We start from the raw sequence: 57,671 nt of genomic DNA on the forward strand, positions 1-57,671 counted from the left end.
GCCCCGACCACGCCCCGATCGCCCGCGCCCGGTCGTCCGGATGGAACGACGCCTCGATGATCGCCAACGAGCCCGGCGCCAGCAGCGCACCTCCCATGCCCTGCAACACCCGCGCCGCGATCAGCATGTCCACGTTCGGCGCCACGCCGCACAGCAGCGAAGCCGTCGCGAACCAGGCCACCCCGATCACGAACACCCGCCGCCGCCCGAACCGATCGCCCAACGACCCGCCGAGCAGGATCAACGACGCCAAGCTGAGCGTGTACCCGTTCACCACCCACTGCAGCGAAGCCGCCCCCGCATGAAACTGCGCGCCGATATGCGGCAGCGCGATGTTGACCACCGTCGCGTCGAGAAACGCCATCCCCGACCCGAGCACCGTCGCGACCAGCACCCACCGCCCATCGGCCCTCCCATACCGCACCCCCGTGCCGACGGCGGGACCGGTGACCGATGCGCTCATGGGGTGAATCTGCCCCAAGAGTCCGCATACGGAACTTCGATCGCGTCGGGCGAACCGGACTGAACGAGATGAGCTGGATGAGCTGAATGGCGGATGGCTGTCATGTACGGGTCGTCGGAGGTGGGCGGCTCCGTGACGCTGGGAGGGTGGATCGTCCCGAGGAACACGTGGAAGGCGCCGGGCCGTTCACGACGCGCGTGAGGCGCCGGCTGGCGGGCGGAGTCGTCGCGACGTGGGAGTCGCGGGTGGCGCGGAAGCGGGGGGCGCTGAAAATCAGCTCCGCGGACCGGTCGGACGCAGGCACGCCGGGCGGCAGCCTGCGTACGGCGGAGAACTTGCGCACGGCGGAGAGCTTGCGCACAGCGGACAGTGTCTCGCTCAAGCGGCTGGGGAGGCTCAACGTCGTCGCGGCCACGGCGTTCACGGTGGGCGGAGGGCTTTTCGCCCTGGGCGCGGCGCTGACGCAGCTCGGGAGCGTCGGGGCTACGGCCAGCGCGTCGATCTACTTCGCGGGCGGACTGTTCTTCAACACCGGCGGATACGCCTCGCTGTTGCAGGCGATCAACGCGCCTCGGCAAGGGCCGGACGCCGCCTCGCTGCTCACCGGCCGGTGGCGGTGGTGGAGCTACGAGCCTTCGCGGATCGGGTGGTTGAGCACGTTCCTGCTGTTCGCGGGGACGCTCGTCTTCGGCGTGAACCTGCTCGACTCGTTCCTGCAGGGGCTCACGGTCCAGCAGGTGAACCGGCTCATCTGGGCGCCGGACATCGTCGGGTGCGTGCTGTTCCTGCTCTCTGGCCACCTCGCGATCGTCGAGGTGTGCCACGGCCGGCCGCGCCTGAAACCGCATGAGCTCAGCTGGTGGATCGTCGCGGTCAACCAGCTGGGTTCCGTGCTCTTCATGGTCTCCGCGCTGGCCGCGTTCACGCGCCCGGACACCGGGAGCGCGATCAACGTCGACATCAGCAACTGGGGGACCTTCGCGGGAGCGGCGTGCTTCCTGATCGGGGGCGTGCTGCAGTTCTTCGAGCGACCGTGACGGCCGGGCTTGAGAGCCGGGTGGATCCTAGAAGCCGAAGCCGAACGACCTGAGGAACGCGGCGTTCGGTGAGCCGACGCCGGTGGCGAGGTCGTAGCCGCGGGTCGCGGGCAGGCCCTCGTCGGCGTTGTACTGCACCAGGCGGTAGTAGCCCGAGTAGGGGCTGTCCGACGGGTACTCGAAGATCACCGAGTCGACCGGGGTGCTGCCGATCTGGCGCGGGCTGCCGGTGACGTCGGTGGCCAGCGAGGCCCGGAAGTAGATCGCCGGGTTGGCGAAGCCGACCGGGATGCCGTGCTGCGCCTGCTGGGCGTCGGCGAGGATGCCTGCCCAGGACGGCGCCGAGACCGACGTGCCGCCGTAGCCCGCCTCCGAGTAGACGCCGCCGGTCGTCTGGCCGACGAGCGTGCTGCTGAAGTACAGGTCGCCGTTGAGCGAGATGTCGGGGATGGTCCGCTTCGGCGTCGTCTTCGTGCCGTCCATCAGTGTGGTGGACAGCTTCTTCGGGACGACCCAGCTCTGGTACCAGGGCTGTGCCTCCGTCTCGCTGACGCCGCCGCCGCCGCCGAAGGTGCCCGCGGCCGCGGCCCACGAGGTCGCGCCGGCCGCGGTGCGGCCGCTACGGTTGTCGCCCATGGCGGTCTCGAAGGCGTAGCCGCCCTGCTTGTTGAGCCCCAGGGCGGTGCCGCCGACGGCGGTGACCCAGGTGGACGAGGTCGGCCAGTCGACCGACGCGCGGCTGACGGTCGGGTCGCAGTTCAGGCCGCTGGCGACGGAGTAGGCGTCGTTGTTCATGCAGTCGCCGGTGGAGAAGTCGAAGGCGATGCCCTCGGTGGCGCCCAGTTCGAAGATCTGGTCGTAGGCGGCCATCGTCGCCGGGTCCAGGTCGCCGAGGGTCGAGAAGATCGACTCGCCCCACGAGTTGGACACGATGTCGGCGAGGTGGTTGTCGACGATCTCGGCTTCGGCGGCGATCAGGTCGCTGTCGTAGCAGGAGTTCGCCGCGACGGTGACGATCTTGGCGTCCGGCGCGAAGCCGTGCGCCATCTCGACGTCCAGCGCCTCCTCGGAGTTGTCCCCGTAGCCGCACACGTCCTCGTTCGTCCACTGCGACGGCGTGCTCACCTCGGAGTACTGGCCGGGCTTGAAGGGCTTGTCGCCGTGGTTGATCGAGTACTGGTCGGCGTCGGCCTCCATGGTGGAGGAGCCGTACCAGTTGACGATCGCGATGGTCGAGCCCTTACCGGTCAGCCCGGTCTGGGTGACCCCGTACGCCTTGCGCAGCTCGCTCGGGTACAGCGAGCACTGCGCGAGCGTGGACGGGTTGGAGTAGCCGGCCGGGACCGCGGGCAGCGTCGCCGGCGCCGTCTTCTGGCCGTAGTAGGCCGAGCACGACGGGTCCGAGGCCGTCGTGGCCGAGCCCGTCGTCGTGGACATGGTCACGGCGTGGGTCGTCGCCTGCGCCAGCCCCGAGACCCCGGAGACCGCGCTCGCCACGCCGGCCGGGATCACCGCGTTGTGCTGCGGCGCGTGCAGCGTGCCGTGCGCGGTCTTGTAGTTGTGCAGCGTCGTGTCAAACGCCTTGGGGACGTCGGCCGCCGGGCCCTTGACGTCGATCCAGTGGTCCGTCGTCGAGGTGACGGTGAATCCGGCCCCCGTGAGCCAGGACGTGACCGCCGAGATCTGCTGCGACGTCGCCCCGAAGTCCGCCCGGGCGGCGGCCGCGCTGAGGTAGTGCCGGTAGAGCGAACTGGTCGGATCCGAGACGTTCTTGGCGTAGGCGGCCAGGCCCGCCGCGTTCCGGCCCGCGAGGTAGACGCGGACGGACAACTGCGTGGCGCCCGCCGTCTGGCCTTGGTCGGCGGCGGCGGTCGCATAGCTCGGGCTGCTACCGGACAGGGTGTGGGCACTCTGAACGGCACTCGCCGGTGCCGCGGCTGCGACTCCGGCCGAGAGGGCGGCCAACACGACGGAGATCGCCGTCGCTGCTGCAATTCGCCCGCGTCGCCGTTGTACGGCTGAACTCATGGTGCGCAGTTCCCTTCCATGGTGGAGAGATGCACTTAATGTCCGAATATCGGCATGTTCGTACCCTCATTCGGACAGACAGCCCATTTATAAAGGCGGACCGCCGGGTAGACAAGGGGTGCGGGGCTTTCGATATGCGGAATGCCCGCATGCTTCAGGCGTGCGGTCCGCCGACCGCGGACGCGTATCGGGCAAAGCACTGGAAATCAACCGGAAGAGCCCCCCGGGCACGACGAAGGCCGCACCGCCCTCGATGGGGACGATGCGGCCTGGCTGCAGTGCATTCAGGTCAGCCAGAGGATGTAGGTACTGCTCATGGAGGGAGAGAAATCCAGAGGCATTGAACATGCTGACATGACACACTCCACACCGGGCCCTAGGCCCAGCATCACAATCCAATACAATGGAGTGGAATCAGTGGCAAACATGCTGCTACGACAACGCGCTCTACGTGTCACGACGGCCTTGGCGGTAGCCGTCGCGCTCACCGCGGGTGTCCCCGCCGTGGCCTTCGCCGGCAGCGCGGACGGCGACATCCGCCTATCGGCACTCGACCTCTCACCAGCGACAGTCGATGCGAGCACGGGCTCGGCCACGGCGAACCTCACATGGACGATCACCGATTCGAACGCGAGCGCGAGCACCGTTCAAGGCACGGTCGAAATCCGCCAGCGCGCCGCCGACGGGGAGTTCACCGGGCCGGCCTACGACGTGCCGTTCGGGCTTACCCAGACGGCGACGGGCGACGTCTCGGCCAACTACCCGGCCACCGCGCAGTCGTCGAGCTATTCATACACCTTCCAGGTTCCCCAATACGTTGCGGGAACCGCGGCCGTCTGGGCGGTTGAGCGCGTGACCGCCTCGGACGATCAGTCGGACAGCCTTGACGCCGGCTCCGCGACCCTGAACAGGTTCGCCAGTTCGGTCACAGCGACCGAACTCCAAGACGCGAGCGTTCCGAAGATCGCGAACGTGAGTTTCGACAACGCCGACCAGCCGACCTACCTCTACGACGTGGGTGTCTCACCGACTGTCGGCTATCTAATCGAGGTGACGTCGGCGGACGCGGGATTCTGGCACGGAGAGTTGCACCTGCGCAACACGGCTGGCCGGACTCTCGATGCCGCCTTCAGCCTGCAGTACGGCTTCGACGGCTCCACCAGTTGCGGCAACGGGCCGGATGCCGGGGTCAACTGGGGCGCGAGCGATGTGATGTGCGACGTGGTCGTGAGCATCCCAGCCGGCTCACCCGCGGGTACCTGGACGCTGGACAGCGTTCAGCTCACGGACACGGCGGGGGCCAAGGCAAAGTACTCCCACCTCGGTGAGCTGCCCGTCCAGGTGACGGATGACAGTAAGCTGCAAGCCGGCGACTTCTCGCTCAACCCCACGAGCGTGAACAACTGGTCGAGCGTACAGAAGATCGCCCTCTCGCTGACCCCGACCGGAGCTACCGGCGGCATCTCGACCGTCGTCGTCGATACGAATCCGGGGTGCGGCGGATCTACCACGCAATCCCCCGCCGTCTCGGCCGACGGCAGCTTGACGGTCTCCATAAGCATGCCGCCGATCTACCAGAAGCAGTGCTCGGTCACCGGGATCGCCGTCGTAGACGGCGCGGGGGACGTCGCCGTCTACGGCAGCACCTTCGACGGCCCGGCGCTCAACCTTGTCGCGAACCAGATTCCCGACACCAGTGCCCCGGTCGCTCTCTCGGCGTCCTTGAGCTCACCGACCACGACGTCCACCCAGGGCGAATTGCTCAGCGTCGATGTGTCCTCCTTCGCCGGCGTCGGAGAGATGGACGTCGAGGTCTACGACAGTACGACAGGCACCTCCGCCTATTACCAGTACGGCGGTGTGACCTGGACTACCAGCGGCACGCTCAAGTGGGGAATCAACCTGTCGGGAGTCGCACCCGGCACTTACACAGTCGCGTTCACACTCATCGACAACGGCGGACTCTCGACCGCGTACGGCTACGCGCCCTCCGCTTCTTCCAACTCTCAGCCGATGCCCGGTGGCCCGCTGCAGTTCACCGTGGCAGCGAGCTGAGCCTGCCGGTGCCGAGGTGCGCCGTCGACCGGTCGACGGCGCACCGCTTGGAAGCCCACCTGACCTACCGGCGGTCGTGACCGCCGGAACCGCCCGGCCACGCCGAAAGCCGTGCGCAGACGATGAAGGCCGCACCATCCACAGCAGGATGATGCGGCCTGATCGGGCCATACCTGGGCAATCCAGGTCACGGTGGAGGTGCCGGGAATCGAACCCGGGTCCATCGGCGGCTCTGCAGGGCTTCTACGGGCGTATTCCCGAACGCTTTTCTCGGCTCCGGCGATCCCCGGGACGGGTCACCGACAAGCCCAGCCACGTAAGTTCCCTCACTCACCCGTGGCCTGTTCGTGAGGTTTTGCCCCCTAGATGATGCCGCGGCCAGGTCGGGGGCGATCCTGGAGCGACAAAGGAACTGCGGTGAAACCTTACTGCTGGACTAGCGAGAAGCTAGATCAGGCAGCGAGGGCCATCGTGTTCCGGGCAACCGTCTTCTGGTTGGCATTTGTTTTTTTGCCGTGTTTCGTGGTTAACGAGATCATCACGGCTTCCTCGGCCCGCTTCCCCTGCGTCGACGTCCAATGTCGAAACCGTTCACCCCCGGGTGGTGGAACCACACACGGGCACGGCTCGCACGCGGCGAGCGCAGAAGAGCGTACGTGTGCAGTTCTCAAACAACGGCCGACGTCCAGGCGACGCGGCTGAAGCTCCTTCAAGGATAGCGGGTGGCGCGGCGCCGCAGCCACTTGTTTGCGATCAGCGAACAGTGGCGCCGCGCCGCTAGACCGTACCGCGCCGTACCGCGCCGCTTCGCTCAGGCCCGCTGCCGCCGCCGGGCCGAGGACATCGCCCGCTCTGCCTCGCGCTTCATGGTGCGCTCCATGATCGTCTGGCGCTTGTCGTAGTCCTTCTTGCCCCGGGCGAGTCCGAGCTCGACCTTCGCCTTGCCGTCCTTGAAGTACAGCTCCAGCGGGATCAGCGTCAGGCCCGACTCCTTGGTCTTGCCGATCAGCTTCTGGATCTCCGCCTTGTGCAGCAGCAGCTTGCGCAGCCGGCGCGGCGCGTGGTTGTTCCAGGTGCCCTGGTTGTACTCGGGGATGTGCACGTTGTACATCCACAGCTCGCCGTCGCGGATCTGGGCGAATCCGTCGACCAGGGAGGCGCGGCCCTCGCGGAGCGACTTCACCTCGGTCCCGGTCAGCACGATGCCGGCCTCCCAGGTGTCCTCGATGAAGTACTCGTGCCGCGCCTTCTTGTTCCGGGCGATCGTCTTCTGACCCTGCTCCTTGACCATGGTTCGATTATCGCTCAGACGCGCAAGTACTTACGCAGCGTGAACGCGGATGCGACCACCGCCATCAGGATGCCCGCGCCGAGCAGCACCGGCACGATGAACACGAACGGACCCCAGCCGATGAACTGGATCGAGGTCAGGTGCGGGGCCACGATCCCGTCGATGAAGAAGGCCTTGATCCCGATCAGCACGCCCGAGGCCAGCACGCCGCCGAACAGGCCGGCGACGGCGCCCTCGAGCAGGAACGGCATCTGGATGTAGAAGTTCGACGCGCCGACCAGCCGCATGATGCCGGTCTCCCGCCGTCGGCTGAACGCCGAGAGCCGGACCGTGTTGAAGATCAGCAGGAACGCGAGCACCAGCATGACGCCGGCGACGCCGACGGCCGTGTACTCGGCGATGTGGATGAAGGTGAACAGCGGTGAGAGCAGCTGCTGCTCGTCGACCACCGACGAGACGCCCGGCATGCCGCCGACCGCGCCCTCGACGATCTGGTACTTCGACGGGTCGGTCAGCTTCACCCGGTAGTCGGACTCGAGGAAGCTCGGCGTCGCGTTCTGCCCGAGCGCGGTCTTGCCGTACTCCTCCTCGTAGTGCTGGTAGGCCTCCTGCTGCGACTCGTAGATGACGCCGCCGGGCGCCACGTAGGGCGTGATCTCCAGCTTGGCCTTGATCGCGTCGCTCTCCGCGGCGGTCACCGCGCTGGTGCAGTTCGCCGAGTTACCGACGTCGTTCTGGTTGCACATGTAGACGGCGACCTGGACCTTGCCGTACCAGTAGCCCTCCATCGCCTTCGTCTGCTGCCACATGAGCAGACCCGCGCCGAGCATGGTCAGCGCGACGGCGGTGGAGACGATGACGGCGATCACCATCGTCAGGTTGCGTCGCAGGCCGTGGCCGATTTCCTGGAGTACGTACTGGATCCGCATATCGGTCGATTCCCTGCAGAAGTCTTCTCGTGGTGGGGGACGTGGGCCGCGGCGGCGGCCGCGTGCGGGTTAGCGCACGTAGCCGTACACGCCGCGGGCCTGGTCGCGCACGAGGTTGCCCTGGTCGAGCTCGAGCACCCGCTTGCGCATCTGGTTCACGATGGCCTGGTCGTGGGTGACCATGACCACGGTCGTCCCGGTGCGGTTGATCCGGTCGAGCAGCTTCATGATGCCGACGCTGGTCTCCGGGTCGAGGTTACCGGTCGGCTCGTCCGCGATGAGGATCATCGGCCGGTTCACGAACGCGCGCGCCACCGCGACCCGCTGCTGCTCGCCGCCGGACAGCTCGCTCGGGAGCCGGTCCTCCTTGCCGTCGAGGCCGACGAGGTCGAGGACCTCGGGAACCACCTTGTTGATGTGGCTCTTGGGCTTGCCGATCACCTCGAGCGCGAAGGACACGTTCTGGTGCACGGTCTTGTTCGGCAGCAGCCGGAAATCCTGGAAGACGGTGCCGATCAGCCTGCGGTGGTGCGGCAGCTTCCAGTTGGACAGCTTGGACAGGTCCTTGCCGGCCACGATGACCCGGCCGGTGGTGGGCCGCTCCTCGCGCAGGATCAGCCGCATGAAGGTCGACTTGCCGGAGCCGGAGGAACCGATCACGAAGACGAACTCTCCGCGCTCGACCTCCAGGGACATCTCGCTCAGGGCGGGGCGTTCCTGGCCCGGGTACGTCTTGCTGACGTTCTCGAAGCTAATCACGGTTGCATCACGTCCGGCAGTGTAGTGAGAGTGCGCCGCCCCCGCCGGGGGGAGTTGCGCGAACTTCACTGGAGTGTAGGACGCCGGGGACGGGTAGGAGGGAACGGATGGCGGCGCCGGGGCGTTCTACTTCGTAACGAGGAGGAACCGATGCGACGAGACGACCTGGTGTGCGCCCACTGCGCGGGGCGGGTGTCCGAGGGGCGCTGCCCGGTCTGCCGTGCCGCGCGTGACCAGTACGGATACGGGCGGAACGGACTTAACGCCACGTGGTGGATGCTGCTCGCCGTGGTGGCCGCGCTGATAGCCGCCGTGGCGCTGGACGTCCGATTTGCGTGACTCGAATGTGGCTCCGGTCACATTTGCAGCTTAAACCCCGCATGTGCGCGGGATTACCGTCCGATTACCGTACGCATAAGCAGAACCGGCGCCCTGTCGGGAACCTTCCCGAGGGCGCCGGCTTCGTAGTGTCCGCACGGCGGAGCGGACTTAGCGCCGCCGTCGCCAGCGGATCGCGGCCTGGATTATCCACCGCCCGTCGATCTCCGCCACGCTCAGCGTTTCCGCCACGCTCGGGGCTGCCGCCACGCTTAGCGCTGCCGCCGCCAGCGGATCGCGGCCTGGATTAACCACCACCCGTCGATCTCCGCCACGGTCAGCGTGTCCGCCACGGTCAGCGTTTCCGCCACGCTCAGGGCTGCCGCCACGCTTAGCGCTGCCGCCGCCAGCGGATCGCGGCCTCGATGAATCCGTCGATCTCGCCGTCCAGCACGGCCGAGGTGTTGCCGGTCTCGAACTCCGTGCGCAGGTCCTTGACCATCTGGTACGGGTGCAGCACGTAGGAGCGCATCTGGTTGCCCCAGGAGCCGCCGGAGTCGCCCTTGAGCGCGTCCATCTTGGCCTGCTCCTCCTGCCGCTTCACGTCGAGCAGCTTGGCCTGCAGGACCGCCATGGCCGAGGCCTTGTTCTGCAGCTGAGAGCGCTCGTTCTGGCAGGAGACCACGATGCCGGTCGGGATGTGCGTCAGGCGCACCGCCGAGTCGGTGGTGTTCACGCCCTGGCCGCCGGGGCCCGAGGAGCGGTAGACGTCCACCCGCAGCTCGTCCTCGGGGATGTCGATGTGGTCGGTCTGCTCGACGACCGGGAGCACCTCCACGCCCGCGAACGAGGTCTGCCGGCGGCCCTGGTTGTCGAAGGGCGAGATGCGCACCAGGCGGTGGGTGCCCTGCTCGACGGAGAGCGTGCCGTACGCGTACGGCGCCTTGACCTGGAAGGTCGCGGACTTGATGCCCGCCTCCTCCGCGTACGAGGTGTCGTAGACCTCGGTCGGGTAGCCGTGCCGCTCGCAGTAGCGCAGGTACATCCGCAGCAGCATCTCGGCGAAGTCCGCCGCGTCCACGCCGCCCGCCTCCGAGCGGATGGTGACCAGCGCCTCGCGGGAGTCGTACTCGCCGTTGAGCAGCGTGCGCACCTCCATCTCGGAGACCGCCTTGGTCACGCCGGGCAGCTCGTCGGCCGCCTCGTTCACGGTGTCCGCGTCGTCCTCCGCGAGGCCGAGCTCGTAGAGGGTCTCGAGGTCGTCGAGGCGCCGGCGCAGGCCCTCCACCCGGGACAGCTCGCCCTGGAGGTTGGACAGCCGGCTCGTCACCTGCTGCGCCTTGGCCTGGTCGTCCCACAGGTCCGGCGCCGCGGCCTCCTCGTTCAGCCGCTTGATCTCCGCGCGCAGCGCGTCGAGGTCCACGACGGCCTCGATCGACGCCATGGTGGACTTGAGGTTTTTGAGGTCTTCAGCAAGGTCTACCGACACAGCTCTTAAGACTACGCGACGCGGGGCGCCGTGTTCGCCTCGGTTTACCGCTCCTTCAGCGGCTGGTCGTGTAAACCGAGACGGATCCGTCCGAGTTGACCGCCGCCAGGGCGACTCCGCCGCCCGGCACGCTGGTCACGCCGGGCGGGTTGACGGCCGCGACGCCGGCCGAGGCCCAGGTCATCGTGCCGTGCAGCTCCGCGCCGGAGAATTCGAACACCTGCAGGCCGGCCGAGGCGGAGAGCACGAACAGGTCGGGGTGGCCGTCGGCGGCGTACGCCGTGGCGGGCTGGCCCGTGGCGCCGGTGGGCCAGGCGTACTGCCAGCCCTTCCCGTCGTTGTAGACGCGCATCGTGGCGCCGTCTGAAGCCCGTACGACGTACACCGCGACGGCACCGCCGTGCGCGGCGACGGCGACCTGATAGTCGATCAGGCCCGCCTGCGGCAGCTGCTGCCAGGCGGTGAACTCGCCGTCGGCCGCGACGGTGCCTTCGACGAGGTGCTTGTCGGGGGTGGCGACCACGACGACGGTCCGGCCGCCGTCGGCGGCCGCGGCGGGAGCCCCGGCCGCGTGCACGGTGCCCAGCCGGGTCCAGCCGGACCAGCCGTTGCCGGGGGTGGTGAGCACGGCCCGCATGACGTTGCCGCCCTGCGCGGTCGCGTAGAGCTCGAGGCCGCTGCTCGCGCCGTCTAGGGCGGGCTGCACGGTGCTGGCCACGCCGGGCACGATCGTCCAGTTCGCGCTCGTCGTGCTGGTGCCGGCCGGGACGGACGCGACGCGTACGTTGCCGTCGGTGCCGGTGGCCGCCGCGTACAGGAAGCCGTCGAAGTAGGCGAGCTGGACCGCCCCGACGACGGGCGAGGAGGGGGCGGGCAGGCTGGAGTACGCGGCGAAGCCGAAGCCGCCGGACTCGGGCAGCGCGGTCAGCCCCGTCGGGGTCGCGGAGGCGGCCGCGGAGGCCTCCGTGGCGGCCGTGGCGCGCGCCGCGTCGGCCGCCGGGTCGGAGTTCCCGGCGGAGCCCGAGCCGCCGCTGAAGGCGAATCCGAGCACGGACAGCAGGATCAGGCCGAGGCCGATCGCCGCGGGCAGCCAGCGGGGGCGGCGGCGCTTCTGGCGGGGCGCGCCGCCGCGGGGCCGCTCGGCCTCCTCGTCCGGGTCGATCGGCTCCTTGATCGGCTTCATCTGGTTGATGTGCGTCGAGCGGGAGTCGTCGGAGAGCGGGTCGGTCGCGGCCTGCACCAGCGGCACGGCGCCCGCGTGGACCGCCGATCCGGTCGGGTAGGAGCCGTTCCCGCGCGGCGAGGCGACCCGCAGCGCCGGGAGCCCGGCGAGCGCGGGGCGGCATTCGCGCAGCGCGGCGGCGAATTCGGCGGCTGACAGCCGGGCCGCCGGGCTCTTCGCCAGGCAACGGTCCATCAGTTCGGTGAGCCGCTCGGGCATTCCGGGCACCCGGGGCGCGGGCTCGGTGACGTGCCGGCGCAGGACGGCGCCGGGATGGCCGCCGCCGAACGGCGTCCAACCGGTCGTCAGCTCGAACAGCACGGTGGCGAGCGCGTAGACGTCCACGGCCGGGCCTGGCGGGCAGCCCTCGATGACCTCGGGGGCGAGGTAGTCGGGCGTGCCGACGATGCGGGTGGCGCGGCTGCGGCGCGGACCGTCGACCAGCCGGGCGATGCCGAAGTCGGTCAGCCGGCCCCGGCCCACGGCGTCGACCAGCACGTTCTCCGGCTTCACGTCGCGGTGCACGATGCCCTTCTCGTGCGCGGCGGCGAGCGCCTCGGCGATGTCCGCGCACACGCCCGCGGCCTGCTCCGGCGGCATCGGCCCCTCGCGGTCGAGCCGGCCGCGCAGGTCCGGCCCGTTGAGCAGGTCCATCACCAGCGCGAGGTCGTTGCCGTCCACGACGAGGTCGCGCACCCCGACGATCCGCGGATGGCGCAGCCCGGTGAGCACGGTGCGCTCCTGGACGAAGCGCGCGATCAGCGTCTGATCGGCCGTCAGGTCTTCGTGCAGCAGCTTGATGGCGACCGGGCCCTCGGGGCCTTCGCCGGACCACACGGTCCCGCACGTGCCGCGTCCGATCACCCGCGTCACCGTGTACCGGCTACCGATTCTGCGCGTCACAGCTCGCTCCACTGGGGCCGTTGTCGAAACGGCATCACCCTAGCGGCGCACGGAGCGTTCGGCGTGCAGACCCACGGAATCAGCTGATCTGACGACTCACCGAGAAACCGAGTCTGTGGGTGATCGACGACTCGCCGCGGTCCTTGGCGATCCGGTTGCCGATCTCCACCCCGATCAGCGCGGCCAGCGCCAGCACGATGAGCAGGATCGCGATCCGGCCGAGGCAGCCGACGCCGCTCTTGGGCACCGGGTCGTACGCGGCGGCCGGACGCGGCTGGCGCGGCGCCTGGCGCAGCGGGGCCGGACCGACGGGGCGCTGAGGGAGCTGGGGCTGCACCGGCGCGGCGACGCGCTGCTGCGGCGGCCGGTAGGCGGCCTGCTGGGACTGCGGGGCGTAGCCGGCGTTGCGCGGCGGCATCGCGTCGCGCGGGGTGCGCGGCGCGGCGGGTCCAGGGAAGACCGGCTGCGCCGGATAGCCGCCGGGCTGCTGGGCCGGGCGCGCCGAGGGCACCACCGGGGAGGGCGCGGCCGCGTTCGCGGAGTAGGCGCTGATCTTCCGGGTGGGCGCGGCGGCCGCGGCGGCGCCGGCGGCCACGCCCGCGGCGGCCGGGGTCCGGCTCGGCGGCGCGGCCTTCGGCGGCGCGAGTTCGGCCTCTGAGAGCTTCGGCAGCACCACGGTGCCCTCGCGCGGGTGCACCGGCAGCCGGCCGTCCCCGCCGGGCTGCCCGGAGCCGACGGCGGCGCGCAGCCGGACCGCGAGCTGCCCGGCGTCCGGGCGCCGGGCCGGGTCCTTGGCGAGCGCGGAGGCGATGACCGACCAGAGCGGGTCGGAGATGCCGTCCGGGCGCGGCGGCGGCTGCGTCTGGTGGGCCTGGAAGACCTCCATGGCGTCGCTGCCGCGGAACGGCGGGCGGCCGGTCATCAGCTCGAAGAACATGATGCCGCTGGCGTAGACGTCGACCGCCGGCGTGGGCTGCTGGCCCGAGATGACCTCGGGGGCCAGGTAGTAGGGGGTGCCGACGACCTGGCTGGTGCGGGTCACCGAGGGGGCGTCGGCGAGCCGTGCGATGCCGAAGTCGGTCAGCAGCGGCCGGTAGCCGCCGTCGTCCGGCTGCAGCAGCACGTTGGCCGGCTTGACGTCGCGGTGGATGATCTTGGCGGCGTGGGCCACGGCGAGGGCCTCGGCGACGTCGGCGACCAGCAGCGCGGACTCGGTCGCCCCCAGGGTGCCGCGGCTGCGCACGTAGGCGCGCAGGTCCGGCCCCTCGACCAGCTGCATGACCAGGGCGAGCACATCGCCCTCGACGACGAGGTCGCGCACCGAGACGAGCGAGCGGTGCCGCATGGACACCAGGGCGGTGCGCTCGCGCAGGAACCGGGTGACCACGTCGGCGTCGTTGGCCAGCTCCTCCAGGAGGACCTTGATCGCGACGGCCTCCCCGGTGTCGCGGACCCGGCCCCGCCAGACCGCGCCGAAGGCCCCGCGCCCCAGTTGCGTCTCCAGCTCATAGCGGCTGCCGATCGGCTGGCCCACGTGAAACCCTTTCCTCCCCGGCCTCGCGGCGTACGGTGGTGCAAGCGGTGCGGTGGTGGCGGTGGTGCGCCTGTGGTGGTGTCGCGGTGGTGCCAGGCCAGCGTAGTGCGAGCGGGGAACTCCCCGGCGTCTGGGATGGCGGTTTGTACCCCAATCGCTACCTTAATTCCACCCGGTAATCCGGCGGAAGGGCTTCCGGGGCGCGGCGCGCGGCACGGCGGATCCGGGGCGCCCGAAGATCGCGTCCCGGTTGGCGAGCCGGGACTGTCAGAAGTCTCGGCTAACGTATCTTTGGTAGCTCTCCCCGTCCCGCCGCTCCAAGGACCGCGTACTCCCATGCAGCTGCGACTGTCCGTCAGTGTGCCGACCGGGCCAGCCCGTGCCCCGGGCCGGGCCACGGCCGGCGGCGCGAACCCGAACTCCCTGCTGGACGTGCTGGTCACGGCCCCGGCGGGGACGCCGCTGCGCGCGGCGGCCGGGCAGCTGGCGAACCTCGCGGGGCTGGCCGAGCCGGTCTTCCACGTGGGCGCCCGGCGGCTCGCGGACGACCATCCGCTCGGCGTGCCCCCGCTCGTGGACGGCGCGGTTCTGACGGCGGATCAGCCGGACGCGGCGCTGCCCCCGCCCGGGAATCTGGAGCTGCACGTGATCGGCGGCCCGGACGCCGGCGGGGTGCACCTGCTGACGCCGCCCCCGCCGGGCCTGGCCGCGCTGCGGCTGACGATCGGCCGCGGCGCCGAGGCGGACATCCGGATCGAGGACCCTGACCTGTCCCGGCGGCACGCGGTGCTGACGGTGAGCACCGACTGGGTGCGCCTGGCGGACTGCGGCTCGACCAACGGCACGGTGCTCGGCGGCAGCCGCATCGGCGAGGAGCCGGTGCTGCTCGCGCCGCAGACCCCGGTGCGGCTCGGCGAGACGACGCTGCTGCTGCGGCACGGCGAGGAGTCCCTGGAGGTGGACCCGGACCGGCTCGGCAGGGTGCTGGTACGCGTCGTGCCGCGCAGCAACCCGGCCGTGCCGGCCCCCCGCTTCGAGCTGCCGACGCCCCCCGGCGCGCGCGGCCTGCCCGCCGCAAGGCGCCGCATGCAGGCGGCCTTCGAGCAGGCGAAGGCGGCCACCGAGGCGAAGATCTCCGCGGCCCTCGCGGTCGAGTCGGGCCTGCGCCGTACCCGGCACCCGGACCCGGCCGCGCTGCTGACCACGGCGCTGCGCCCCGGGCTCGGCCTGTGGAGCCGCGGCCGGGACCAGCCCGAACTGCTGGAGCTGCGGCTCGGCACGGCGCGGCTGCCCTCCTCCGTGACGGTCACCCAGGGCCCGCGCAGCTTCCGCCCGCGCGTCCCGGCCGCGCCGGTCACCGTGGACCTGTCCGGGGTCGGCGTGCTCGGCCTGGTGGCGGCGGAGGGCCCCGAGGGCGGCGAGGATCTCGAGCTGCCGCCCTACGACCTGCTCGGCAGCGAGCACACCGGCGCCGGGACCTCGGGCTCGTACTCGGTGCGCGCCCTGGCCCGCAGCCTCGTCGCCCAGCTCGCCGCCCTCTGCTCCCCCCTGGACGTCGACCTGGTCGTGCTGTGCACCAACGGCGCCGAACGCTGGCGCTGGACGACCTGGCTGCCGCACTGCGCCCCGCAGGACGGTCAGAACTGCCGCGCGATGGTCGCCTTCGACGCGGGCCAGCTGGCCGCCCGGCTGGCCGAGCTGACGGTCCGTCTGGAGGCCCGCCAGGGCGCGCTGCGCGGCAGCGACGAGCCGTGGCCGGGGCGCCGTACCGTGCTCGTGCTGGACCGCGGGGAGTCGGCCGCGAAGGCGCCGTACCCGCCGGAGCTGCTGCGCCTGCTGGCCGAGGGCCCGCGCGTCGGCATGCACGCCATCGTCGTGGCCGACCGCCGCGAGGAGCTGCCCGAGGGCGTCGCCGCGATCGCCGCCGTCGGCGGGGAGGTGCACACCCGGCTGCGGCTGGAGCAGCCCGGGAAGCTGACCATGGAGGGCATACTCGCCGATCTGACGTCGCCCCAGTGGGCCATCAGATTCGCGCACGCCCTCGCCCCGCTGCGGGACTCGCGCGAGGGCGGCGTCCAGGGCATACACGGCACGAACCAGCGCCAGCTGCCCGAGGAGGCCAGGCTGCTGCCGCTGCTGGAGCTGGACCTGCTCACCCCGACGAAGCTCTCGGCGCGGTGGGCGGCGGTCAGGGAGTCGGCGGCCCGAGAACAGGCGGCACGGGAACAGGCGGTTCGAGAACAGCCGCGGACGGCACGGCGGAGCATCGGCGGGTACGAACAGGCGGCAGCGGCAGGCGGCGCGGGATTGCCGGTCGTGTTGGGCGCGGACAGCCACGGGGCGGTACGGGCGGAACTGACGGGGCACCACATCCTGGTCGGCGGAGCGTCGGGCTCCGGCATCTCCGAGGCGCTGCGCTCCATCCTGTGCTCCGCCGCGCTCCCGACCCCGCCCGAGCGGCTGCGCGTGCTGCTCGTCTCCGGCGGCAACGGCGCGTCCTGGGGCGAGACCACCCGCCTTCCGCACGTGGCCCTGCACGCCGCGGACGCGACGAACGAGGCCGAGCTTCGCCACCTGCTCGCCACGGCGCGCGAGTTCTACGAGGAGCGCGGCGCACGCGAAGTGCGCGGGGTACGGGGAACGAGCGAGGTGCACGGCGCGCGCGGGACGGGCGATGCGCGCGGGAACGGGGACGTGCGCTCCGTGCTCGGGGCGCTCGAGCCGGACCGGCCCTCCGAAAGGCTGCTGCTCGGCGTCGACGGACTCGATCGGATCGCCGTGCGCCACCCCTGGTTCGTGAAGGAGCTGACGGAGCTGGCCCAGGAGGGGCGCCCGCACGGCGTCCATCTGCTGCTCGGCATCACCCTCGACGACGGCCCCGCGCGCCGGCTGCTCGACGGCGAGCTCTGCGAGGAGCTCGACCTGCGCCTGGCGCTGCGGACCTACGGCCCCGAGGAATCCAGAAGGCTGATCTCGCTGCCGGACGCGGCGGCCATCCGCCCCAGCCTGCCCGGCCGCGGCTGGCTGGCCCTGCCCGACGGCAGGGTCCTGCCGGTCCAGGTTCCCCGCGTCAGCGGCCGTATGGCCTCCAGCGCCACCGCCCGCGCCCACGTGGCCGTCGACGACTGGCGCCGCCTCGGCGACCAACTGCCCAACCGCGCCCTGGGCGGCACCGGCGCGCTCCCCCTGCAGCCCGGCACCCCGACGGACCTCGCGCTCCTCGTCGAGAGCGCGACCCGGGCGGCGATGGCGCCGAGTCGAACGGCGGCGGCCAGCAGCCGGTAGGCGGGATGGTCGCCGATGCTTCGGTCGGCCTGACCGGCCTTCCGCTCGCGCGGCATCTGACGAGGCGTCGGCGGCTCGCGGATCGGTGACGCGAGCCGGCTCAGGGCAGGGCTACGCCGTTCGCCGCCGCCAGACCGGTCTCTCGGGCTTCTGCACGTCCACCTCCACCGGCGAAGCGAAGCGGCCGCGCACCTGTTTTCCACAGGCGCGCGGCCGCTTGCCGGCGGTTCTCGCTACCCTCGCTGCTCCCGCCGCTCGTCTCCCGCTCCCTACATCGCGTTCGCGCGCAGCAGGGTCCTGATCGTGCGCAGGGCCACCGAGAGGATCGCCAGGTCGAACGAGTCGGCCGAGGAGATCTCGGTGAGCACGGCCCTTGCGCGCTCGACGGCGGCCTGGTTCTTGTTGACCCAGACGGAGAAGCGGACGTCGGGGTCGGTCTCGCCGGGGGCGGCGGCCAGGACGTCGAAGGTCAGCGCGGCCTGGGCGGCGTAGAGCTCCTCCCGGACGGCGGCGCGGGCCATGGTCTCCCAGCGGTCGGTGCGCGGGAGGGCGGTGATGCGGTCGCGCAGGGCTCCGATGCCGAGGCGGTCGACGAGGTCGAAGTAGCCCTCGGCGACCTCGCCGGGGCCGCGGCCGGTCTCCTTGGCGACCTCGACGATGTCCAGCGCGGAATACGCCGAGCCGGCCACCGCGACGCGGGCGGCGAGCTCCTCCGGGACGCCGTACTCGACGAGTTCGGCGGTGGCGGAGGCCAGTTGCTGGGCGTCGGTGCCCTTGAGCAGCTTGGGCAGCTGGGCGCAGACCTCCGTGACGCCCGCGGAGAAGGCCTCGACCTGCTCGGTGATGTCGATCGGGTGCTTGCGATTGAGCAGGAACCAGCGGGCGCCGCGCTCGGTCAGCCGGCGGCCGGCCAGCCGCATGCGGGTCTGGATCTCGGCCGGGACCCTGTTGTCCAGCTCGTCGATCGCCTTCCAGAAGCTGTCCAGGCCGAAGACCTCGCGGGCCACGGTGTGCGCCCGGGAGATCTCCTCCGCGCTCGCGCCCGTCTCCTCGCGCATCCGGAACAGGAAGCTGATGCCCGCGTTGTTCACCAGGTTGTTCACCACCTGGGTGGCGATGATCTCCCGGCGCAGCGGGTGGGCGGCGATCAGGTCGTGCAGCCGCTCGCGGACGGCGCTGGGGAAGTAGCGGAACAGGTCCGCCTCGAGGTACTGGTCGTCCAGGAGCTCGCTGGCCAGCAGCTCCTCGTTCAGCACGATCTTGGTGTAGGCCAGCAGCACGGCGAGCTCGGGCTGCGTCAGCCCCTGGCCCGCGGAGCGGCGCTCCTGGATGACCCGGTCCCGGGGCAGGAACTCGAGGTCCCGGTTCAGGTGGCCGTCCGAGGTGAGCTGGCGCATGTAGCGCGCGTGGACGTGCAGCAGCGCGGGCGCCTGGGCCACGGCCGAGGCGAGCGCGACGTTCTGGCCGTAGTTGTCGGCCAGGACGAGGTCGGCGATCTCGTCGGTCATCGAGGCGAGCAGCGGGGTGCGCTCCTCGGCCTCGAGCACGCCGGACTTCACCGCCTGGTCGACCAGGATCTTGATGTTGACCTCGTGGTCGGAGGTGTCCACGCCCGCGGAGTTGTCGATGGCGTCGGTGTTGATCCGGCCGCCCTCGCCCGACGGGCCGCCCTGCAGCGCGTACTCGATGCGGCCCAGCTGCGTGCAGCCGAGGTTGCCGCCCTCGCCGACGACCTTGACCCGCAGCTGGGAGCCGTTGACCCGGATCGCGTCGTTGGCCTTGTCGCCGACGTCGGCGTGCGACTCGCCGGCCGACTTCACGTACGTGCCGATGCCGCCGTTCCACAGCAGGTCGACCGGCGCCTGCAGGATCGCCTTCATCAGCTCGGCCGGCGTCGTGCGGGTCACGCCCTCGGGCAGCCCGAGCGCGCGGCGCACCTGCGGGGTGACCGGGATCGACTTGGCGCTGCGCGGGAAGACGCCGCCGCCGTCGGAGATCAGCTTCGTGTCGTAGTCGGCCCAGCTGGAGCGCGGCAGGTCGAACAGCCGCCGGCGCTCGGCGTACGAGGCGGCCGGGTCCGGGTCCGGGTCGATGAAGATGTGCCGGTGGTCGAACGCGGCGATCAGCTTCGCGTGCTCCGAGCGCAGCAGGCCGTTGCCGAAGACGTCCCCGGACATGTCGCCGATGCCGACGACGGTGAACTCCTGCGTCTGGGTGTCGACGCCGAGCTCGCGGAAGTGGCGCTTGACCGACTCCCACGCGCCGCGCGAGGTGATGCCCATCGCCTTGTGGTCGTAGCCGACCGAGCCGCCGGAGGCGAACGCGTCGCCGAGCCAGAAGTTGTACTCGGCGGAGACCGCGTTGGCGATGTCCGAGAACGTCGCGGTGCCCTTGTCGGCGGCGACGACGAGGTAGTGGTCGTCGCCGTCGTAGCGCACGACGTTCTTCGGCGGCACGATGACGCCGTCGACCAGGTTGTCGGTGATGTCCAGCAGGCCCCTGATGAACATCTGGTAGCACGCGATGCCCTCGGCCATGAAGGCCTCGCGGTTGGACGGGTCCACCGGGTTCTTGACCACGAAGCCGCCCTTCGCGCCGACCGGCACGATGACGACGTTCTTGACCATCTGCGCCTTGGCCAGGCCGAGGATCTCGGTGCGGAAGTCCTCGCGCCGGTCCGACCAGCGCAGTCCGCCGCGCGCGACCTTGCCGAAGCGCAGGTGCACGCCCTCGACCCGGGGCGAGTAGACCCAGATCTCGAACCTGGGCCTGGGCATCGGCAGGTCCTGCACGGCCGGAGCGTTGATCTTGAAGGAGATGTACGGCTTGGGGGAGCCGTCCTCGGCGGGCTGGTAGAGGTTCGTGCGCAGCGTCGCCCGGATCACGCCGAGCAGCGAGCGCAGGATGCGGTCCTCGTCCAGCGAGGCGACGGTGTCGAGCGCTCCCTCGATCTCCTCGACCATGCCGTCGATCAGCTCGTGGCCGGCGTCGGCGTGCGCGGGGTCGAAGGAGGCCTCGAACAGCCGGACCAGCAGCCGGACGATCCGGGTGTTGGCGCCGAGCACCTTCTCGACCAGGCCCTGGCTGAAGGTCATGCCGCCCTGCCGCAGGTACTTGACGTACGCGCGCAGGATCGAGGCCTGGCGCCAGCTCAGGCCGGAGCCGAGGACCAGGGTGTTGAAGCCGTCGTTCTCCGCCATCCCGGACCACACGGCGCCGAACGCCGCGGTGAACCGGTCCCGCGCGCCCACGTCGAGCAGCGACTCGGGGTCGCTCACCCGCAGGCCGAAGTCCAGGATCCAGGCGCTGTCGCCGCCGGCCCGGAGCAGCTCGTACGGCTGCTCCTCGAGGACCTCGACGCCGAAGCGCTGCAGGATCGGCAGCACCTCGGCCAGCGTGATCATCCGGCCGACGCGGAAGATCTTGAGCCGGTACTCGTCCGGGCTCGATCCCGCCCTGCGGTAGACGGCGAGCGAGGAGTCGGTGGTGTCGTCGGCGTGGATGGCCTCGATCCTGGCCAGGTCCTGCGCGGCGCGCTCCGGCGCGAAGTCCGCCTTGTAGCCCTCCGGGAAGGCGTTCTTGAACTCGGCGATCAGGCTGGCGGCGCGGTCCTCGCCGAGCTGCTCCTCGAGCAGGTCCTCGAGCGCGTCGTTCCAGCTGCGCAGCGCGCGGGCGAGCTTGCGCTCGATCTGCTCGGCGTCCACCTCCGGCAGCCGCTCGCCGTTCGCCATCCGGATGACGAAGTGCAGCCGGGTGAGCACCGACTCGGTGGAGCGCACCGTGTAGTCGATGGCCTTGCCGTGCAGATCCCTGAGCAGGATCTCCTGCAGCTTGAGCCGGTTCGCCGTGTCGTAGAGGTCGCGCGGGACGTAGACCAGCGCGGAGAAGTAGCGCCCGTAGACGTCCTTGCGCAGGAACAGCCGCACCCGGCGCCGCTCCTGCAGGTGCTGCACCGCGCCGGAGATCTCGGCGAGCTCGCCCACCGGGATCTGGAACAGCTCGTCGCGCGGGTAGGACTCGAGGATCTGCAGCAGGTCCTTGCCGGAGTGCGAGTTGAGCGTGTATCCGTGCACGTCGAGGACCTGACGGACCTTCTGCCTGACGACCGGGATGTGCTGCACGGACTCGGAGTACGCGGCGGCGGAGAACAGGCCGAGGATGCGGCGCTCGCCGACGACCTCGCCGGCGGCGTTGAAGACCTTCACGCCGATGTAGTCGAGGTAGCCGGGGCGGTGCACCGTGGCGCGCGAGTTGGCCTTGGTGAGCACCAGCAGCCGCGGTTCGCGGGCCTTGGTGCGCACCTCCGGCGGCAGCTTGGAGAAGGTGCTCGGCGCGTTCTGCGGCTGGTCGGAGCGCAGGATGCCGAGACCGGTGCCCGGCACGGCGCGCAGCCGGTCGTCGCCGTCCTCGGTGATCAGCTCGTACTCGCGGTAGCCGAGGAAGGTGAAGTGGCCGTCCACCAGCCAGCGCAGCAGCTCCTGGCCGGCCGAGAGCTCCTCGAAGTCGAGGCCCGCGGCCTGCGCGGCCTCGCCCTGCGCGCCGTCGAGCGCCTCGGCCGCGGCGAGGGTGGCGTTCTTCATCTTCGGCCAGTCCTCGACGGCCTCGCGCACGTCCCGCAGCACGCGGCGCAGGTCGGCCTCGAGGGCGGCGATCCGGGCCGGGTCGTCGGCCTGCCGGTCGATCTCGATGTGCATCCAGGACTCGACGCTGGCGCCCTCGGGGGCGGACTCCGGGTCGACGTCGTACACCTGGCGCAGGTCGCCGGCGACGTCGCGGTCCACCGCGAGCACCGGGTGCACGACGAGGTGGATGCCCTGCCCGCTGCGGGTGAGCTCGGCGGTGACCGAGTCGACGAGGAAGGGCATGTCGTCCGTGACGATCTCGACGACGCTGCGGCGGTTGCGGCCGGTGCCCCAGCCGTCCTCGGCCGCCGGGGTCAGGACCCTGATCTTGGCGGTGCCCTGCGGGCGGTGGGCGGCGAGCTCGAGGCTGGAGGCGGCGGCGCCGTACAGGTCGGCGGGTCCGCGGTCGGCGAGGTCGTCGAGGGCGACGTGCCGGTAGTAGCGGTTGATCACCGCCTCGCCGACCGTCGCGCCCGCATCCTGCCCGCCGGATCCGGCCAGGGCGGCCGCCTCCCCGAGCAGCGCGTTCTTAGCCGAGTCCAGTTGCGTCACCATGAGCGCTCGCTCCATACCAGCCGTGCGCCCTTGCACGGCAACGAGTCTTAGGCCGGGGCGGTTCCCGGCCTCGGGTACGCCTGAAAGGCTACCCGGCAAAGTGGAACGCCGGGATGCGGCTGTCCGATCACGTTGTTACGTCTGAGTTGTGGATTCCTACAGTGTGGACCGAACAGGGGAACACAGGAGCGAAGATCCCCCCGGCTAGAGCAGGTCGCCGAGTTCCTGCGCGGCGAACCAGAGCAGGTCGTAGTCCTCGACGGCGTCCACGGTGAACAGCGCGTCGGCGTCACCCTCGTCGGCGGCGGACAGGGCGCGCGCGGCCGCCGTGACGTACTCCTGTGCGCCCGCCTCGTCCACGTGCAGGGAAGCGATGTCGACCAAACGCACGGAGCCTGTGATCTTGATCACACCGGGCTCCGCGGGCCCGGCGCCGTCGGCCGGGAGGGAGACCCGCGCGTCGTTGATGTCGGAGGCGATCACCACCCGGCGGCGCGCGGCATCCGGCTCGCCGGCCAGCCGGCGCAGCGAGGCGCGGGCGGCGGCGGTCAGCGCGGCGTACTCCAGCTCCTCCTCGTCGCCCTCGGCGTACCAGTCGCGCAGCGACTCGGTGACCGCGAATCCGTCCGTCAGGTGCAGCTCGCCGTCCGCGGAGAGCCGTGCGAGCAGGGGCATCGTGGCAGGCAGGTAGACGCGCATGGGACGAGGTTAACGCCTGGGGGCCGGATCGACCTCGGGCTGGAGCTCGTGGTCGGCGGCCAGGCTCGCGGTCACCGTGCGCATGGCCGTGTCCAGCACCTCGACCCGGCGGCTGGGGTCCATCAGGTTGGCGCCGATCACCTCGAGGTCCTCGGGGCCTGGGCACAGCACGTGCACCCGGGTCCCCTCCCGCCTGATCTGGATGACCTCGTGCAGCATCTGCCGGGTGACCAGGTGCCGGAAGCTGCGCTCCAGCCTGCCGAGCACGCCGGAGGGCTTGTCGTAGCCGCGGGCCGCCGAGGGGGCCAGCACGTACACCTCGTCGAGCGCCCGGCCGGCCGGCAGCTCGTCGGCGCCGACCACGTCGAGGTTCGTGGTGGAGACGGTGCCGCCGTCCACGAAGCGGCGCTCGCCGAGGCGCGCGGGCGGGAACCAGCCCGGGATCGAGCAGGACGCGACGACGGCCTCGGCCAAGCCGATCGGGGGAGAGCCGGCCCGGCCGAACACGACGCGCTCGCCCGAGTCGTAGTCCATCGCGACGATCCGGATCCCGGGGTGCGGGGACCACGTGCCGGAGGGGATGACGTCCTCCACCATCTGCCCGATGTCGCCGAGCGAGCCGCGGCCGGGCGGCATGAACGCGGAGAGCACGGCCGTGCCCGGGTAGCGGCGCGGGTGGCGCACCGAGCGGGCGATCAGCCGCGGCGAGCCGAGCAGGCCGGGGATCGGCATCGGCGGGGCGGCGCCGCCCGCGGCCATGTCGTAGTCGAAGATGTGCCCGGCCAAGGGCCCGAGCTCGACCGGCTCGCCCCGCTGGTGCCGCCACAGGTCCTCGGCCGACGCGCCCGCGCCGAGCAGCGCGGCGAGAATGGAGCCGGCGGAGGTGCCGACGATCAGCTGCGCGTCGCGCAGGTCCAGGCCAGAGCGCTGCTCGATCGCCCGCAGCGCGCCGATCATCCAGGCCGCGCCGAGCGTGCCTCCCCCGCCCAGCACCAGGCCGCGGCGGACCGCGGGCGGGTGCACGCCGCGCGCCCTCACGTTCTCCAACACGTTCATCACCATCTCATAACGCCGGCGCGGGCACGCGGCGGGTGGCGCGGTCGCGGGTTTCCCCCGGATGAGCCAGTCCGAGGGGGCCGGGCGGCTGACGCGGCGGTGGGCGCGCCGGGCGGGGGGAGCGCGGTATCGGCGGGATAGTAGGGGCGCGAGCGCCGCGTGGGCCGTGCGTCACCCTGTGCCCGAGCACCTCCATAACGACTCGACAACTCCGGCGCGAAAGGGGAATCCGTCCGCACTGCGGGTAGTTGCACTATTGCGGGGAGGTGGCGATGAATGTGATGTCTGTCCGCCGGGCCGAGGCGAGCCGCCGGGCCGGCGGCGATCGGCATGAGCGGACCGTGTGGCCGTTCGCGGCGCTGGTGGCCGCGGCCGGCCTCGTCATGCTCGGCTACGCGCTGCTCGCCCAGCCGGGGTGGCTGACCGGGCTGACGCTGACCGTGTGCGGCACCAACCCGACCGCACCGCACGCCGTGCTGCTGGCCGGCGTGCTGCTGATGCTGGCCTGGGGCATGGCCCGCGGCAGGCAGACGGCCTGGGCGCTGGCGCTGTGCCTGCTGGCCTGGAGCGCGGCCGCCGAGCTCGAGGCCGCCCTCGCGCCGAGCCCCGCCGCGCCCTGGCGGCTGGCCCCGCTCGGCTTCGCGATCATCGGCCTGTGGCACGGCCGCAGCCGCTTCCGGGTCCCGCTCAACGCCACCCGGCTCAAGCAGGCGGCCGAGATCAGCGCGTTCTCCGTCACCGCGATCCTCGTCGTCGGCGGCGGCGGCCTGTTCATGGAGCGCTCGCACTTCGAGACCCCGGTCTCCGCGCCGGACATCGGGCGCACGGTCGTCTCGATGGCCGCGGCGAACCCGGGCCCGGCCGCGTTCGACGGGCCGGCCTGGCAGATCAACGGCATCGCGCTGCTCAGCGGCGGGCTGGTCATCGTGGTGACCGGCTGGCTGCTCGCCTCCGCCCCGGCCCCGCGCCCGGCCGGCCGGGCGCAGCGCGCGATCGTGCGCGCGATGGTCTCGCACCCGGACTCCGAGACCCTCGCCCCCTTCGCGATGCGCTACGACAAGAGCTACGTCTTCTCCGCGGACGGCCGCGCCGCCGTCTCCTACCGCGTGCTCGCGGGCATGGCCGTGGCGGGCGGCGATCCGGTCGGCGCGCGCGAGTCCTGGCCCGGCGCGGTCGAGGAGTACTGCACGCTGGTGGAGCGCAGCGGCTGGCGTCCCGCCGTACTCGGCGCGGGCCCGGACGCGCGGCTGCTGTGGGAGGAGCGCGGCATGCGCTCCATCGGCATCGGCGACGAGGTGATCGTCGACACCGGGGCCTTCACCCTGCACGGCCGCTCGATGCGCAACGTCCGCCAGGCCGTCCACCGCACCGAGCGCGCGGGCCTGGTCACCGAGGTCATTCCGGAGCGGCAGCTCGATCCCGGCCTGGCCGGCCAGCTGCGCCGGATCCACCGCGAATGGCTCGGCGCCGCCGGCCGCGAGCACGGCTTCGCGATGAACCTCGACGCGATGGCGCGCGGGGTGCACCCCGACGCGCTGGTCGCGGTCGCGATGGCCCCCGAGGGCTACGCCGTCGCCTTCCAGCGCTACTTCCCCGCCGCGCACGCCGGACGGAACGCGGCCCTCTCGCTGGACGTGATGCCGCGCACGCCGCTGTCCCCGAACGGCGTCAACGAGCGGCTGATCGTCGACATGATCGACTACGCCCGCAGCCACGGCTACCCGAGGATCTCGCTCAACTTCGCCGCCTTCCGCCCGCTGCTGGCCCGGGCGCGCTCCAGCCCCGAGTCGCTGACCGGAGCCGAGCGCGCCACGATCCGGGCCATCGGCCTGCTCGACCCGCTGATCCAGGTGGACTCGCTCTACCGCTTCAACGACAAGTTCCAGCCCGGCTGGAACCCGCGCGCCGTCTACATCGGCTCCTGGTTCGACCTGCCCCGTTTCGCCGTCGCGGCCTTTGGCCTGGAGTTCGCCCTCCCCTACGACCGCCGCCGCACCGGCCGCGCCGTCACCGCGGGCGACCCGGGCTTCGAGCCGCTCAAGGGACCGGCGCCGGTCGAGGCGCACCGGGCCGTGCGGCACTGAGCCGCGGCGGACCGGCCGCCGCCCGCGCCGGCCGTCAGACCGTCAGTTGAACTGCAGCGCGGTGCACAGCCAGTCGAAGCCGCGCGGCTGCGGTGTACCGTGCCGGCCGGGCGCGGCGGGCGCGGCCTGCTCGAAGCGGAGGGCCACGGCGCGCACCCGCGGACCGTCCTGAACGATGACGGTCGACTCGACGATCCCGGCGGCCGGCTGGTGCAGCCGGACCGAACGGATCATCGAACGGGCGGCGAACCGCGAGGCGCGGCGGTCCGCCGGGGCGACGGCGAGGGCTTCCGCGGCGGCCTCGAAGCCGTAGCCGACGCGCCCGGCGGCCTGCGGGGTCAGCTGTCCGGCCACGTCGCGGGAGAGCCAGCGGCGCATCTGCTCCAGCGGCCGGCGCTCGAGGAGCACGTCGACCACGGCCTCGGCCAACCGGCCCACCCCGGCGATCGGCTCGGGCTGCGGCAGGCCGAGCGGATCGACCTCGAGCCGGTGCGTCCAGCCGGTCACCCAGGACCTCAGCCAGCCGCGCTGGCCGGGCACCGTCCCGCCGGCGCCGCCGTGGTCGGCCAGCGCGCCGGCCACGCGCTGCAGGCCGCTGTCCGAGATGTTGACCTCCGTGATGAGGTAAACGTCGTCCTCGCGCATCTTTTACGCCCCGTTCTCCTCGAGACCCTCAAGACTGGGATGCCACGTAGGACCGACGAGCGGGGCGAACCGTTGCCCTGCGTACGTGAAGATCACCCGATACGGTGAGCCGCGCTGGGCCGGTCGGCAGATGGCGCGACCCCGGCGCGGACCCGGCGCGACCCGGAGCGCGGCGCGCGGGAGCGCCGAAAACGCCGGACGCCCCGCCGGGCCGGGGGGCCTGACGGGGCGTCGCGATCACGCGGATGCGCGGGCTTGCCGGCTACTTCTTGCGGCGGCGGCCCTGGGAGCGCTTCGGCTCCGGCTTGGCGTCCTGCGGCGCGCCCTCGTTGACCACGGTGCGCTCCTCGGCCTCGCCGGTCTCGCCGGGCGCCGAGTAGTTCAGCTTGGCCGGCTGCTGCGGAGCGTCGAGGCCCTTGGCGTTCAGGTGCGCGGTCGCGGCGTCGGCGCGGGCCTGGTCCTCGGGGTCGTCGCTGGCCGCCTCGACCTGGACCTCCAGGTTGAACAGGTAGCCGACCGACTCCTCCTTGATCGCGTCCATCATCGCGTTGAACATGTCGAAGCCCTCGCGCTGGTACTCGACCAGCGGGTCGCGCTGGGCCATGGCGCGCAGGCCGATGCCCTCCTGCAGGTAGTCCATCTCGTAGAGGTGCTCGCGCCACTTGCGGTCGAGCACCGAGAGGACCACGCGGCGCTCGAGCTCGCGGGTGATGGCCTCGCTCAGGGTCGCCTCGCGCCGGTCGTACGCGGCGAGGATGTCGGCGGTGAGCTCCTCGGTGAGCACCTGGGAGGTGATGCCGGAGCGGCTGCCGACCGACTCCTCGACCTCGTCCAGCGTGATCGAGACCGGGTACAGCGTGCGCAGCGCCGTCCAGAGCTTGTCCAGGTCCCAGTCCTCGGCGAAGCCCTCGGAGGTGGCCGCGTCGACGTAGCTGGCGACCGTGTCCTCCATCATGTGCCGGACGTGCTCGCGCAGGTCCTCGCCCTCGAGCACGCGCAGCCGCTCGGCGTAGATCACCGTGCGCTGCTTGTTGATGACGTCGTCGTACTTCAGGACGTTCTTGCGGATCTCGAAGTTCTGCTGCTCGAGCTGGCTCTGCGCCGACTGGATCGCGCGGGTGACCATCTTGGACTCGATCGGCACGTCGTCGGCCACGTTCGCCGCCGCCAGCACCCGCTCGACGATCTGCGCCTTGAACAGCCGCATCAGGTCGTCGCCGAGGGAGAGGTAGAACCGGGACTCGCCCGGGTCGCCCTGCCGGCCGGCGCGGCCGCGCAGCTGGTTGTCGATCCGGCGCGACTCGTGCCGCTCGGTGCCGAGCACGTACAGGCCGCCGGCCTCGACGACCTCGTCCTGCTCGAGCGCGACGGCCTTCTTGGCCTTCTCCAGCGCCTCGGGCCACGCCGCCTCGAACTCCTCGGGCGTGTCGGTGCGGGTCAGGCCGCGCTGCTGCAGCTCGGCCTCGGCCAGCGCCTCGTCGTTGCCGCCGAGCTTGATGTCGGTACCGCGGCCGGCCATGTTGGTGGCCACGGTGACCGCGCCCTTGCGCCCGGCCTGCGCGACGATCTGCGCCTCGCGCTCGTGGTACTTCGCGTTCAGCACCTCGTGCGGGATGCCGGCCTTGCGCAGCTGCTGCGAGAGGTACTCCGACTTCTCCACCGAGACGGTGCCGATCAGCACCGGCTGGCCCTCGGCGTGCCGCGCCTCGATGTCCTTGACCACGGCCTTGAACTTGGCCTCTTCGGTCATGTAGATGAGGTCCTGGCGGTCCGCGCGGATCATCGGCTTGTTCGTCGGGATCGGGACCACGCCGAGCTTGTAGATCTGGTGGAACTCCGCCGCCTCGGTCAGCGCGGTACCGGTCATGCCGGCCAGCTTGTCGTAGAGGCGGAAGTAGTTCTGCAGGGTGATGGTGGCCAGCGTCTGGTTCTCGTTCTGGATCTCCACCCCCTCCTTGGCCTCGATCGCCTGGTGCATGCCCTCGTTGTAGCGGCGGCCGGCCAGGATGCGGCCGGTGTGCTCGTCGACGATCATGACCTCGTTGTTCATGACCACGTAGTCGCGGTCCTTCTTGAACAGCTCCTTGGCCTTGATCGCGTTGTTGAGGTAGCCGACCAGCGGGGTGTTCACCGACTCGTAGAGGTTCTCGATGCCCAGCAGGTCCTCGACCCGCTCGACGCCGCGCTCCAGGATGCCGACGGTCTTCTTCTTCTCGTCGACCTCGTAGTCGGTGTCCTTGGCGAGCCGGTTGGCGATCCGGGCGAAGTCCACGTACCACTTGGTGGCCTGGTCGGCCGGGCCCGAGATGATCAGCGGGGTGCGGGCCTCGTCGATCAGGATCGAGTCCACCTCGTCGACGCACGCGTAGAAGTGCCCGCGCTGGACCAGGTCGGCCTTGTCCCAGGCCATGTTGTCGCGCAGGTAGTCGAAGCCGAACTCGTTGTTCGTGCCGTAGGTGATGTCGCAGTTGTACGCCTCGCGCCGCTGCTCGGGCGTCATGTTCGCCAGGATGCAGCCGACGCTCAGGCCGAGGAAGCGGTGGATCCGGCCCATCCACTCCGAGTCGCGCTCGGCCAGGTAGTCGTTCGTCGTGACGATGTGCACACCCTGGCCGGCCAGCGCGTTCAGGTACGCCGGCAGCGTGCCCATGAGGGTCTTGCCCTCACCGGTGCGCGCCTCGGCGATGTTGCCCATGTGCAGCGCGGCGCCGCCCATCAGCTGCACGTCGTAGTGGCGCTGGCCGATGGACCGCTTGGCCGCCTCGCGCACGGTGGCGAACGCCTCGGGCAGCAGCTGGTCCAGGGTCTCGCCGTCCTGGTAGCGCTGCTTGTACTCGTCCGTGAGGGCGCGCAGTTCCTCGTCCGTGAGGTCGACGAAGTCGTCTTCGATCGAGTTGATCAGCTCGGCCGTCTTGGCCAGCTTGCGAAGGATCTTCCCTTCGCCGGCGCGCAGGACCTTGTCGAAGAGGGCAGGCACTTTGGGAACGGCTCCTTGCGAGACAAATGCGGACGGCGACCGCGGCCCGGCGGTGGTGGTGCCGGGCGCAGCCTGAGCCGACCGGCGTCGACCGGTCGATATGTCATCGTAAGCGACCGGGGCCGGTGGAAGACAGTGCGCGCCCCATTCTCTTAGCGCACAGTAAGGAGGTTCGGGGGGCCGGGGGCCGGGCGAAGATCGCCGGGTTCGCGACCGGGCAGGTCCCGCGGCTGCTCTCACCGCATCCGCCGGAAGCTTCTCAGAGCACGCTCATGCATGCCGCTTATCGTCGCGGACGTGGCATTTCAGACAAGCACCCCCGCTCCCAGCGGCTCCGCGCCGGCCCTGCCCGGCCCCGAGCCGCGCCGTCGGCTGCCGCGCCCGCGACGGGTGGACCTGACGGCGCTCGGCGTCTGGCTGGTCACCAGGGCGGCGATGCTGCTGCTGAGCCTCTACTCGCGCTACGCCACCTCGAGCGGCGCCTCCGAGTCGTGGCTGGGCCTGTTCCAACACTGGGACTGGTACCGCTACCTGACCGTCGCCGAGTACGGGTACACGAGCGGCAAGGGGCCGGCGTACGACGAGAACATCACCGCCTTCCTGCCCGGCTACCCGCTCACGCTGCGGTTCGTCCATCTCATCGTGCGCGACTGGGCCGTCTCCGGCCTGCTGATCTCGCTCGTGGCCGGCGGGGTCGCGGTGGTGGCGCTGGCCCGGCTGACCGAGTTCGAGTACCTGCGCCGGCACCCCGAGGCGACCGAGGAGCAGACCGGCCGGGCCGCGCGCACGGCCGTTCTCCTGCTGGTCTGCGCCCCGGCCGCGGTCTTCCTCGCGGTCGGCTACACCGAGGCGCTGTTCCTGGCCTTCGCCGTCCCGGCCTGGCTGGCGGCGCGGCGCGGGCAGTGGGTGCGCGCGGGGATCCTGCTCGCCTTCGCCTGCACGATCCGGATCAACGGCCTCTTCGTGCTGGCCGGCATCGGGGTCATGTTCCTGGCCTCGCGGCCGACGAGGCGGGACTGGGTCCGGTCCCCCGCGCTGCTGCTGCCGCTCGCCTCGGCGGGTGCGTACGCGGCGTACCTGAAGGACATCACCGGCGACTGGCTGGAGTGGCTGCACGCGGAGAAGCGCGGCTGGTCGCGCTCGTTCACCGACCCGATCTCCGCCTGGAAGACGTCCTGGAACAACGCCTTCGGCTCGGGCTTCGGCGGCGGCCTGGGCGCTGGCGGAGCCGGCGGGAACGGCGGGAACACCGGCGGGCGCAGCGGCGGGAACGGCGGCTTCCCGGGCGGCGGCTCCGGCGGCCAGGGCGGCCTCCCCGGGAACGGCGGCGGCTTCCCCGGCAGCGGTTCGGGCGGCACCACGGGAAGCAGCGGCACGAGCGGGACCACCGGAAGCAGCGGCACGAGCGGCGGGCGGCAGGGCTTCGGCGGCGGGTCGGCGCAGTCGATCCCGCAGTCGAGCACCGGATCCGGCACCGGGACAGGAGCCGGCCACGGCTCCCTGGCGGGCGTCGGCAGCTTCGACGCCTGGGCCTTCCGGCTGGAACTGCTCGCCGTGCTCGTCGGCGTGGCGACCGTGCTCTGGCTCGGCTGGCGGCGGCGGTGGGCGGAGCTCACCTACGTCGGCATCTCCGTGTTCACGCTGGCCACGTCCACGTACTACCAGTCGATCCCGCGCGAGATGCTGCTCTGGTGGCCCCTCTGGGTCGGCGCCGCGATCTGGCTCGCGGCGCGCCGCTGGGCCACCGTCGCCGTCCTGAGCGTGAGCGGCGCCCTGATGGTCGGGGTGACGCTGCTCTACTTCAGCGGGCAGTGGGCCGGCTAGTCCAAGACGCTGTACGCGATGCCGTCGAGGATGTCGTGCTCGGAGACGACGACCTCGGGCAGCCCGAGCCGGTCCATGATCTGGGTCAGGACCAGTCCGCCGGCGCCGATCACGTCCACCCGGCCGGGGTGGATGACCGGGATGGCCGCGCGCTGCTCGTGGGACATGGCGAGCAGGTCGGCGGACGTCTGCCGGACGACCTCGGCCGGGATGCGCGCGAGGTGCACCCGCGAGCGGTCGTACTCGCTGAGCCCGAGGGCGATGGCGGCGAGCGTGGTCACCGAGCCCGCGAGGCCGACGAGCGTCTTGGCCTGGGCGAGGTCCACGGTCTCGGCGGCGAGGTCGATCGCCGCGTCGATGTCCCGCCGGGCGGCGGCGATCTGCGCGGAGGTCGGCGGGTCGGACTTGAAGTGACGCTCCGTCATCCGGACGCAGCCCACGTCGACGGACCGTGCCGCCACGACGTCCTCGGCACCGAGTACGAACTCGGTCGAGCCGCCGCCGATGTCGACCACGAGATACGGGGTCGGGTGGTCGGAGCCGTCGTCGGCGAGGGCGCGGGTCGCGCCACGGAAGGAGAGGCTCGCCTCCTCGTCTCCGCTGATCACCTCGGGGTCGACGCCCAGCCGAGCGCGCACCCCGGCGAAGAACTCCTCGCGGTTGCTCGCGTCCCGGGTCGCGCTGGTGGCCACGAAACGCAGCTCGCTGACACCGTACTCGGCGATGACCCGCGCGTACTCGTCGCACGCGGCGAAGGTCCGCTCGAGCGCCTCGTCGGCGAACCGGCCGGTGGCGTCCACGCCCTGGCCGAGGCGCACGATCAGCATCCTGCGGTCAAGCTCGGTCTCCGCGCCGGTCTCCGGATCGAGGTCCGCCACGAGCAGGCGGATCGAGTTGGTGCCGCAGTCGACCGCCGCCACACGCCTGCCGCTCAACGGCCCGCCTCCACATCCGAGTCATCCGAGTCATTCGAGTCATCCGAGCCGGCCGGGTCGTGCGAGTCGGCCGAGTCATCGACGTCGTGCGAGTCATCTACGTCGTCCGAGTCGTCCGGGGTCTCCGGATCGAGGTTCACGCAGGCGCCGTTGCGCCACCACTCCGGCAGCAGCGCGAGCGCCTCGTCGCCGAGCGGGTTCACGCCGGGGCCGGCCGCGAGCGAGTGCGCGACCAGCACGTGCAGGCACTTGACCCGGTCGGGCATGCCGCCGGCGCTGGGGAAGCCGGCCAGGATCTCGATCGCGTCCCGCCGCCGGATGTAGTCCTCGTGCGCGGCCCGGTACTTCGCGGCGAGCTCGGGGTCGGTGCCGAGCCGCTCGGTCATCTCGGCCATCAGGCCGCCGCCCTCCAGCGTGCCGATCGCGGAGGCGGCCTTCGGGCAGGTCAGGTAGTAGAGGGTGGGGAAGGGCTCGCCGTCCGGATTGCGCTCGGTCTTGATCCGCGGCGCGGTCTCCACGACGTCCGGGTTTCCGCAGGGGCACCGGTGCGCGACCGCCCGCAGCCCGCGCGGCGCCCGGCCGAGCTGGGCCTCGACGGCGGCGGCGTCCTTCGGATCCACGGCGTCTGCGGCCGCGCTGTGCACGCTGTTCACCGGTCTACGGTACTACCGGCCGGTCGAGCCGCCGCCCGCGCGGCGCTCGCGTCCGGGCCGCAGCGGCCCACCTGCCGCTCGGTGCTCGCGTCCAGTCCGTGGTGGCTTACCTGCTGCGGAGCGCTCGTATGCGCTCCGCAGCGGCCCACCTGCCGCTCGGCGCCCGCGTCCGGTCCGTGGTGGCTTACCAGCGGCTCGGCGCTCGCGTCCGCTCCGCGGCGGCCCACCTGCCGCTCGGCGCTCGCGTCCGGTCCGTGGTGGCCCACCTGCCGCGGGGCGCTCGTATGCGCTCCGCGGCGGTCTACTGGCCGCTCTGCGTGGCGGTCGGCGACTTCACCGTGCCCCACAGCGTGTCGTACCAGGGCGACGCGCTGGGCGTCGGCATGCCGAGCGGCTCGCTGCCGATCGCCGTTCCGGGCAGCGTGAAGCCCTCCTCGCCGGGCAGCACGTAGTGCAGCTGGGAGCGGGCCTGGATCGCCACGTAGCCGGGGTCGCGCCAGAGCGAGATCTGCGCCTGAAGGCTCGTCACCTTGCTGCTCAGCGCGGCGTTCTGCGCGTCGATCGACTCCAGCTGGGAGCGCTGGGCCAGATACTCCTGCAACGGGTACGCGATGGTGCACACGACCGCGCAGACGGCCAGCAGCAGGATCGTGGCCCGCCGGGTGAGCCGGAGGCGCGGACGCGGCGAACCGGGGCGGAGGCGGGGACGAAGAGCGCGCGGGTGGGTCCCGGCGCCGGCCTTGTCCGCGGTACCGGTCTTGTCGGCGGCACCGGTCTTGTCGGCGGCGCGCGCGGGCGGCACCAGGCCGAGCGCGGACCTGGCGGACCGACCGGCCTTCTCCGGCCTCGCCGACTTCTCCGGCCTCGCCGACTTCTCCGGCTTCGCAACCGTCTCCGGCCTCGCCGACTTCTCCGGCCTCGCCGACTTCTCCGGCTTCGCAGCCTTCTCCGGCTTCGCAACCGTCTCCGGCCTCGCCGAGTTCTCTGGCTTCGCAGCCTTCTCCGGCTTCGCGGCCCTCGCCGGCCTCGCGGTCTTCCGCGCCGCGGGCTCGGCCGGGGGCTTGGCGCCCTCGGTTCGCTCGTGCGCCATGCGGCCTGACACCCCCTCGTCAAACGGAAAGCGGCGCGCCCCGAGCGGGACGCGCCACCATCGTATTGCGGTTACGCGTTGAAGCGCGGGAAGGCCGAACGGCCCGCGTAGCGGGCGGCGTCGTCGAGCTCCTCCTCGATGCGCAGCAGCTGGTTGTACTTGGCGACCCGCTCGGACCGGGCCGGGGCGCCGGTCTTGATCTGGCCGGACTCGACCGCGACGGCCAGGTCGGCGATCGTGGTGTCCTCGGTCTCGCCGGAGCGGTGCGACATCATCGTGGCGTAGCCGGAGCGGTGCGCCAGGGTGACCGCGTCGAAGGTCTCGGACAGCGAGCCGATCTGGTTCACCTTCACCAGCAGCGCGTTGGCCTGGCCGCCCTTGATGCCGCGGGCCAGGCGCTCCGGGTTGGTGACGAACAGGTCGTCGCCGACCAGCTGCACCTTGCCGCCGAGCAGCTCGGTGACCGACTTCCAGCCGTCCCAGTCCTCCTCGCTGTGCGAGTCCTCGATGGAGACCAGCGGGTAGTTGGCGACCAGCTCGCCGTAGTACGCGGACAGGTCGGCGCCGGAGAGCTTGGAGCCCTCGAACTCGTAGACGCCGTCCTTGTACAGCTCGGTCGCCGCGACGTCGAGCGCGAGCGCGATGTCCTCGCCCGGGCGGTAGCCGGCCTTCTCGATGGCCTCGAGGATCAGGTCGAGCGCGGCCCGGTTGGAGTCCAGGTTCGGGGCGAAGCCGCCCTCGTCGCCGAGGCCGGTGGCCAGGCCGCGGCCCTTGAGCACGGACTTGAGCGCGTGGTAGGTCTCCACGCCCCAGCGCAGCGCCTCGCCGTAGGTCTCCGCGCCGATCGGCGCGATCATGAACTCCTGGATGTCGACGTTGGAGTCCGCGTGCGCGCCGCCGTTGAGGATGTTCATCATCGGCACCGGGAGCAGGTGCGCGTTCGGGCCGCCGAGGTAGCGGAACAGCGGCAGGCCGGCCGACTCGGCGGCGGCCTTGGCGACGGCCAGCGAAACGCCGAGGATGGCGTTGGCGCCGATCCGGCTCTTGTTCGGGGTGCCGTCCAGGTCCTTGAGCTCTTGGTCGACCAGGCGCTGCTCGTGCGCGTCGAACCCGATCAGCGCCGGGCCGATCTCGTCGAGGACGGCGAGCACGGCCTTGGTCACGCCCTTGCCGTTGTAGCGCTCCTGGTCACCGTCGCGCAGTTCCACAGCCTCGAAGGCACCGGTGGACGCGCCGGAGGGGACCGCCGCGCGGGCGATCACGCCGTCGTCGAGCGCGACCTCGACCTCGACCGTGGGGTTCCCGCGGGAGTCGAGGATCTCCCGCGCGCCGACTGCTTCGATGGACGCCACGTGCGTACTCCTTCGTCAAGCTGTCATATCTCGTCGTGGGGCAGCCTAGTTCACCGGCACTCGGCCACGCACGGGCCGTCCGTCCCTCGTCACCCGATGCGCCGTCGCCCCTCGGGGCTGAGCCGGACCGGCAGCTCGTGGACCCCGCGCATGATCAGCCCGGAATGCCAGCGCAACGATTCGGCGGGCGCGGCGAGCGCGATCTCGGGGTGGCGCGCGAGCAGCCGCTCGAAGCCGATCCGACCCTCCAGCCTGGCCAGCGGCGCGCCGATGCAGAAGTGGATGCCGTGGCCGAGCGCGAGGTGCCCGGGCGCCGGCCGGCCGAGGTCGAGCGTGTCGGGATCGGCGAAACGCCGCGGATCGCGGTCGGCCGCGGCGAGGACGGCGAGCACCGGTTCCCCGGCCGGGATCCCGACGCCGCCCACGGTGATGGGCGCGGTGGTGAAACGCCAGGTGGCGAACTCGACCGGGCCGTCGTAGCGCAGCAGCTCCTCGACCGCGCCGTCCAGCAGGGCCGGGTTCGCCTGGAGCCGGGCGCGCTGCTCCGGATGGGTCAGCAACGCGAGCGTGCCGTTCCCGATCAGGTTGATCGTGGTCTCGAAACCGGCGAAGAGGAGGATGAACGCCATCGAGGCGGCCTCGTCCTCGCTCAGGTGCTCGCCGTGGTCCGAGGCGCGCACGAGGGCGGTCAGCAGGTCCTCGCCGGGGTTGAGCCGCTTCTTGTGAATGAGGGTGCGCAGATAGCCGCGGATGCGCTTGACGGACCGTCCGACGCCCCCGCGCACGCTGCCGCGGTCCACGACGCCGAACGCCCACTCGTGGAAGATCGCCTGGTCCTCCGGCGGCACGCCGAGCATCTCCAGGATGACGGCGACCGGCAGCGGGCACGCGTAGCCGCGGATCAGGTCGACGGTGCCGTCGCCGTCCCGCGCCGTCTTCTCGCAGGCGTCCAGCAGCTCGTCCGCGATCCGGGCGATGGAGGGCTCGAAGTCGGCGATCCGGCGCGGCGTGAAGGCCTTCGAGACCAGCCGCCGCAGCCGGGTGTGGTCCGGCGGGTCGAGATTGAGCAGGTGCGCGGCGATGCCGGAGCGGTGCTCGCCGGGGATGCCGGTGCGGCCGGGCTGCCAGCCGGGGAACGAGGCCGCGGCGTTCTTCGACAGCCGCGGATCGGCGAGCACGGACTTCACGTCGTCGTACCGGGTGACCAGGTAGGCCTCGACGCCGTTCGGCAGCTTCGCCCGGTGCACCGGCGCGTGCTCGCGCAGCCAGGCGTAGGCCGGGTACGGATCGTCGATGAACGCGCGATCGAAGAGCTGCGGCGCGTCCGGGGACGCGGTCGGGGCGGAGGCGGGCTGCTCGGTCACCGCTCCATCGTCACACGCCGCCCGCCGGCGGCGCGGACAGGTCAGCCGTGGTCGATCCCGGCGAAGCTGCGCAGCAGCTCCCGGCGCCGCTCGGCCGCCCGCGGAGCGGCGCTGCGGCGCTGCTGCTGCTCCTTGTCCGCCAGGTACTCCTCGAGGGCCAGGAAGACGACCTCGTACGTCGTCGCCTGTTCGTACTCGGCGACTTTGCGCAGGCGTTCGGTCTGGCTGTCGGTGAGCGCAAGTGCCATGTCCACGCGCGGGAAAATATAGGACCGCGGGGCGGGTTGAGAACCCCTGTCCCGCAGAGTCACCGATACGAGTGAATGGCCTAGACCAGTGGTCTCACCGGGCTGATCGCGACCGGGCGGACGGCGCCCGGGCGGACCGTGGCCGGGCAGGCGCGGTCCGCGGGCCCGGAGACGGCGAGATCCCGTTCCGGCGGGCACGCGGCTCGCTTTCGGAACGGGATCGGCGGCGACGCGCCTCGGGCGCGGTACGTCAGCGCTGGGCGGCGTCGTGCGACGGGACGGAGTCGGTGACCGGCTGGGCCGGCGGGACGACCGAGCTCTCGACGGCCTGCGGCGCCGCCTGCGGCTGGGCCGGCGCGCTCGCGCCGTCGTCCTTGGCGGCCTTCATCTCCGACTTGAAGATGCGCAGGGACTGGCCGACCGACCGCGCGGCGTCCGGCAGCTTGCGCGAGCCGAACAGCAGCACGATAAGGGCGAGAATGACGATGACGTGCCAGGGCTCAAGTCCGCCACGAAACATGGTTCCGCACTCCTAATGATCAGTTGCCGTAGCCGTGTGCCGCACCGTTGGTGGGGGTTCCGGCGCCGGTGCACTGACCAGACTAACCGCACTTGCCCGACGACCGGGAGGCCTCCTGGTTAAGAATCTCGTCCCGCAGCCGCCTGGCCTCGGCGCGCAGCGCCGCCTCCGGATCCACGCCCAGCTCCCGGGCCAGCCCCACGACCGCCATCAGCAGCGCCCCGACCTGCGCCTGCGCATCTGCGTCCGAATTATCCGCAGGTGCACGAAGCGTCTGGGGAAGTAGCGGAATCGTTACATCCATACCCGCGTTCTTCGACCGTTTGAGTAGCTTCTCTGCTAATGAGAGAGCCGGCTGGTTGAGCGGCACGCCCTCGACGACCGAGGTGCGGCCCTTCTCCGCCGCCTTGATCTGCTCCCAGTTGGCCTCGACGTCGGCCGCGGTCCCGGCGGCGACGTCGGCGAAGACGTGCGGATGGCGGTTGATGAGCTTCGTCACGATGCCCTGCGCCACGTCGTCGATGTCGAACGGGTCCTCGGGGTGCTCCCGGGCGATCCGGGAGTGGAAGGCGACCTGGAGCAGCACGTCGCCGAGCTCCTCGCGCAGCGCGTCCCGGCCCTCCCCGGGGGTGTCCGGATCGCCGTCCTCGATCGTCTCGACGGTCTCGTAGGCCTCTTCCAGCAGGAATTTCACCAGCGACCGGTGCGTCTGCTGGGCGTCCCACGGGCAGCCGCCCGGGGAGCGCAGCCGGTCCATCACGGCGACCAGGTCGAGCAGGCGGGCGCCGGGCACGTCGTAGCTGCCGGGGGTGAGTTCGAGCTCGATCTCCGCCTCGTCCGCCGAGCCGCCGGTCAGCCGCTCGCCGAGCGCGAGCACCAGCGGCTGGTCCTCGCCCGAGGGATCGGCCAGCCAGACCACCGTCTCGCCTGCCGCGGCCTCCTTGAGCAGCTCGTCGGCCACCTCGGCCGTCTCGCCCTCGATCAGCTCGATCTCGACGTCCTGGTCGTCCAGGTACTCCAGGATCGGGTGCTCCGCGCTGCCCGCGTGCACCCGCGCCCCGGCGCCCGTCACCGCCTTCCAGGCGGCGGCCGAGAGCAGCCCGGGGGCGACCCGGGGAGAGAAGGGCACGAGGATGATCCGTCCGGTCACGGCGCTCACCTTATCCATCGTCAGGTCACGCGCCCATCCGGATGACGCCGTCGATCAGCGAGCGGCACCACTCGAGCAGCGGCAGGCCGGTGACCGGCTCGGCGGGGAAGCCGGAGGTCTTCGGCCGCGGCACCAGGATGTGGTCGGACTGCTTCTTCACGATCGAGCCGGGGAAGACCCGCTTGAGCCGCATCTCCTGGGACTCGCGCAGGTAGACCTGGCTGAACTTCACGAAGTTGCCCTGCAGCACGATCTCGGCGAGGCCCGCCTCCCGGGCGTGGGCGCGGAACAGCGCCACGGCCAGCAGGTTGCCGACCGGCTCGGGCAGCTTCCCGTAGCGGTCCACGAGCTCGTCGTGCACGGCGACGACGTCCTCCTCCCTGGCGATGGACGCGATCCGGCGGTAAGCCTCAAGACGCAGCCGTTCGCCGGGCACCCACTCGTGCGGGATGTGCGCGTCCACCGGGAGGTCCACCCGCATGTCCGGGGCCTCGTCCGGGCTGCTGAGGCCCGCCGCCTGCTCCTTGAACTCCTTGACCGCCTCGCCGACCATCCGCACGTACAGGTCGAATCCGACCCCTTCGATGTGCCCGGACTGCTCGCCGCCGAGCAGGTTGCCCGCGCCGCGGATCTCCAGGTCCTTCATCGCCACGTACATGCCGGCCCCGAGGTCGGTGTGCTGGGCGATGGTGGCCAGCCGCTCGTGCGCGGTCTCGGTCAGCGGCTTCTCCGGCGGATACAGGAAGTACGCGTACGCGCGCTCGCGGCCGCGGCCGACCCGGCCGCGCAGCTGGTGCAGCTGGCTCAGGCCGAAGTTGTCGGCGCGCTCGACGATCAGGGTGTTGGCGTTCGCGATGTCGATGCCCGACTCGACGATCGTCGTGCACACCAGCACGTCGTACTCGCGGTTCCAGAAGTCGACGATCAGCTTCTCCAGCGCGTGCTCGTTCATCTGGCCGTGCGCCGTGGCCACCCGGGCCTCCGGCACCAGCTGGCGCAGCCGCGCCGCGGCCCGGTCGATCGACTCGACCCGGTTGTGGATGTAGAAGACCTGGCCCTCGCGCAGCAGCTCGCGCCGGATCGCCGCGCCGATCTGCTTCTCCTCGTACGCGCCGACGAAGGTGAGCACCGGGTGCCGCTCCTCCGGCGGGGTCTGGATCGTGGACATCTCGCGGATGCCGGTGACCGCCATCTCGAGCGTGCGCGGGATCGGGGTCGCGGACATGGTCAGCACGTCCACGTTCGCCCGCATCTGCTTGAGGTGCTCCTTGTGCTCGACGCCGAAGCGCTGCTCCTCGTCCACGATCACCAGGCCGAGGTCCTTGAACCTGGTGTCCTTGGCGAACAGCCGGTGGGTGCCGATCACGACGTCCACCGAGCCCTCGGCCAGGCCGCGCAGCACCTCGGCCGACTCCTTGTCGCTCTGGAAGCGCGAGAGGGCCTTGATCGTCACCGGGAACTGCGCGTAGCGCTCGGCGAAGGTGGAGAAGTGCTGCTGCACGAGCAGCGTGGTCGGCACCAGCACGGCGACCTGCTTGCCGTCCTGCACCGCCTTGAAGGCCGCGCGCACCGCGATCTCGGTCTTGCCGTAGCCCACGTCGCCGCAGATGAGCCGGTCCATCGGGACCGTCTTCTCCATGTCGCCCTTGACCTCGTCGATGCACGCGAGCTGGTCCGGGGTCTCGGTGTACGGGAAGGCGTCCTCGAGTTCGCGCTGCCAGGGCGTGTCCCCGGCGAAGGCGTGGCCCGGCGCGGCCTGCCGGGCCGAGTAGAGCCGGATCAGGTCGCCGGCGATGTCGCGCACCGCCTTGCGGGCCCGCGACTTCGCCTTCTGCCAGTCGGCGCCGCCGAGCCGGTGCATCGAGGGCGACTCGCCGCCGACGTACTTCGTGACCTGCTCGAGCTGGTCGGTCGGCACGTAGAGCCGGTCGCCGGGCTGGCCGCGCTTCGAGCTCGCGTACTCGATCACCAGGTACTCGCGGGTGGCCCCGGCGACGGTGCGCTGCACCATCTCGATGTACCGCCCGACGCCGTGCTGCTCGTGCACGACGTAGTCCCCCGTCTTGAGCTGCAGCGGATCGACCATGTTGCGGCGCCGCGAGGGCATCCGGTTCATGTCCTTGGTCGACGAGCGCTGGCCGGAGATGTCGGTCTCGGTCAGCAGCACCAGCCTCGCCGCCTCGTCCACGAAGCCGCGGCCGAAGGACGCGCAGGTGACGTACGCGATCCCGGTCTCCATCGGTGCGTCCAGGTCCGGCACCAGGCGCACGCCGAGGTCGGCGCCGCGCAGCACCTCGGCGAGCCGCTCGGCCGGGCCGTGGCCCTCCGTGGTCAGCACGACGTGCCAGCCCTCCCGCAGCCAGCGGCGCACGTCGGCCAGCATCGTCGCGCCCTCGCCCCGGTAGTCGGGCGCCTCCGCGGCCGGGGAGATCTCGGTGTCGTCGGTCTCGACGGACTCGCCGTCCGCCGCGAACTCGGCCAGGCCGGCGTCCGCGACGAAGGGGGTGATCGACCACCAGGGCAGGCCGCGGGAGCGCACGTGGTCGCGCAGGTCGGCGAGCGACCAGAGCGAGGCCGCGCCGAGGTCCAGCGGGCTCTTGCCGCCGAGGGCGGCCGCGGCCCAGGAGGCCTCAAGGAACTCCTGCGAGGTGCTGACCAGGTCGGCGGCCCGGGTGCGCACCCGCTCCGGGTCGCACACCACGACGTGGGTGCCCTCCGGCACGACGTCGGCCAGCAGCTCCATCTTGTCGACCAGCACCGGCGCCAGCGACTCCATGCCCTCGACCGCGATGCCCTCGGCGATCTTGCCGAAGACGTCCGCGAGCTCCGGGTACTCGGAGGCGTAGCCGTGCGCCCGCTTGCGGACGGTCTCGGTCAGCAGCAGCTCGCGGCACGGCGGCGCCCACAGCCCGCCCTGCGCGATTTCCAGCGAGCGCTGGTCGGCGACCTTGAAGTAGCGGATCTCCTCGACCGTGTCGCCCCAGAACTCCAGCCGCAGCGGGTGCTCCTCGGTCGGCGGGAAGACGTCCAGGATGCCGCCGCGCACCGCGAAGTCGCCGCGCTTTTCCACGAGGTCGGTGCGCAGGTAGGCGGCGTCGGCCAGCCGGCGCGTCACCTCTTCGAGCTCCAGCTCGGCGCCCGCGACCACCCGCACCGGTTCGAGGTCGCCGAGCCCGGCCACCTGCGGCTGCAGGACCGAGCGGATCGGCGCCACGACGACGCTGAGTCGGTTCCCGTCGCCCGGATGGGCCAGGCGGCGCAGTACGGCCAGGCGGCGGCCCACGGTGTCGGAGCGCGGCGAGAGGCGTTCGTGCGGCAGCGTCTCCCAGGACGGGAACTCGGCGACCGCCGAGTCGCCGAGCAGCGAGCGCAGCGCGGCGGCGAGGTCCTCGGTCTCCCGGCCGGTCGCGGTGACCGCGAGCACCGTCCGCCCGGTGCCGGCGATCGCGGCGATGGCCGGGGCGCGCAGGCCGCCGACGGCGGTGAGGTCGAGCCGGGGGCGGGCGCCGAGCGCCGCCGCCTCGGCGGCGGCACGCAGCGCGGGGTCGCGCCGCAGGGGTTCGAGGAGACCGGAGAGGGTCATGTGCACCTTCCGTAGGCACGCCGAGTAACCCCGGACAGCCCGCAGGGGGGCAGGGGGTTTCGTGTACCTCCAGGGTACGCACTCCCGCCGACAACGCCGTCCCGCGTGTGATTTACATGATCGGCGGCCTGCCGTCGGGCGGGCTGCAAAACACCGCAAATCGGGCGCGCGTCAAGAAATCGGCACCCTCGGACGGCACTCCCGCCTATCGCCGGACCACCGGCTCCGGGTACCGTCGTCGTGAGCAACCAGTGTGCCGGGCCACCCACGGGCCCGGCCCGCGCGAGGCGATGGCAAGGGACTGGAGAACGATGACGCAGGGAACGGGCACGGGCCTTCCGACGAACGCGGCCGGAATACCCAACGGTCAGTTCGCGGGGCGCCTCATCGAGTTCAGCGATGTCGAACTGGATCGCAAGTACCCGCGCGGGGTCTATCTGAACTTCCACGGCTACCCGGACTTCTCGGTGTACGCCCGGCAGGCCGTGCAGATCGCCGACCCGCCGCCGGAGCTGTCCGTGGACGAGGTCCGGGTCACCGACGTGATCGCGGCGAACCTGCTCGCCTCCGGCACCGGCGACCCGCTCTACCAGCAGGGCCGTCCCCCGACGGCCACGCCGGAGGGCTGGACCTGGACGCACGAGGCGCGCAGCCGGCGGCTGTTCCTGGTCCCGGCGGAGCTCAACGGCTCCTTCCGGCACCACGGCGGGGTGGCCACGCTCCAGCTCGACCGGGGCAAGTCCGGCCTGTGGCACGAGGGCATGCTCGACCCGGTGGCCTTCGAGCGCTCCGGCTCGGTGCCCGAGGACGCGATGCTGCAGCTCGAGTCGCAGCTCGGCTTCCAGCTGCCCGTCTCCTACCGGCGCTTCCTGGCCGGCACGGACGGCGGCCGGCCGCTGGGCCCGGCGGTCAACCTGCAGTGCGGCTTCGTGGCCGACGGCTGGCTGTTCGGCGTGCGCCGCTCGGACCCGCACCAGGAGCTCGTCTACGCGAACCAGGCGCTGTTCGACCGTTTCACCGAGGAGTTCCTCGCGGTCGGCTACGTGCGCGGCGGCATGCTCGTGCTCAAGATCCGCGGCCACGACACCGGCTCGGTCTGGTACTTCGACGACGACGACGTGCGCGACCGGGACTCCCGGGACGCGGCCTCGGTGTGCAACGAGCTGCTGATCCGGGTCGGCAACGACTTCGACGACTTCGCCCGGCACCTGGTGGCGCTGCCGCAGCAGATCCAGGAGATCTCCGAGGCGGCCGTGCAGCAGGGCTTCGCGAGCCTGGTGACCGACGTGGACTACCTCGGCTCGGCGCTCCCGCCGCACCTGGCGTTCCACCGGCGTTGAGCCACGTCTCAGGTTCTGGCCAGGTGTCGCCGGTGTGACGCACGCCGCATACGATGCTGGCGAAGTCCTGAGCTAGGACAACGGCGTCCTCGAGTTCAGCTCGCCCGCTTATCGAGGAGTGTGCCGCAGTGGCCGACACCGACGCCGTATCCACCTCTGCACCGGAGACCCCCGCGCCCGACGCCGCTCTGCGCGGCGACATCAAAGCCCTCGGCGAACTGCTCGGGCAGACGCTGGTGCGCCAGGAGGGGCAGCAGCTGCTCGACCTCGTCGAGCAGATCAGGGCGCTGACGCGTTCGGCGGAGCCCGGCGCCGGGGACGAGGCGCAGGCGCGGCTCGCCGAGCTGGACCTGTCCACCGCGATCCGGCTGGTGCGCGCCTTCTCCAGCTACTTCTACCTGGCGAACGTCACCGAGCAGGTGCACCGCGCCCGCGAGCTGCACGCCGAGCGGGCCACCAGCGGCTCCTGGCTTTCGCGCGCGGTGGACCGGATCGGCGCCGCGATCGAGGACCCGGAGTCCAAGGTCACCCGGGACTGGGTCGAGGAGGTCGTCAACCGGCTCTCCGCGCGCCCGGTGTTCACCGCGCACCCGACCGAGGCCGCCCGCCGCACGATCCTCGGCAAGCTGCGGCTGATCGCGCAGCTGCTCGACGCCAACCCCTTCCCGCAGCCCGGCACCGCGGCCGACCCGGTGGCGCAGCGGCGGGCCGAGCGGCGGCTGCAGGAGCTGGTCGAGTCGCTGTGGCAGACCGACGAGCTGCGGGTGGCCAGGCCCGAGCCGACCGACGAGGCGCGCAACGCCCTCTACTACCTCGACGAGCTGCACGGCAGCGCCGTGCCCGACGTGCTCGACGAGCTCGCCGCCGAGCTCGAGCGGATCGGCGTGCGGCTGCCGGTGGACGCCCGGCCGCTGACCTTCGGCAGCTGGATCGGCGGCGACCGGGACGGCAACCCGAACGTCACCCCGCTGCTCACCCTGGAGATCCTGGCGCTGCAGCACGAGCGCGCGGTGGACGACGCGCTCAAGATCGTCGAGGGGCTGCGCAACAGCCTGTCCACCTCGAACCGGATCGCCTCGATCACCCCGGAGCTCGAGGAATCGCTCGCCAAGGACCTCGCGGCGCTGCCCGACATCCCGGCCAGGTACAAGCGGCTCAACCAGGAGGAGCCCTACCGGCTCAAGGCCACCTGCGTGCGGCAGAAGCTGCTGAACACGAGGAAGCGGATCGGCAAGGGCCGGGCGCACGTGCCCGGCCAGGACTACCTGAACGGCGAGGAGCTGGTCGCCGACCTGCTGCTGATGCGCGACTCGCTGCTGGCCGACCGCGGCGAGCTGATCGCCCGCGGCAGCCTGGACCAGGTGATCCGCACGGTCTCGGCCTTCGGCCTGCAGCTCGCCACGCTGGACGTGCGCGAGCACGCCGACGCGCACCACCACGCGATCGGCCAGCTGATCGACCGCCTCGGCATCGAGTCCTGGCGTTACGAGGACATGCCGCGCGAGTACCGCGCCGGGCTGCTGGCCAAGGAGCTGCGCTCGCGCCGGCCGCTGGCCAAGCTGCCGGAGAAGATCCACCGGGACGGCGTCGAGGGCTTCGACGCCTGGGGCGGCGCGGCCCCGCTGCTCGACCCGGCCGCGGCGAAGACCTTCGGCGTGTTCACCGCGATCCGCGAGACGATCGAGCGATTCGGCCCGGACGTCATCGAGTCCTACATCATCTCGATGTGCCGCGGCGTGGACGACGTGTACGCGGCGGCGCTGCTGGCCCGCGAGGCCGGGCTGATCGACCTGCGCGGCGGCCGGGCCCAGATCGGCTTCGTGCCGCTGCTCGAGCAGGTCGCCGAGCTGCGCCAGGCCGACGCGATCCTGGACGAGCTGCTGAGCGACCCCTCCTACCGGAAGCTGGTCCGGCTGCGCGGCGACGTGCAGGAGATCATGCTCGGCTACAGCGACTCGAACAAGGACGCGGGCATCGCGACCAGCCAGTGGGAGATCCACCTGGCCCAGCGCAAGCTGCGCGACGTGGCGCACCGGCACGGCGTGCGGCTGCGGCTGTTCCACGGCCGCGGCGGCACGGTCGGCCGCGGCGGCGGCCCGACCCACGAGGCGGTGCTCGCCCAGCCCTGGGGCACCCTCGAGGGCGAGATCAAGGTCACCGAGCAGGGCGAGGTGATCTCGGACAAGTACGCGCTGCCGAGCCTGGCCAGGGAGAACCTGGAGCTGACCGTGGCCGCCACGCTGGAGGCCTCGGTGCTGCACATCGGCCCGCGGCAGAGCGCCGACGCGCTGGCCCGGTGGAGCGCGGCGATGGCCGGGATCTCGGACGCGGCCTACGCCCGGTACCGGACGCTGGCCGACGACCCGGACCTGCCGCGCTACTTCCTCGCCTCGACCCCGGTGGACCAGCTCGGCGACCTGCACCTCGGCTCGCGCCCCTCGCGCCGGCCTGACTCGGGCGCGAGCCTCGACGGCCTGCGCGCGATCCCGTGGGTGTTCGGCTGGACCCAGTCCCGGCAGATCGTGCCCGGCTGGTTCGGCGTCGGCACCGGCCTCGCCGCGGCCTACGCGGCGGGCCACGAGGACGTGCTCGCCGAGATGTACGCGGACTGGCACTTCTTCCGCAACTTCCTGTCCAACGTCGCGATGACGCTGGCCAAGACGGACCTGCGGATCGCCCGGCTCTACGTCGAGCAGCTGGTGCCGGACGAGCTCAAGCGCATCTTCGACACGATCGTCGAGGAGCACGACCTGACGGTGGCGCAGGTGCTGAAGGTCACCGGGCAGACGGAGCTGCTCGGCCACGACCCGGTGCTGGCCCGCACGCTGCAGATCCGCGACCGCTACCTGGACCCGATCTCCTACCTCCAGGTCGCGCTGCTCAAGCGGCACCGTGAGGCGCTCGCCGCCGGCGAGACGCCGGACCCGCAGCTGAGCCGGGCCCTGCTGCTCACGGTCAACGGCGTCGCCGCCGGCCTGCGCAACACCGGCTGACGGCCTTCTACACAGGAACCGCCGAGTTATCCACAGACCTGGGGAGGTTATCCCCAGGATCCACAGATCTTGTCCACGATGGGGATAAATCCTGTGGATAACCCGGCGGCCTGTCCCCAGTCCGGCGTAACGAAATGCCAGCGACTGGGGATAACCCACCCCTCGCCTGTGGAAAACTCGGGTCCGCCCAGGTCACGGGTGACGTGCGGATAATGTCGTGCACTGATCTGGACGTCCGTTCTCCGGCATCGTTAGCTTGAGGCGACGACGTGCCGCGGGACGTGAACCCCTTCAGCGCTCAGCGTGGACCGCCGAATCAGGGGAAGACGACCGTGCGCTTGGAGCCCATCAGGACGCGGTGCTCCGCGTGCCAGGCGACGGCGCGGGAGAGCACCCGCGACTCCACGTCCCGTCCCGCCGCGACGAACTGATCGGGCGTCATGCCGTGGCCCACCCGGACCACGTCCTGCTCGATGATCGGCCCCTCGTCCAGGTCCGCCGTCACGTAGTGGGCCGTGGCGCCGATCAGCTTCACGCCGCGGTCGTGCGCCTGGTGGTAGGGCTTGGCGCCCTTGAACGACGGCAGGAAGCTGTGGTGGATGTTGATGATCCGCCCCTCCAGCGCCTTGCAGACCTCGTCCGAGAGCACCTGCATGTAGCGCGCGAGGACGACCAGCTCGATCTCGTGCTCGCGCACCAGCTCCAGCAGCCGGGCCTCCTGGGCCGCCTTGTCCGACTTGTCCGGCGCGACCGGCAGGTGCACGAACGGGATGCCGTAGCCCTCGACCATCTGGCGGAAGTCCTGGTGGTTCGAGACGACGAGCGGGATCTCCACCGGCAGCGCGCCGCTGGCGTGCCGGAAGAGCAGGTCGTTGAGGCAGTGGCCGAACTTCGAGACCATGATCATCGTCGGCATCCGGGTCTCGGCCGCGTGGATCTGCCACTGCATGCGGAAGGACGCGCCGGTGGCCGCGAAGCCGTTGGTCAGCGCCGTCAGGTCGACGCCCGGCTCCTGCGCCCGGAAGTGCACCCGCATGAAGAACACCCCGGTGTCCGGATCTCCGTACTGCTGGCTGTCCACGATCGAGCATCCCGTGACGAGCAGGAAGCTGGCCACCGCGTGCACGATGCCGCGCTGGTCGGGACAGGACAGGGTCAGGATGTAGTCGGCGCGGGGCTCCTCGGTCATGCGCACAGGGTAAAGGACGCGTCACCTGCGCCGCAGCGCTCGACCGCCAGGCGAAACGGGCGCGCGCGCCACGCCGGGCCGCTACTTCAGGTACAGCGCCTGGTCATAGCGGCGGACGAGCAGCCGGGCGACCAGTTCGTGGGCGCCGAGGGGGCCGGCGACGCGCGGGGTGCGCACGGCCTCCTGCTCCAGGCCGGCGAGGGCCGCGATGTCGCCGAGCCGCTGGGTGTAGCCGCCCTCGGCCAGCAGGTAGCTCGCCACGGCCACCGGCCTCCCGCGCCGGGAGAGCCTGGTCAGCAGCGACTCCACGGTCGGCTCCGTCGCGCTCAGGTACGCGGTGCGCACCGGCATGCCGAGCCGTTCCGCGAGAAAACCCGCCATCACCACGGCGTCCGCATTGGCCCGGCGGTCCTTGGAGCCGGCCGCCGCCAGCACGACCTCCGTGCCGAAGACGCGTCCGGTGACCGCGGCGAGCCGGTCCGAGAGCACGTGGGCGAGCATCGGGTCCGGACCTAGCGCGCGGGCCGTGTGCACCCGGAAGCCGCGGCCCTCGGTGGCGCGCACGGCCTCGGCGATGTCGTGCCGCACGTGGTAGCCGGTGGTCAGGAACATCGGCAGCACCACGGCCTCCCGGTGCCCCTGGCCGGACAGCTCGGCCAGCACGTCGAGCGGGCGCGGCTCCGCGTTGGAGACGAAGCTGAGGCTGACCGGCATCCCGGGCCGCAGGAATCTGACCCGCTCCATGATCGCGTCGAGGGTGAGCAGCCCCGGCAGGTGGGTGGTGCCGTGGGCGACCGCGACCATGGGCACGTCGTCCCGCGCGGGCGGCAGGAAGGAGGGGCTGAGCGACGCGACGTTCTGGACGGCCATGGGTGCTTCCCTCTCCGGCGACGTGCTCGTATGCGGTCGGAACAGTCTGCGATGGCCGGGTTACGGTTCGACGGCCAGCCGGTATCCCCGCTTGGTCACGGTCTTCACGAGGCCTGAGGCCGGCCCGAGAGCCGTGCGCAGCCGGGCCACCGTGGCCTCCACCGCGTGCTCGTCGCGCCCCGCCCCGCCGCGCACGTCGCGGCCGTCCCACACCCGGCGCAGCAGCTCGGCGCGGGAGACCACCCAGCCGGGGCGCCGGGCGAGCTCGGCCAGCACGGCGGCGGGCAGCGGCGGCAGGGTCACCGAGTAGTCGCCGATCGCCGCGCTGAAACCCTGCATCACCAGCGTGCGCGCCGCGTCCACCCGGACCTCGCGCCGGATCCGCGGCGGCAGCTGCTCGCACAGCACGTCCGCGAGCGCCGAGAAGCGCGGCTTGTCCGGGCTGAGCGCGGGCACGCCGACCGCCTCCAGCGGGCGGGCGCAGGCCGGGCCGAGGCAGACCGGCATCACGTCGCCGCGCAGCGCGGCGAGCAGCTGGTCGAGTGAGCCGGATACGGCCGCGGCCTCGAGCAGCCCGGTCACCCCGGGCGCGGTGGTGAAGGTGACCGCGTGCACGTCGCGCCGCAGTACGGTCTCGACGAAGCGGGATGCGGCGGCGCGGTCGCCGGCGCGCCGCGCGACCACGCCTTCGTCGCCGGGGGCGAGCCGGACCGTCGGGGTCTCCACGGTCCGCGCTCCCCGTTCTTGCAGCAGGGCGGCCAGTTCCTCACGACGGCGGTCCGCGGTGATCGCGATCACGCTGCCGGTCAGCGGGCGGGCGTCGAAGACGGTGCCCGGTTCTGCGCCCCTGGCTGCGATGACGGTGTGGTGGTCAAGCGTCTCTGCCGGTGCCATGGCACCAACCTTCGCCGCCCGGCGTTTCCGCAGTGTTGCCGGATCGTTGTGCGCCGGTAAGACCCGCTACCGCTGCCCGTCGGCTTCGGCGGCCGCTACAGGTCGTACTTGGTGATGGAGGGCTCGTAGTTGGCCATGACCGAGTTCCACAGCGTGGCGGCGGCCTGCTTGTCCTGGTTGGTGTTGCCGGAGCTCGCAGCCTGGTAGTTGGCGTCGTTTTTCAGGGCGCTCTTGCTGCAGCCGCCGTTCGCGAAGTCGCTCGCGGCCTTCGCGTAGTCGTTGTCCGAGTCGGCCGAGTCCTGCCAGGCTTTCTGCAGGGCGCTGATGAGGCTCGCTCCACCGCTGATCTTGTCCACCGGGAGCTTGGCGACCTTGGTCGCGGCGCTCTGCCTGGCCTGCGCGCTCGCGTTGATCTCGCTTTGCACGGCCGAGATGTCGCACTCGTCGAGCTTGACGACCTCGTTGGTGATGTCCTCGCGCAACTGCTTGGCCTGCTTCACCAGCTGGTAGACGGCGTCCGCCTGCTGCTGCGCGGTCTCGTTCGACGCGGCGCTCGCGGTGGCGGTGCCGGTCGCGCCGGTCGCGCCGGCCTTGCCGGAACCGCCGCCGCCGGACAGGCCGAGGTAGAGCCCGACGACCGCGATCACGGCCACCACGGCGCCGACGACCAGCGGGGTGCGGCGGTTGCCGCCGGCGCCGCCGCCGGGCGGTCCTTCGTAGCTGAAGGGCCCGTTGCCGTAGTCGGGCGACTGGCCGGCCGGCGCCGCGTCGTACGGCTGCTGCTGGTTGTACATGGCCGTGGCCTGGGCCTGGGCCTGGGCCTGCGGCGCGGCCTGGGTGGCCTGCATCGCCTGCGGGGCCCGCTGCTGGCTCTGCGCGAAGCCCGGCGAGGGCGTGGCGCCGGGTCCGGAGACCATCGGCTGCCGGCCCGATATCGCGCGGCGGTCCTCCGGGGAGGAGTCGCGGAAGAGGTGGTCGAACTCGCTGGGCAGCGAGGCCTGTTCCTCCTCGGCGAACACCGCCTGCTGCGGCACCGTCTGCTCGGGCTGGTACTGCTGCTGAGCGTACTGCTGCGGCTGCGGTTGGTGCTGAGGCTGGGGCTGGTGGTACTGCGCCTCCGGGTAGCCCTGCTGCTGGTACGGCTGCTGCGTTTGGTACGGCGCTTGCTGCGGGTATGCCTGCTGCACCGGTTCCATCGGCGCACCGGGCACGTACTGCGTACCCTCTTCCGGCCAGCTCCCCGCGACTTCGGGCATCTGGGACACAGTGCGTCTTCCTCGCAAAATAGGCGAACTCTCCGGCGCCACGGCAGCATCGAGCACCGTGCCACGGCGACCGGATAGACGCTACTCGCCCCGGCACGCCATGCCACGCCCGCATGAGCCTTCGTCACGAAACTGCAACGCGTTTCTACCGAACGAAGAACCCAGCCGGCCGCGGAACCGCCTGCTCAGCGCGGAATCGCGGGCGCCAGCACCAGCGGGAGCGCGCTTTGGCGCACCGCGAGCCTGCCCAGCCGCTCCCGGAAGCCGCGCACGGACGCGCTGTCCTGGTACGGATCGAGCCTGCGGTCCAGGTCGTGCAGGTACTCGATGCCGCGGTGCGATCGCAGCTGGCTGAGCATCTCGATGGCCTGGGAGCCGGCGGCGCAGGCCGCCTCCACCTCGCGTTCCTGCGCGTACGCGGTGGCCACCAGCACGGTGTCCACCACCCGGCGCCGCACGTGGCCCGGCTGATGCTCGGCCAGCGCCCGCTGCGCGTGGTCCCTGGCCTGCCGCGGCTTGTCCAGGTCCCGGTAGCAGTGCGCGAACTCGTCCGCCAGGTACGCGGGCGTGAAGTGCCGGATCCAGTCCGGATCCTCCTGCGGGTTCGACTTCTCCATCTCGGCCGCGGCCTTGGACAGGGCCGCCTCGCAGGCGCGCACGTCGCCGAGCACCGCGTGCCCGCGCGCCTCCGCCGAGTGGAACATGGCGCGCACGGTCGGCGTCGCCTGCTCCCTGGCCCCCTCGCTGGCCGCGCGGGCGAGCTGGGTTATCTCGCGGGGCGAGCCGAGCTGTCCCGCCAGGTGGCTCATGCCGGCGGCCAGCACGTAGCCGCCGTACGCCCGGTCCCCGGCGGCCTGGGACAGTCGCAGAGCCTGGATGTAGTACCGCTGGGCGAGCCCGTGCCGGCCGGTGTCCACGGCCATGTAGCCCGCCAGCTCGGTGATCTGGGCCGCCGCCGAGAACAGCGCGCGCCCGGTGCGCTCCGGGTAAGTGCCCGTCAGCATCTCGGCGACCACGTCGTCGAGGTAGTGCACGACGATGGAGCGCACGTAGCCCGAGCCGAACTGGTGGTCGAGGTCGCGGAAGACCCGCGCCGCGGCGCGCAGCGCGTAGACATCGGAGGGGCCGATCCGCGGGCCGCGCCCGGCCAGCGACGGCGGCCTGGCGACCTCCGCGTCCGGCGGGGTGATCAGCCAGTCCCGGCTCGGCGCGATCAGCGCGGCGACGGCGAACGAGGACCCGAGCAGGAACTCACGGTGGCTCACATCCGCGCGCCACAGCTCCGTCACCTCCTCGATCGCCGCGGCGGTGGACGGCGCGAAGTGCAGGCCGACGCTGGACGAGCCGTTGCGCCCGTCCGCCATGCCGATCTCCTCGACGGTGACCGGGCGGCCCAGCTTGCGGCCGAGCGCCTCGGCGATCAGCGTCGGGGCCATGCCGCGCGGCTGCTGTCCGCGCAGCCAGCGGGCGACGGAGGTCTTGTCGTAGCGCAGGTCGAGTCCGTGCTCTGCGCCGACCATGTTGACGCGCCTGGCCAACCCCGCGTTCGAGCTCGCCGCCTCCTGGATCAGCGCGGCGAGCCGTTGGTTCGGCTGCCGCGGTCCCGCGGTGCGTACGGCCATCGGGCCTCCCCTATCTCCCTCGGTCCACAGGCGTTGAGCACGAGTACGGCCAACGCGCGCCCGGCCTCGCGGCCCACGCGAGCCTCCGGGTACTGCATGCGCATATGTCGCGAAGAGTAGCGGCGAATCGCTCCGAGCGGTAGCCCAGCGTAATCGCTCGGACAGAATTCGTCGTTACCCCACGGGCAGGTGATTTATTCGCCACGCCGGGGGACGCGCCGTAACCAGGACCACCGGAGCCCGGTTTCCAGCGTGTGGAGACAACTATCGCGACGGGGACGCCCCGCAAGGCGGGCGCCGACCGGACCAATCCGGAGGACCGGCTCGGTCTGCTCGACGCCGCTCTCGAATATATCGAGGATCGGCACTGGGATGTGGTTCTTGGGACGAGTGTGATCCGGGAGGACGGGTTCTGCTTCTGCTCCTGCGGGGACAGGGGGTGCGCGATGATCGGTTCGCACCCTGCGATGCGCGACTGGCAGAAGCGGATCAGCGGCCAGCCGAGCAAGGCGCACGAGTGGTGGGCGGCCAATCCGCAGGGTTCGATCATCCTGCCCACCGGCCGGGCCTTCGACGTACTCGAATGCTCCGAGGAGGCCGGGCTGCTGGCGCTGGCGCGCCTGGAGCGCTCCGGGGCGAACCCGGGGCCGGTGGCCGCGACGCCGACCCGGCGCCTGTACTTCTTCATCCTGCCGAATTCGCGCACGAAGGTCGCGAAGGCGCTGGCCGAGCTCGGCTGGGGGCGCACGGCGCTGGACCTGAACTGCCGCAGCGCCGGCGACTACATCGTCGCGCCGCCGTCCCGGATGGGCACCCGCGGCCAGGTGCAGTGGGTGCGCGGCCCGGCGGACTCGGCGCGCTGGCTGCCGGATCCGGAGGAGGTGCTGGCGCCGCTGGCCTACGCCTGCGGCCTGCACCGCGACCGCGTCGCCGGCTTCCCCCGCTGACGTGCGGGTTCGGCGCGCGCAGGCGCAGGCGCCGGGGGCGCCGCTCGCGGCCGACTCCTTATATAGCGCGCGCAACGTTCCGCGGAACGTTCAACTTAACGTTCCGCGGAACAGCGCAGTCGAGGTTCCCCCGCCTTCAGCCGGCCGTTCAGCCCGGCGGTCCGGTCAGCCCCGGTCCGCGAACACGTGCGCGGCGAGTTCGAGGTCGAGCTCGGTCGACTCCTTGGCGGCGCTCAGCAGCACCCCGCCCTCGGTCGGCGTCACCTGCACCGCGTTGCCCGGGCGCACCCCGGCGCGGCGCAGCCGGTGCATTACGTCCAGGTCCGACTGGAGCGGCTCGCCGATCCGCCGGATGACCGCCACGCCGTGCTCGCCGGCCGGCAGCGTGTGCGCGAAGTCCCGCAGCGTGACCAGGTCGCCGTCCCGGAAGCCGGTCGAGTGCAGGCCGGCGTCGAGCTCCTCCAGGCCCGGGATCGGATTGCCGTAGGGCGAGACCGTCGGGCTGCCGAGCAGCTCAAGCAGCTTCAGCTCCACCTGCTCGCTGATCACGTGCTCCCAGCGGCAGGCCTCCTCGTGCACCTCGTCCCAGGGCAGCCCGATCACGTCCACCAGCAGCCGCTCGGCCAGCCGGTGCTTGCGCATCACCCGGGTGGCCAGCTGCCGGCCGTTGTCGGTCAGCTGCAGGTGGCGGTCGCCCTCCACGGTCAGCAGCCCGTCCCGCGCCATCCTGGCCACGGTCTGGCTGACGGTCGGCCCGCTCTGCCCGAGCCGCTCGGCGATCCGGGCGCGCAGCGGGACGATGCCCTCCTCCTCGAGCTCGAAGATCGTGCGCAGGTACATCTCCGTGGTGTCGATCAGATCGCTCATGGGAGCGGCTCCCGCCGGTCTCGGCCCACCTCTTCAGGCCCGGTCAATACAGTCAAAGCCCATTGTGGCGCACCGTGCGGACCGTGGTCGCACCCGCTCAAGGGCTGAGCCGCTCGACCCGCCAGCCGTGCGGCGCCGCGGCGTCCCGGACGTACAGGATCCGGTCGTGCAGCCGGTCTGGACGGCCCTGCCAGAACTCCACGGAATCCGGACGCACCCGCAGGCCGCCCCAGTGGGCGGGACGCGGCACCACGTCCGGGAATCTGGCGTCGAACTCGGCCAGCCGCCGGTCCAGCCAGGCCCGGTCCGGGATCGTCTCCGACTGCTCACTCGCCCAGGCGCCGAGCTGGGCGCCGCGGGGACGGCTCGCGAAGTAGCCGTCGCTCTCCGCGTCCGGCACCGGCGCCACGGCGCCCTGCACGGCGACCTGACGCTGCAACGGGTACCACGGGAACAGCAGGCTGACGTTCGGATTGGCCGCGATCTGCCGTCCCTTTCGGGAGCGGAGGTTCGTGTAGAACGTGAATCCTTCCGGTCCGTACCCTTTGAGCAGCACCGTTCGGCTGGACGGGTGAGCCTCGGCGTCGGCAGTGGTCAGGACCATTGCGTTGGCTTCGAACCAGGAGGCGTCCGATTTTCGTGCAACGGCGTCGACTTCAGCGAACCAGCGGGCGAACAGGGGCTCCGGTGCGCTTGTGAGCTCAGTCACCTCAATCGCCCGTTCAGCGTAATCTCGGCGCAACCTGGAGAGTTCCGGCTGCTCAGCGGACATGTGCTCGCCTCCCAGATCTTTCGGCCCCCTGGATTTCCATCCGGCCGTTGTAGCGGTCCAATATAGGTAGCTGGCCGCACTTGGCGGGAACCTCCAAGGGCGTGCCGCCCGTTCATACAGCGCTCGACGGCGCCGCGATCCGCACGCGGACCCCGCTCGCGGCGCCGGAGAGAACCTCACGAAGGACATTTGCCACAGCAAGGGAGCCGTAGGATGCCCGACTTCGTACCCGGCCTCGAAGGCGTCGTCGCCTTCGAGACGGAGATCGCCGAACCTGACAAGGATGGCGGCTCGCTCCGATACCGCGGCGTCGACATCGAGGACCTGGTCGGGCACGTCACCTACGGGAACGTGTGGGGCCTGCTCGTCGACGGAAAGTTCAACCCGGGCCTGCCGCCGGCCGAGCCCTTCCCGCTCGCCATCCACTCCGGCGACATCCGGGTGGACGTGCAGTCCGCACTGGCCACGCTCGCGCCGATCTGGGGCCTGAAGCCGCTGCTCGACATCAGCGACGACGAGGCCCGGGACAACCTGGCCCGCGCCGCCGTCATGGCGCTCAGCTTCGTCGCCCAGTCCGCCCGCGGTATAGACCACCCGATGGTCCCGCAGCGCGAGATCGACAAGGCCGAGACCATCGTCGAGCGCTTCATGATCCGCTGGCGCGGCGAGCCGGACCCCAAGCACGTCAAGGCCGTGGACGCGTACTGGACCTCCGCCGCCGAGCACGGCATGAACGCCTCGACGTTCACCGCGCGGGTCATCGCCTCCACCGGCGCCGACGTGGCCGCCTCGCTCTCCGGCGCGGTCGGCGCGATGTCCGGCCCGCTGCACGGCGGCGCCCCCTCCCGCGTGCTGCACATGATCGAGGAGATCGAGCGCAGCGGCGATGCCAAGAAGTACGTCAAGGACATCCTGGACCGCGGCGAGCGGCTGATGGGCTTCGGCCACCGCGTCTACCGCGCCGAGGACCCGCGCGCCCGCGTGCTTCGCCGTACGGCGAAGGACCTCGACGCCCCGCGCTACGAGGTCGCGAAGGCGCTCGAGGACGCCGCGCTCGAGGAGCTGCGCGCCCGGCGCCCCGACCGCGTGCTCGAGACCAACGTCGAGTTCTGGGCCGCCATCGTGCTGGACTTCGCCGAGGTCCCGGCGAACATGTTCACCTCGATGTTCACCTGCGCCCGCACCGCCGGCTGGGCCGCGCACATCCTGGAGCAGAAGCGCACCGGCCGCCTGGTGCGCCCGTCCGCGCGCTACATCGGCCCGGGCACCCGGAAGATCCAGGACGTCGAGGGCTTCGACACCATGATCGTCCACTAGGCAAGACGGCTGGCCGAACGCCCCGCATTCCCCGCTCCGGGGGGTGTGGGGCGTCGTGTATTCCGGTAACCTCTCCTTCACGTTCTCGGACGACGACGCCCAAGAAGGCCCGGCTCCGCCGGACTCATCAGTGCGTTGACGGCACTGAGCCGGGGTCTTCTCCCGCCGGCGCGGCCGTGCCGGCGGTCCCCTCTCGAACGCCGGAGGCACGCATCGTGTCGGACACCCCCGCAATCAAGATCCCCGCTGACCTCCTTCCGTCGGACGGCCGATTCGGCTGCGGTCCCTCGAAGGTCCGCCCCGAGGCCGTGGCCGCGCTGGCCGCCCAGGGCTCGCAGCTGCTCGGCACCTCGCACCGCCAGGCGCCGGTGAAGAACCTGGTCAAGCGGGTCCGCGAAGGCGTGGACCAGCTTTTCTCGCTGCCCGAGGGCTACCAGGTGGTGCTCGGCAACGGCGGCTCCACCGCGTTCTGGGACATCGCGGCGTTCGGTCTGATCCGGGAGAAGTCGCAGCACCTGCACTTCGGCGAGTTCTCCAGCAAGTTCGCCGCCGCCGCCAAGGCCGCCCCGTGGCTGGCCGAGCCGCAGGTCATCAAGGCCGAGCCGGGCACGCACCCGCTGCCCGAGGCCGCCGCCGACGTGGACGTCTACGCGCTGACCCACAACGAGACCTCGACCGGCGTCGCGATGCCGATCCAGCGCCCGGCCGGCGCGAACGGGGACGCCCTGGTCCTGGTCGACGCCACCTCCGGCGCCGGCGGCCTGCCGGTCGACATCACCCAGGCGGACGTCTACTACTTCGCCCCGCAGAAGGTCTTCGCCTCCGACGGCGGCCTGTGGATCGGCGTGTTCTCCCCCCGCGCCCTCGAGCGCGTCGCCGAGATCTCCGGCTCGGGCAGGTACATCCCGACCTTCTTCGACCTGCC

At 71.6% G+C, this 57,671-nt stretch carries 41 protein-coding genes and 1 other RNA gene (1 of these 42 running past the window's edge); 11 read left to right on the plus strand and 31 right to left on the minus strand.

What is annotated here, in order from left to right:
- The coding region (locus tag KDK95_RS13095; RefSeq protein ID WP_212518398.1) for an MFS transporter at positions 1 to 463 on the minus strand (463 nt) is incomplete at its 3' end.
- A 146-nt stretch (positions 464 to 609) separates the two neighbouring features.
- Here KDK95_RS13095 and KDK95_RS13100 point away from each other — a divergent pair.
- The gene (locus tag KDK95_RS13100) at positions 610 to 1,500 is read left to right on the plus strand and encodes a hypothetical protein (RefSeq protein ID WP_212518399.1); all 891 of its coding nucleotides are present in this window, start codon (positions 610 to 612) and stop codon (positions 1,498 to 1,500) included.
- A 27-nt stretch (positions 1,501 to 1,527) separates the two neighbouring features.
- On the opposite strand, the gene KDK95_RS13105 is transcribed toward KDK95_RS13100, so the two are convergent.
- The gene (locus KDK95_RS13105) at positions 1,528 to 3,468 is read right to left on the minus strand and encodes a S53 family peptidase (protein ID WP_212518400.1); all 1,941 of its coding nucleotides are present in this window, start codon (positions 3,466 to 3,468) and stop codon (positions 1,528 to 1,530) included.
- A gap of 375 nt (positions 3,469 to 3,843) precedes the next feature.
- Between KDK95_RS13105 and KDK95_RS13110 the strand changes: the two genes are divergently transcribed.
- Positions 3,844 to 5,583, plus strand: a complete 1,740-nt coding sequence (locus tag KDK95_RS13110; protein ID WP_212518401.1) for a hypothetical protein — start codon at positions 3,844 to 3,846, stop codon at positions 5,581 to 5,583.
- Between the two features lie 190 nt (positions 5,584 to 5,773).
- Here KDK95_RS13110 and ssrA read toward each other — a convergent pair.
- The 4 genes from ssrA to ftsE form a co-directional block, all read right to left on the minus strand.
- Positions 5,774 to 6,182, minus strand: a transfer-messenger RNA (tmRNA) gene (gene ssrA, locus KDK95_RS13115).
- 212 nt (positions 6,183 to 6,394) lie between these two features.
- Positions 6,395 to 6,874: an SsrA-binding protein SmpB gene (smpB, locus tag KDK95_RS13120; RefSeq protein WP_212518402.1), complete on the minus strand. Its 480-nt coding sequence runs from the start codon at positions 6,872 to 6,874 to the stop codon at positions 6,395 to 6,397.
- Positions 6,875 to 6,888: 14 nt separating this feature from the next.
- The gene (ftsX, locus tag KDK95_RS13125; RefSeq protein ID WP_212518403.1) at positions 6,889 to 7,803 is read right to left on the minus strand and encodes a permease-like cell division protein FtsX; all 915 of its coding nucleotides are present in this window, start codon (positions 7,801 to 7,803) and stop codon (positions 6,889 to 6,891) included.
- Positions 7,804 to 7,872: 69 nt separating this feature from the next.
- On the minus strand, positions 7,873 to 8,562 hold the full coding sequence (gene ftsE, locus KDK95_RS13130) for a cell division ATP-binding protein FtsE (RefSeq protein ID WP_212518404.1): 690 nt from the start codon (positions 8,560 to 8,562) through the stop codon (positions 7,873 to 7,875).
- Between the two features lie 150 nt (positions 8,563 to 8,712).
- Here ftsE and KDK95_RS13135 point away from each other — a divergent pair, with 150 nt between their 5' ends.
- Positions 8,713 to 8,901 carry a hypothetical protein gene (locus KDK95_RS13135; protein ID WP_212518405.1) on the plus strand — a complete coding sequence of 63 codons (189 nt, stop codon included), beginning with the start codon at positions 8,713 to 8,715 and terminating at the stop codon, positions 8,899 to 8,901.
- A gap of 370 nt (positions 8,902 to 9,271) precedes the next feature.
- Here the strand turns inward: KDK95_RS13135 and prfB are convergent, their stop codons facing one another.
- The 3 genes from prfB to KDK95_RS13150 form a co-directional block, all read right to left on the minus strand.
- A complete protein-coding gene (gene prfB / locus KDK95_RS13140) occupies positions 9,272 to 10,369 on the minus strand; it encodes a peptide chain release factor 2 (protein WP_212518406.1) in 1,098 nt (365 codons plus the stop codon).
- Positions 10,370 to 10,424: 55 nt separating this feature from the next.
- Entirely contained in the window at positions 10,425 to 12,494 is a 2,070-nt protein-coding gene (locus KDK95_RS13145) for a protein kinase domain-containing protein (protein ID WP_212518407.1), read from the minus strand.
- Between the two features lie 79 nt (positions 12,495 to 12,573).
- Positions 12,574 to 14,028 (minus strand): serine/threonine-protein kinase, encoded by a 1,455-nt coding sequence (locus KDK95_RS13150; protein WP_212518408.1) that lies wholly within the window; start codon positions 14,026 to 14,028, stop codon positions 12,574 to 12,576.
- Between the two features lie 336 nt (positions 14,029 to 14,364).
- Here KDK95_RS13150 and KDK95_RS13155 point away from each other — a divergent pair, with 336 nt between their 5' ends.
- Positions 14,365 to 17,313: an FHA domain-containing protein gene (locus KDK95_RS13155; RefSeq protein WP_212518409.1), complete on the plus strand. Its 2,949-nt coding sequence runs from the start codon at positions 14,365 to 14,367 to the stop codon at positions 17,311 to 17,313.
- 269 nt (positions 17,314 to 17,582) lie between these two features.
- Here the strand turns inward: KDK95_RS13155 and KDK95_RS13160 are convergent, their stop codons facing one another.
- The 3 genes from KDK95_RS13160 to KDK95_RS13170 all read right to left on the minus strand — a co-directional run bounded on the left by KDK95_RS13160 (position 17,583) and on the right by KDK95_RS13170 (position 24,245).
- The gene (locus tag KDK95_RS13160; protein ID WP_249161106.1) at positions 17,583 to 22,490 is read right to left on the minus strand and encodes an NAD-glutamate dehydrogenase; all 4,908 of its coding nucleotides are present in this window, start codon (positions 22,488 to 22,490) and stop codon (positions 17,583 to 17,585) included.
- Positions 22,491 to 22,694: 204 nt separating this feature from the next.
- Complete coding sequence (locus tag KDK95_RS13165) at positions 22,695 to 23,189, minus strand: DUF6912 family protein (RefSeq protein ID WP_212518411.1); 495 nt, start codon at positions 23,187 to 23,189, stop codon at positions 22,695 to 22,697.
- Between the two features lie 9 nt (positions 23,190 to 23,198).
- Positions 23,199 to 24,245, minus strand: coding sequence for a patatin-like phospholipase family protein (locus KDK95_RS13170; protein WP_212518412.1), 1,047 nt, complete (start codon positions 24,243 to 24,245; stop codon positions 23,199 to 23,201).
- Between the two features lie 272 nt (positions 24,246 to 24,517).
- Between KDK95_RS13170 and KDK95_RS13175 the strand changes: the two genes are divergently transcribed.
- Entirely contained in the window at positions 24,518 to 26,329 is a 1,812-nt protein-coding gene (locus KDK95_RS13175) for a bifunctional lysylphosphatidylglycerol flippase/synthetase MprF (protein WP_212518413.1), read from the plus strand.
- Between the two features lie 42 nt (positions 26,330 to 26,371).
- On the opposite strand, the gene KDK95_RS13180 is transcribed toward KDK95_RS13175, so the two are convergent.
- Both KDK95_RS13180 and secA read right to left on the minus strand, forming a co-directional pair.
- Positions 26,372 to 26,974 (minus strand): Rv3235 family protein, encoded by a 603-nt coding sequence (locus KDK95_RS13180; protein WP_212518414.1) that lies wholly within the window; start codon positions 26,972 to 26,974, stop codon positions 26,372 to 26,374.
- Between the two features lie 262 nt (positions 26,975 to 27,236).
- Complete coding sequence (gene secA, locus KDK95_RS13185) at positions 27,237 to 29,951, minus strand: preprotein translocase subunit SecA (protein ID WP_212518415.1); 2,715 nt, start codon at positions 29,949 to 29,951, stop codon at positions 27,237 to 27,239.
- Positions 29,952 to 30,248: 297 nt separating this feature from the next.
- Here secA and KDK95_RS13190 point away from each other — a divergent pair, with 297 nt between their 5' ends.
- A complete protein-coding gene (locus KDK95_RS13190; RefSeq protein WP_212518416.1) occupies positions 30,249 to 31,775 on the plus strand; it encodes a mannosyltransferase family protein in 1,527 nt (508 codons plus the stop codon).
- On the opposite strand, the gene KDK95_RS13195 is transcribed toward KDK95_RS13190, so the two are convergent.
- The 10 genes from KDK95_RS13195 to mfd all read right to left on the minus strand — a co-directional run bounded on the left by KDK95_RS13195 (position 31,772) and on the right by mfd (position 42,670).
- Positions 31,772 to 32,710: a Ppx/GppA phosphatase family protein gene (locus tag KDK95_RS13195; RefSeq protein ID WP_212518417.1), complete on the minus strand. Its 939-nt coding sequence runs from the start codon at positions 32,708 to 32,710 to the stop codon at positions 31,772 to 31,774. The genes KDK95_RS13190 and KDK95_RS13195 overlap by 4 nt on opposite strands.
- Positions 32,707 to 33,363 carry a DUF501 domain-containing protein gene (locus tag KDK95_RS13200; RefSeq protein WP_212518418.1) on the minus strand — a complete coding sequence of 219 codons (657 nt, stop codon included), beginning with the start codon at positions 33,361 to 33,363 and terminating at the stop codon, positions 32,707 to 32,709. Before KDK95_RS13200 ends, KDK95_RS13195 begins: the two co-directional genes overlap by 4 nt.
- Positions 33,360 to 33,629: a hypothetical protein gene (locus tag KDK95_RS13205; RefSeq protein ID WP_212518419.1), complete on the minus strand. Its 270-nt coding sequence runs from the start codon at positions 33,627 to 33,629 to the stop codon at positions 33,360 to 33,362. The genes KDK95_RS13200 and KDK95_RS13205 overlap by 4 nt, the downstream gene beginning before the upstream one ends.
- A 35-nt stretch (positions 33,630 to 33,664) precedes the next feature.
- The gene (locus KDK95_RS13210) at positions 33,665 to 34,453 is read right to left on the minus strand and encodes an FtsB family cell division protein (RefSeq protein WP_212518420.1); all 789 of its coding nucleotides are present in this window, start codon (positions 34,451 to 34,453) and stop codon (positions 33,665 to 33,667) included.
- 71 nt (positions 34,454 to 34,524) lie between these two features.
- On the minus strand, positions 34,525 to 35,805 hold the full coding sequence (gene eno / locus KDK95_RS13215; RefSeq protein WP_212518421.1) for a phosphopyruvate hydratase: 1,281 nt from the start codon (positions 35,803 to 35,805) through the stop codon (positions 34,525 to 34,527).
- An 89-nt stretch (positions 35,806 to 35,894) separates the two neighbouring features.
- A complete protein-coding gene (locus tag KDK95_RS37680; protein WP_212518422.1) occupies positions 35,895 to 37,169 on the minus strand; it encodes a cytochrome P450 family protein in 1,275 nt (424 codons plus the stop codon).
- A gap of 41 nt (positions 37,170 to 37,210) precedes the next feature.
- Entirely contained in the window at positions 37,211 to 37,423 is a 213-nt protein-coding gene (locus KDK95_RS13225) for a hypothetical protein (protein WP_212518423.1), read from the minus strand.
- 244 nt (positions 37,424 to 37,667) lie between these two features.
- Positions 37,668 to 37,937 carry a Sec-independent protein translocase subunit TatA gene (gene tatA, locus KDK95_RS13230; protein ID WP_212518424.1) on the minus strand — a complete coding sequence of 90 codons (270 nt, stop codon included), beginning with the start codon at positions 37,935 to 37,937 and terminating at the stop codon, positions 37,668 to 37,670.
- 82 nt (positions 37,938 to 38,019) lie between these two features.
- Positions 38,020 to 39,105, minus strand: a complete 1,086-nt coding sequence (locus KDK95_RS13235) for a nucleoside triphosphate pyrophosphohydrolase (RefSeq protein ID WP_212518425.1) — start codon at positions 39,103 to 39,105, stop codon at positions 38,020 to 38,022.
- 7 nt (positions 39,106 to 39,112) lie between these two features.
- On the minus strand, positions 39,113 to 42,670 hold the full coding sequence (gene mfd, locus KDK95_RS13240) for a transcription-repair coupling factor (protein WP_212518426.1): 3,558 nt from the start codon (positions 42,668 to 42,670) through the stop codon (positions 39,113 to 39,115).
- A 311-nt stretch (positions 42,671 to 42,981) separates the two neighbouring features.
- Here mfd and KDK95_RS13245 point away from each other — a divergent pair, with 311 nt between their 5' ends.
- Together KDK95_RS13245 and ppc are read left to right on the plus strand one after the other, a co-directional pair.
- Positions 42,982 to 44,010, plus strand: coding sequence for an SMI1/KNR4 family protein (locus KDK95_RS13245; RefSeq protein ID WP_212518427.1), 1,029 nt, complete (start codon positions 42,982 to 42,984; stop codon positions 44,008 to 44,010).
- Positions 44,011 to 44,138: 128 nt separating this feature from the next.
- Complete coding sequence (gene ppc, locus KDK95_RS13250; RefSeq protein ID WP_307844338.1) at positions 44,139 to 47,003, plus strand: phosphoenolpyruvate carboxylase; 2,865 nt, start codon at positions 44,139 to 44,141, stop codon at positions 47,001 to 47,003.
- Between the two features lie 316 nt (positions 47,004 to 47,319).
- Here the strand turns inward: ppc and purU are convergent, their stop codons facing one another.
- From purU to KDK95_RS13275, 5 genes are all read right to left on the minus strand, one after another.
- On the minus strand, positions 47,320 to 48,192 hold the full coding sequence (gene purU, locus KDK95_RS13255; RefSeq protein WP_212518428.1) for a formyltetrahydrofolate deformylase: 873 nt from the start codon (positions 48,190 to 48,192) through the stop codon (positions 47,320 to 47,322).
- A gap of 81 nt (positions 48,193 to 48,273) precedes the next feature.
- The gene (locus KDK95_RS13260; protein ID WP_212518429.1) at positions 48,274 to 49,062 is read right to left on the minus strand and encodes a sirohydrochlorin chelatase; all 789 of its coding nucleotides are present in this window, start codon (positions 49,060 to 49,062) and stop codon (positions 48,274 to 48,276) included.
- Positions 49,063 to 49,122: 60 nt separating this feature from the next.
- A complete protein-coding gene (locus KDK95_RS13265) occupies positions 49,123 to 49,956 on the minus strand; it encodes a winged helix-turn-helix domain-containing protein (protein WP_212518430.1) in 834 nt (277 codons plus the stop codon).
- A gap of 95 nt (positions 49,957 to 50,051) precedes the next feature.
- Positions 50,052 to 51,221 (minus strand): hypothetical protein, encoded by a 1,170-nt coding sequence (locus KDK95_RS13270; protein WP_212518431.1) that lies wholly within the window; start codon positions 51,219 to 51,221, stop codon positions 50,052 to 50,054.
- Positions 51,222 to 51,406: 185 nt separating this feature from the next.
- A complete protein-coding gene (locus tag KDK95_RS13275) occupies positions 51,407 to 52,843 on the minus strand; it encodes an NsdA family TPR-like regulatory protein (protein ID WP_212518432.1) in 1,437 nt (478 codons plus the stop codon).
- A gap of 254 nt (positions 52,844 to 53,097) precedes the next feature.
- Between KDK95_RS13275 and KDK95_RS13280 the strand changes: the two genes are divergently transcribed.
- Positions 53,098 to 53,790 carry a bifunctional DNA primase/polymerase gene (locus KDK95_RS13280; RefSeq protein WP_212518433.1) on the plus strand — a complete coding sequence of 231 codons (693 nt, stop codon included), beginning with the start codon at positions 53,098 to 53,100 and terminating at the stop codon, positions 53,788 to 53,790.
- A 165-nt stretch (positions 53,791 to 53,955) separates the two neighbouring features.
- Here the strand turns inward: KDK95_RS13280 and KDK95_RS13285 are convergent, their stop codons facing one another.
- A complete protein-coding gene (locus tag KDK95_RS13285) occupies positions 53,956 to 54,657 on the minus strand; it encodes an iron-dependent transcriptional repressor DtxR (RefSeq protein WP_212518434.1) in 702 nt (233 codons plus the stop codon).
- A gap of 97 nt (positions 54,658 to 54,754) precedes the next feature.
- Positions 54,755 to 55,429, minus strand: a complete 675-nt coding sequence (pdxH, locus tag KDK95_RS13290; protein ID WP_212518435.1) for a pyridoxamine 5'-phosphate oxidase — start codon at positions 55,427 to 55,429, stop codon at positions 54,755 to 54,757.
- Positions 55,430 to 55,642: 213 nt separating this feature from the next.
- On the opposite strand from pdxH, the gene KDK95_RS13295 reads away from it, so the two are divergent.
- The gene (locus KDK95_RS13295) at positions 55,643 to 56,746 is read left to right on the plus strand and encodes a citrate synthase 2 (RefSeq protein WP_212518436.1); all 1,104 of its coding nucleotides are present in this window, start codon (positions 55,643 to 55,645) and stop codon (positions 56,744 to 56,746) included.
- A gap of 215 nt (positions 56,747 to 56,961) precedes the next feature.
- Positions 56,962 to 57,671 carry the 5' portion of a phosphoserine transaminase gene (gene serC, locus KDK95_RS13300; protein WP_307844339.1) on the plus strand. Its footprint extends 424 nt past the window's final position, so the window shows 710 of its 1,134 coding nt (coding positions 1-710); it begins with the start codon at positions 56,962 to 56,964; the stop codon falls past the right edge of the window.

This window comes from Actinospica acidithermotolerans (genome assembly GCF_018139625.1).
Lineage (GTDB): Bacteria > Actinomycetota > Actinomycetes > Streptomycetales > Catenulisporaceae > Actinospica > Actinospica acidithermotolerans.

Excerpts from the sequence above, each read along its gene's own strand:
- KDK95_RS13110 (WP_212518401.1), top strand. The coding sequence starts at position 3,844 with ATGGAGGGAGAGAAATCCAGAGGCATTGAACATGCTGACATGACACAC.
- smpB (WP_212518402.1), bottom strand. The coding sequence starts at position 6,874 with ATGGTCAAGGAGCAGGGTCAGAAGACGATCGCCCGGAACAAGAAGGCG.
- ftsX (WP_212518403.1), bottom strand. The coding sequence starts at position 7,803 with ATGCGGATCCAGTACGTACTCCAGGAAATCGGCCACGGCCTGCGACGC.
- KDK95_RS13135 (WP_212518405.1), top strand. The coding sequence starts at position 8,713 with ATGCGACGAGACGACCTGGTGTGCGCCCACTGCGCGGGGCGGGTGTCC.
- KDK95_RS13155 (WP_212518409.1), top strand. The coding sequence starts at position 14,365 with ATGCAGCTGCGACTGTCCGTCAGTGTGCCGACCGGGCCAGCCCGTGCC.
- KDK95_RS13160 (WP_249161106.1), bottom strand. The coding sequence starts at position 22,490 with ATGGTGACGCAACTGGACTCGGCTAAGAACGCGCTGCTCGGGGAGGCG.
- KDK95_RS13165 (WP_212518411.1), bottom strand. The coding sequence starts at position 23,189 with ATGCGCGTCTACCTGCCTGCCACGATGCCCCTGCTCGCACGGCTCTCC.
- KDK95_RS13170 (WP_212518412.1), bottom strand. The coding sequence starts at position 24,245 with ATGAACGTGTTGGAGAACGTGAGGGCGCGCGGCGTGCACCCGCCCGCG.
- KDK95_RS13175 (WP_212518413.1), top strand. The coding sequence starts at position 24,518 with ATGAATGTGATGTCTGTCCGCCGGGCCGAGGCGAGCCGCCGGGCCGGC.
- KDK95_RS13180 (WP_212518414.1), bottom strand. The coding sequence starts at position 26,974 with ATGCGCGAGGACGACGTTTACCTCATCACGGAGGTCAACATCTCGGAC.
- KDK95_RS13210 (WP_212518420.1), bottom strand. The coding sequence starts at position 34,453 with ATGGCGCACGAGCGAACCGAGGGCGCCAAGCCCCCGGCCGAGCCCGCG.
- tatA (WP_212518424.1), bottom strand. The coding sequence starts at position 37,937 with ATGTTTCGTGGCGGACTTGAGCCCTGGCACGTCATCGTCATTCTCGCC.
- KDK95_RS13235 (WP_212518425.1), bottom strand. The coding sequence starts at position 39,105 with ATGGATAAGGTGAGCGCCGTGACCGGACGGATCATCCTCGTGCCCTTC.
- mfd (WP_212518426.1), bottom strand. The coding sequence starts at position 42,670 with ATGACCCTCTCCGGTCTCCTCGAACCCCTGCGGCGCGACCCCGCGCTG.
- KDK95_RS13245 (WP_212518427.1), top strand. The coding sequence starts at position 42,982 with ATGACGCAGGGAACGGGCACGGGCCTTCCGACGAACGCGGCCGGAATA.
- purU (WP_212518428.1), bottom strand. The coding sequence starts at position 48,192 with ATGACCGAGGAGCCCCGCGCCGACTACATCCTGACCCTGTCCTGTCCC.
- KDK95_RS13260 (WP_212518429.1), bottom strand. The coding sequence starts at position 49,062 with ATGGCCGTCCAGAACGTCGCGTCGCTCAGCCCCTCCTTCCTGCCGCCC.
- KDK95_RS13265 (WP_212518430.1), bottom strand. The coding sequence starts at position 49,956 with ATGGCACCGGCAGAGACGCTTGACCACCACACCGTCATCGCAGCCAGG.
- KDK95_RS13275 (WP_212518432.1), bottom strand. The coding sequence starts at position 52,843 with ATGGCCGTACGCACCGCGGGACCGCGGCAGCCGAACCAACGGCTCGCC.
- KDK95_RS13285 (WP_212518434.1), bottom strand. The coding sequence starts at position 54,657 with ATGAGCGATCTGATCGACACCACGGAGATGTACCTGCGCACGATCTTC.
- pdxH (WP_212518435.1), bottom strand. The coding sequence starts at position 55,429 with ATGTCCGCTGAGCAGCCGGAACTCTCCAGGTTGCGCCGAGATTACGCT.
- KDK95_RS13295 (WP_212518436.1), top strand. The coding sequence starts at position 55,643 with ATGCCCGACTTCGTACCCGGCCTCGAAGGCGTCGTCGCCTTCGAGACG.